This is a genomic window from Nostoc sp., from assembly GCF_036917155.1.
In the GTDB taxonomy this organism is placed as follows: Bacteria; Cyanobacteriota; Cyanobacteriia; order Cyanobacteriales; family Nostocaceae; genus Nostoc.
On the sequence record NZ_JBALDZ010000031.1, the window covers coordinates 1 to 57671 of the forward strand.

A 57671-nucleotide genomic window follows, 5' to 3' on the forward strand; every position below is an offset into this window, starting at 1 on the left:
ATTACCGCAATACAAGGTTTAGTCAATCAACATACCGAACTTCTCTCTGTGCTTGAGTCTCAAGCCCTGAAATACCAATTAGATAGCTAGGGGTTAGAAAAAGTTCATGATTGTAATAACCCCAACGCTGGTTAACACCATTAGAGCGCCCATAATTATAGACTGGCCTAATGGATTGCTGAATTTTGCGTTGTTCATTTAAGTAAAATCCCTTTTATTAATAGTCCCTTAACCATATCAAAATCAGTATAAATATCTATAAAAGTATTGTAAAACTTAAATTACCTTAACCTTTCTTAGTAAATACCTCATTTATGCTTATGTAATAATTTTTACTTGGTATTGAGCATTGAAAAGAGGCAGAGGGGCGGGGTGCGGAGGGGAAAATTCTTCTCCCTTGCTTTGTTCCCAATTCCCAATCCCCATTCCCAAAATGTAGTAATTTCCGAACAAAATAATTACCTTATCTCCGAGCGGAATACGCGTCTTAATGAAGTAAGATCGATCTTAATCAAGGTAGAAATATTTGAATAGAAGATTATCATGACAGTCTCCACGGCATCTAGAAACCAAGCAATCGCTTTTGACTTAGACAAATTAAATGAGCAATTTGAAACTGCCACTCCCAAAGACATACTGGCATGGTCTATAGAAAATATCCCAACGGAACTGGTGCAAACAAGCGCCTTTAACGTGGATGACATGATAATTACTCATATTCTTTACACTGAACTGAAGCATCCCGTTCCTGTAATTTTTCTTGACACCTTGCACCACTTCCCTGAAAGCCTAGAATTGGTAGCCAAAGCCAAACAAATCTACAACCTAGATTTGCAAACTTTCAAAACTCCAGATGTAGATACCCGCGAAGCCTTTGAAGCCAAGTACGGCGATAAACTTTGGGACAAGGATATTGCCAAATTCCACCACATTACAAAAATTGAACCACTGCTACGGGGTCTAGACGAACTCAATAGCGTCGCTTGGATTACCGGACGCCGCCGTGACCAAGCAGTAACCCGTGCAAATATGCCCATATTTGAATTTGATGGTAAAGGTCGGCTGAAAGTAAATCCTATAGCTACCTGGACACGTCAAGACAGCTGGGTTTACGTGGCTGAACACGGAGTCATCTACAACCCCCTACACGACAAAGGTTATCCCAGCATCGGCGACGAACCCATCACCACCAAAGTAGGTGAAGGTGAAGACGAACGCGCCGGACGCTGGCGGGGAAGTGATAAAACAGAATGTGGAATTCATATTTAGTCATTGGTCATTGGTCATTGGTCATTAGTATTAGACAAAGGACAAATGACTAAGAACAAAGGACAATTATGATCAAAATCCTCCATCTCTCCGATATCCACATGGGAAGCGGCTTTTCCCACGGACGAATTAATCCCGCGACGGGATTAAATACACGATTGGAGGATTTTGTCAACACCTTGTCTATATGTATTGACCGAGCGCTGACAGATGCAGTTGATATGGTGATATTTGGTGGCGATGCTTTCCCGGATGCGACACCACCGCCTTATGTACAACAAGCTTTTGCTAGCCAGTTTCGCCGTCTGATGGATGCCAATATTCCGACAGTGCTGTTGGTAGGCAATCATGACCAACATTCCCAAGGACAGGGAGGGGCGAGTTTAAATATTTATCGCACTTTGGGAGTGCCAGGGTTTGTTGTCGGTGATACATTAACTACGCACTGTATCGAAACCCGTAATGGCAAAGTGCAAGTAATTACTCTGCCTTGGCTGACTCGTTCCACCCTGATGACTCGCCAAGAGACTGAAGGTTTGTCTTTGGCGGAAGTCAACCAACTATTAACAGAACGTCTGCGAGTTGTTTTAGAAGGGGAAGTTCGCCGTCTTGACCCCCATGTGCCTACTATCCTTTTGGCTCACTTGATGGCTGACAATGCAACCTTGGGCGCAGAACGCTTTTTGGCAGTAGGTAAAGGCTTTACTCTACCCCTATCTTTGCTGACGCGACCTTGTTTTGATTATGTAGCGTTGGGACACGTCCACCGCCATCAAAATCTGAATAAATCCAACAACCCACCGGTGATTTATCCAGGGAGTATTGAGCGGGTAGATTTTAGCGAAGAAAAAGAAGACAAAGGTTATGTGATGCTGGAACTGGAGCGGGGAAGCGCTGAGTGGGAATTTTGTCCCTTAACAGTTCGGACTTTCCAAACCATTGAGGTGGATATCTCGAAAGCAGATGATCCGCAAGCGGTGTTAATGAAAGCGATCGCCAAGTATGATATTCAAGATGCTGTAGTGCGGCTAATTTACAAACTCCGCTCTGAACAGATGGATTTAATTGACAGTTCCTCTCTACATACTGCTTTAAGTCCTGCTCATACCTACACCATTCAAGCAGAATTAGTGAGTCAATTAGCCAGGCCCCGAATTCCCGAATTGAGCGCAAGTAGCAGCATCGACCCAATGGAAGCGTTGAAAACTTACTTAAATAATCGTGAAGATCTCAAAGACATCGCAGCATCAATGATGGACGCAGCCCAGAAGTTGCTAGCAGATGAAGTGGAAGTTTGGCTGGAAGCAGCAACTAATGAGTAGGATAAAATAATTCGTGATTGGTAATTAATAATTCTTATGGAATGACGTAGACGCTTCGGCTTGCCGCAGGCTACCACTGAGGCGCAGAGGGCACGGAGAAATAAGAGTTTTAGAGGTGTTTTGTGTTATTCCTATTTTCTACTTCCCAAAATCTATGACGCAAACAATCCAAGCAAAGGTCATCGACTTACGCTATTTAATCGATAAGTTTGGTATTCAGCTAGTTTTAGATGACTCATTCTTTCACGAATGGCAAGAAAATTTACCAGAAATTAATGATTTAGACAAACAACTTTTAGACAAGGTGAAAATGGGTTATTTAAATCTTCTTAATTACCCACCTTTACTAGAAGATGTAGTTAGAATGGCAGTTGTAGACCCATTACTTTTTATCGGGGATTTTTATCTAGCGACCTTTTATGTAAAATCAGAAGAATCTATAGATATTGCTGTGCCAGATGAAGATGTAATCATTAAAGGCAGAATAGATACCTTAGTTTTCAAAGAGCAATTATGGGTGATGATTATTGAGTCTAAAAGAGCTTCTTTTTCAGTTGAGCAAGGACTGGCACAAATTCTTGCTTATCTGTTAGGAAATTCGTATATTGATAAACCCAGTTTTGGGATGATTGCCACGGGAAGCGAGTTTATTTTCGTCAAATTAGTGAAAGGAAATCCACCGCGTTATGCTTTATCAAAGGGTTTTTTGATGCGAAACCCTGGAAATGAATTGTACCACGTGCTACGTATATTGAAGCGCCTGACTCAGTTGGTGAGTACTTAAATCTTATCGCCATATATAAATAATAGTCGTAATAAGCGCGATCGCTAGAGATCATACTTAAGATGCTATTATGCAGCTACTTTGTTTTACAAACAGCTTTACAGGTTAAAAAAAGTCGAGTTTTCACTACTGTTTTGTATTCATCATCACATATTTTTTAGCAAATATTATGTATATAGCCGGATTGTTTCGCTTTCCAGCAGAAAAACCCGTTTTTTGAAATGCCTTGGTAAATCAAATTTATTTGCTACTTTTGATCATGGATTTCTCACTTAATCAAAAAAATTTAATCCAGATGATAAATATTATTCTATATACCCTATAATTCTGATAATCACGGTATCCATGTAGAAATACCGTAGATTTAGGGGTGATTCTAATGAGCAAGTCGCAACAATTCATACAATTAAGTAAATTCCTGAGTGAGGGAATGCAGGCTTATGCCATGAAAGCTTTGCGGACTATACAACTATCGTATCAACATGCAATTAGAAGTTGGTTGAATGGCCACAGTATCCAAAGCTTTGTAAGTCTGTTTTTAATAAGTATTTTTTTGAGTATAGCAGTTGCCTCCTGTTCTGGAAGCAGTTCAGCTAGCAAAAATGATGTTAAGTTAAAACTCGTTTCATTCTCTGTCACCAAAGCCGCTCATGACCAGATAATTCCCAAATTTATCGAAAAGTGGAAGCAGGAACACAACCAAAATGTCACATTTGAGCAAAGTTATGGCGGTTCTGTAGCTCAAGCGGCTGCTGTCATTAACGGTTCCCAAGAAGCAGATATAGTACACTTGGCACTTCCCCTCGATATTAGCAAAATTCAGCAAGCTGGTTTGATTAAATCAGGTTGGGAAACCAAAGCTCCGAGAAGTGGTATTGTGAGTAGATCGGTTGCTGCGATCGTTACTCGCGAAGCCAACCCAAAAGGCATTCAGACTTGGGCAGACTTGGCAAAAGATGGCATAAAAGTGATTGCCGCTAACCCAAAAACTTCTGGTATTGCTATCTGGGAATTCTTAGCTTTTTGGGGTTCGGTAACTCTAACAGGTGGTGATGAAGCGACAGCGCTAGATTATGTCACCAAAGTTTATAAAAATACCCCGACTCTAACGAAAGATGCCCGTGAGGCTAGCGATTTATTCTTCCAAAAAGGTGAAGGAGATGTCTTAATAAACTACGAAAATGAGGTGATTTTGGCGGGTAAAAATGGGACGAAGTTGCCTTATGTTGTACCCCAAGTCAATATCTCCATTGACAATCCTGTAGCGATAGTTGATAAAAACGTTGATAAGCACGGTACAAGAGAAGTTGCACAAGCATTTGTTGATTTTCTTTACTCCACAGAAGCTCAACGTGAATTTGCAAAATTACAATATCGTCCTGTTAATCCCACTGTTACGGAAGAAGTAGCTTCAGAACATCCGCCAATTAAAACTTTATTTACATCTCAAGATTTAGGCGGTTGGGATATTATTCAGAAAAAGTTTTTTGGAGATGGAGCAATTTTTGACAAAGTGCAAGCTGCAAACAAAGCATGATATTTATTTTTTCATGCAGCATTCTCTACTTGTAGATAGCCAAGCATAAGCAATTCCCTGTAACTTTATCTCAATTGATAATTTATGAGCTTTCGTAGCAGATTCAAGAATAGCGTCTTACTGACATTTTTAATGATTATTGCCAGCAGTATCACTGCTTGTAGCAGTAATGAAGAAAAGAAAAGTCAGGTGAGCATTGATGGTGCAGCTGTCGGTTTTCCCATTTCTTTAGCAGTTGCAGAAGAATACGGTAAAGTTAAACCTGAAGCTAAAGTCAGCGTTGCCTCAAGTGGTACTGGTGGTGGTTTCAGTAAATTTTGTAATGGAGATATTGATATAGCTGGTGCTTCTCGCACCATTAGAGATGAAGAAATCAAAAAATGTCAAAGTAAGAATATTAAATTTGTAGAATTACCTGTAGCTTTAGATGGCATCGCCGTGATTGCCAACCGTAAAAATAACTTTGCTAAATGTCTAACTATTAAGGAACTGGGTACGATTTGGGGCGGGAAATCAGACGGCAAAATATTGGCATGGAATCAAGTTAATCCCAAGTTTCCTAAAGAAAAGCTGAAGCTGTATGCTCCATCTTCTGATACGGGAACATTCGATTATATGACTCAAGCTGTAACTGGCAAAGCCAAGAATGGCCGTACAGACTATACTGCCACTCAGAATCAAAACCTTCTCGTACAAGGAGTGTCAGGTGATGTATCAGCCTTGGGTTATGTAGGGATATCTTACTACATTCAAAATCAAGACAAACTGAATTTAGTTGCTGTAGAAAGTCTTACAGGAAAGTGTGAAAAACCAGTTCCGGTGGATAATGTAATTAAAAACATCTATACACCTTTGTCTCGTCCTCTCTTCATCTATGTCAGTAAAAAATCCTTAGATACTAAGCCAGCAGTAAAAGAATTTGTAGATTTTTATCTAGAAAATTCTTGGAAGTGGGTAGATAGTGTTGGTTATGTAGCATTACCTGATGAAGCTTACGTCAAAGTCAAACAAAAGTTTGCTACTGGTGAAACTGGGACAAAGTTTAAAAAAGCAAAACCAGGTGAACCGATCACAAACTTTATTTAAATTAAGTCTCAGGTATTGTAGTTTAATTTTAGTAAGAAGTTAATTGTTCATGCAAAATACCAATTTTCAAGACGCTCCTTATCTACAATCCAGAGAGTCACTGGAGAAAAATGCCTCGGAAGACATTTCCGAAAAGATTATTGCGGTGATTTTATTTGCTTGTGCTTTAGTCTCGGTTTTGACTACCTTTGGTATTGTCGTAATTATATTTCAGGAGACATTCAGTTTTTTCCAAGAAGTTTCCTTTGCCCAATTCTTTCTTGATACTAAATGGACACCTTTATTTGCCGATAAACATTTTGGTGTTTGGCCTTTGATTAATGGCACTTTCTTAACTACAGCTATTGCAATGGCAGTTGCTATTCCTTTAGGTTTATCTTCTGCGATTTATTTAAGTGAGTATGCTCAACCCAAAGTAGCAGCAATTTTACGTCCGGCAGTGGAACTTTTGGCGGGAGTACCTACAGTAGTATATGGTTACTTTGCGCTGTTGTTCCTTACACCATTGCTGCGGAATTTTGTCCCTCTGGAAATATTCAACGCTTTGAGTGCGGGTTTAATGATGGGGGTAATGATTACTCCTACTGTTGGTTCTATCAGCTTAGATGCTATTCGAGCAGTTCCACGCTCATTGCGAGAAGGAGCTTATGCTTTAGGTATCACTAAACTGGAAACCATTTTTAAAGTAGTTCTACCAGCCGCGCTTTCTGGAATCATAGCCTCGATTATTTTGGGTATTTCTCGAGCTGTGGGTGAAACAATGACTGTCCTCATCGCCGCCGGACAGCAACCAAGACTAACTATTAACTTTGCGGAATCAGTAGAAACAATGACAGCCTACATGGCACAAATTTCTGGTGGAGATAGTCCGCGTGGTAGTCTTAATTTCAAGACATTATATGCTGTAGGCGCTGTTCTATTTCTACTTACCCTTGTTCTGAATATTGTTAGTTACTGGATTGCTAATCGCTTTAAAGAAAAATACGACTAAATAGATATGGCTACAAGTTATCAACAAGATGATTCTCTAGATTCTGCGGCAGAATTTACCGATAATGTTGAAAGTAGGGAGACATTAGGGAAAGTATTTGAAGTACTTTTTTTGTTAGGATTGCTGATTGGTTTATTTATCCTAGCTTTGCTACTTTTTGATATTTTTAAAGACGGATTAGGCAGATTTTTATCACCCGGCTTTCTCACGGAAACTCCTTCTCGTTTTCCTGACCAAGGTGGTATTCGCCCTGCAATTATCAGCAGCATTCTTTTAGGGCTGGTTGTGATTTTAGTCACTGTTCCCATTGGTGTCGGAGCAGCTTTATATCTAGAAGAGTATGCACCTAAAGCTTGGTGGACAGCGATTATTGAGATTAATATCAGTAATCTGGCGGGTGTACCTTCTATCGTCTATGGATTGCTGGGTTTAGGGGTTTTCAATTATTTGCTTGGGTTTGGCCCCGCTTTAATTTCTGGTGCATTGACTTTATCTTTGTTGTCTTTACCAGTAATTATTGTGACAGCTAGAGAAGCAATTCGCGCTGTCCCAGATTCCCTGAGAAATGCTTCTTACGGATTAGGTGTGACAAAATGGCGAACTATCAGCAATCATGTCATACCCTATGCTGTTCCCGGTATTCTGACGGGGGTGATTATCTCTGTATCCCGCGCTATTGGCGATGCAGCCTCTCTGATTGTTGTAGGTGCTGTGGGTTTTCTCACCTTTAACCCTGGTTTGTTTCAGAGATTTATGGCATTACCTATTCAAATTTATAGTTATATAACTCGTCCTGAACCGGGTTTTGCTAGTGCAGCAGCAGCCACAATTATTGCGTTGTTGCTCTTAATTTTAGCTTTAAATGGTGTAGCAATTTATATCCGGCAACGCTTCTCAATAAATTAGGTAATTAAATATCTAATTGGATATATTCACAGATTATTTGGAGAACAGCCACATGACTTACAGCAATAATAGAAGTCAATCAGATAGTGCCACAATTGAACAAGGTAATAGCGTCTTCAATGTTGAAGGTGTGAAGGTCTTCTATGGAGGATTTCTAGCACTTTTAGATGTCTACCTAAAGATTCCTGATAAACAAATTATTGCTTTTATTGGGCCTTCAGGATGTGGTAAAAGTACCTTATTGCGTTGCTTCAACCGCATGAATGATTTAATTCCTGGTGCTAAGGTAGAGGGTAGACTAAATTATCGCGATCGCAACATTTACGATCCGAAGATAAATTCTGTCAAATTGCGCCGCCAAGTGGGAATGGTTTTTCAAAGACCGAATCCTTTCCCGAAGTCAATCTACGAAAATATTTCCTTTGGGCCCCGGGCTAATGGTTACAAAGGTAACGTTGATGAATTGGTAGAAGATTCTCTCAGACGCGCTGCTATCTGGGGTGAAGTAAAAGACAAACTTAAAGAGAAGGGAACTGCATTATCTGGCGGACAACAACAACGACTTTGCATTGCCCGTGCGATCGCCATGAAGCCAGATGTATTATTAATGGATGAACCATGTTCTGCTCTCGACCCAATTTCTAGCCGTCAAGTAGAAGAACTCTGCTTAGAACTCAAGGAGCAATACACCATCATTATGGTGACACACAATATGCAGCAAGCTTCGAGAGTTGCAGATTTCACGGCTTTCTTCAATACAGAAATTGACGAGTATGGTAAACGTCGGGGCAAATTAGTTGAGTTTAATCCGACAGCACAAATGTTTAGTTCTCCTCAAACCAAAGAAGCCGAGGATTATATCAGTGGACGCTTCGGTTAATATGTAACGAAAAGTAAAAGTGGTGAAAACCTCGCGATTGCAACTCTTGGAGACGCTACGCGTAGCAAGATCCCCGTAGGGGTACACTCCACTTCGTTGCGTACCCTGCGGGTTCTCCAAAGGAGTACGCAATGACATAGTTATAAGTTTTCTCACCCACCTACTTAAAACCTCAATTTAATTATGTAATTTCCCGAGTAAACTGGCTCTGGCCAACCTCAAAGGACTACACCACAATAGGCATAGCGCAAGAAATAATACTTCCTTATCAAATCCCCTGAATTTATTTATGGGGATTATCTTTTTACTTTTTACTTCTTAAGCTATTGCATCCCTTGATACCTTACCGGCTAGATGTGCCTTGACTTCTATTGAAGATACCTTATGAAAACCCTTGAGTTCACAATTTACTCTACCACTATGCAACTAAAAATTTCACAAGGTATGTTCCAACCTTACCAGTAGACTATTTGCTAAATCTACTAGCCTGATGTCATCTGTATTAATACTATTTACTTCACCAGCTAACAAATTTCTCACAGCAGATAACCTGTCATGGGTTTCAGAAATTCTCCAAGATTCATCTAAGTTTACTGCAAAATCAAACAGCGATCGCTCTCCTAAGTGCTGTCTTACTTTCACTGCTACACTATCATTACTTACCAAAAATTCTTTGATAGTATCTAATTGAAAATTACCCAATATTTCGTCATGTCCCCACGTTTCTAGCCAGTCTCCATCCACATCTTCAACGTAAATATTGACAAAATCAACCCCATAAGTTAACCAGTTCTGCTGCATTTGTCGCGCTGTTGCTAAAGCTTCAGCAAATGTATCTACTTGATTGTTGCAGTGAGTTTCTCTTTTGTTAGCCATAAAAGCTCTAATTAGCACGTAAGTATGTAGGCTAGAACACAAATCTGAAATATCAAATTCCTGAAATTTCACGAAAATTTTAAATATTTGCCACCAGAAAGGTAATCACTGTTATACAGGGCCACGTTGACTAACTGGTTTACAAAATTAGCATCCTTGGGATTGTAACTTAAGAACAATCCTCTCTCGATTTCCCACGATCGCAGTGTATTTTGCCAAGCTTCGTACTTTTGGTGATTAAGTTCTTCACTAACACTTGTAACTTGAATGCACAGTGGTTGATTGTTACGACTAACAATTAAATCTGTTGCCATAGAAAGGTCGGCAATATAACGCTGCCAAAAACTACCTTCTCGCTGAACTATATCTTGGGCTATTGATCTAATGATATCATTATCGACCTGATTAAATTCGCCTGCCATCAATTTTTGTTTCCAAATATAAAACTTGGAGTCACTTGCATTGATCCATCTGGGAAAAAGATAACCATACCAATATCTCTCAATCGGCGTCATTTGCTCGAACTTTGCTTTTTGTTCTTCCTCTGAAGGTAAGGATTTGATTATCAACCATATTGTAGAATCCGTAATTACCTCTAATAGAAAGGCAATGACAAAGGGTTTTGCAGTCAGGGAACCTGGTTTGATGTTCTTTACCCAACGATTGATTTCATCTAATCTTCTCGCTAAATTATAATCTACCGAGGAGGCCTGCTCGATAAGGGACTTTAGCTTATCCTTAATCTCTTGTGCTTGCAAACGATGCCCTACTTTCAGAAGATAACTCTTTTTTTATACGATTTTAACTCAAAAATGTCTTTAGTTAATTTCCTGATGTCATTAAATATTCTCTAGGTTGATGCCCTGTGTACGTAAAACCTCCCGCAGTCGAGCAATTTCTTGCTCTGCTTGTTGGGCACGTTCTTCTGCTTGTTGGGCACGTTCTTCTGCCTGTTGGGCACGTAAGCTTTCTTGTTCAGCCAATTCCTCTGATGATAGTATTAATTGATTTTCAGTAGTGAAGAATCTTAATTTACCTTCATAAACTCCCAAATAAAGTTCTAACTGCTGACTCCACAAACGTCCATCAGTGGTTACTTGGATCTCTTGATACTTACCATCAACTAAATGAAACCCCTGAAGTTCCGTTGTTACAGGGTCAAACCAGAAATAATCTGGTGTACGGAAGGTATCTTGGTAAACTTGTTTTTTTAAACCTTTATCAACTGCTGTCGTTGAACTTGACAAAATTTCCACAATTAGGTTTGGATATTTGCCGTCTTCTTGCCAAACTACCCAACTCTTACGGTCTTTTTTTTGGGTTCCCAAAACTACAAAAAAGTCCGGGCCACGGAAATACTCTGATTTTTTCTGGTTAGGACTATAGTAAATTGTCAAATTACCAGAAGCATAAAAATCTTGCCGTTCTTGCCACCATAATTTAAGTAGGCGAATCAGCAAATCGATTTGTTCTCGGTGTAGGTCACTTTCCAAGGGTGGTTCGTCACTCAGTATATCGCCTGGAGGAAAAATCACTTCGTCCTCTGAAATATTATCAGAGATGATTTCTAGGGTAGCAGGTTCAGACATCAGCGATCGCTCCGCAATTGTAAGTTCATTTTACTGAAAAGTCGGTAACTTACAGATGGCTTTAAAAACTTGTAATAACTCGATTGCACCGGGAGATTCATTCAGACTTAATAATGGCATCAATTGATAAGTTGGCTGCTGTTCATCTCTTAAATAAACAAATTGATAACGCAGTCCGTTAGTTACCAAACCCCAAACTGATGGTTGTTGATCTAAACTCTTAAAAGCATAAGTGAGTAATTGAGGTAAACCCTCACCTACTTCAACCGCGCTGTTTTTAGTTTCAATCACTACAACCCAAAAAGGTGGCGCAATCATACTCTGAGGATTGTTGATTGCTAAAATATCCATCCGCCCAGTAATTCTTCTATCTTCATCTTCGACTGCGATCGCAATGCTATCTTCCATTGTCAACCGAATCGGCACATCGTAAAATCCAGCTAGCCGCATTAGTGGCGCTATGGTTATAAATTTAACCAAACCTTCGGAAATTTTACCTAAGTTTAAATAACGTTCAAAGTCGCTTCTGATTCGCAATAAATCGTGCTGTTCAAACTCAGATAGTGGTTCTAAAGTTAAGAAATCTGTAAATGAACCACTTGAAAGCTTTTCTAGTTTGAGAAACCGATGAACATCGTTGAGAGATAAGCTGCTAGCTTCAACGGTAAGCGTCATAATTTCAGGCTTTGTTTGTCAAGACTACTTACAATATTGCAACATTCCCGGTAGATAGGTTGCAAAACGTGTTTACATTTCTTGATCGCTTGCTTTTGGTAGGTAAACTACGCCAGTGTGGTGGACGGGAACGCCTGCATAAAGCAACTGGCGTTCACTCAGGGGACGTTTCGCAATTAGCCCTCCATTCCTCCCACCACCAAACTGAGTACAGTTTTGGTGGGAGGAATGGAGGTTTAGATGAAAATGAATGTAAACTAAATAACTCGGCAATTTCCACCCAGCTTAACGAAAATCTAAACCCTATATAGCACAACTGGGCTAAGAATAGTTTTTAGTAACAGTAGCGATCGCACTCATAACTAACCATGTCTCAACCAACCATAGAATCAATCCTACAAGAGAATCGTCTCTTTCATCCTGCCTCGGAATTTTCGCAGAATGCCCATATCAAAAGCCTGGATGACTATCAGCGTCTCTACGACAAAGCCAAAGCCGATCCGCAGCAATTTTGGGCAGATTTGGCTGGAACAGAATTAGAATGGTTCCAAAAATGGGATACGGTGCTAGACTGGCAACCACCTTTTGCTAAGTGGTTTGTCGGTGGTAAGATTAATATTTCTTACAACTGTCTTGACAGACATCTCACCACCTGGCGCAAAAATAAGGCTGCATTGATTTGGGAAGGAGAACCAGGTGATTCGCGTACTCTTACTTATGCCCAATTGCACCGGGAGGTTTGCCAGTTCGCCAATGTATTGAAGCAACTAGGTGTACAAAAAGGCGATCGCGTCGGAATTTATCTGCCGATGATTCCCGAAGCCGCGATCGCGATGTTAGCCTGTGCCCGAATTGGCGCACCCCATAGTGTGGTATTTGGTGGTTTTAGTGCCGAAGCTTTGCGCGATCGCTTAATTGATGTTCAAGCTAAACTAGTAGTTACGGCTGATGGTGGTTGGCGTAAAGATGCGATCGTTCCTCTCAAAGAACAGGTAGACAAAGCCTTAGCTGATGGTGCTGTTCCCAGTATCGAAAACGTCCTAGTTGTCAAGCGCACTGGACAAGAAACTGATATGCAGTTGGGCGGACGCGATCATTGGTGGCATGATTTACAAAAAGGTGCATCAGCAGATTGTCCCGCCGAACCGATGGACAGCGAAGATATGCTGTTTGTCCTCTACACTTCTGGCAGCACCGGTAAACCGAAGGGCGTAGTGCATACAACTGCTGGTTATAATTTGTATAGCCATATCACTACCAAATGGATATTCGACCTGCAAGACACAGATGTATATTGGTGTACTGCCGATGTCGGTTGGATTACGGGACACAGCTACATTGTTTACGGCCCTCTTTCCAATGGTGCAACCACGGTGATGTATGAAGGTGCGCCCCGTACTTCAAATCCTGGCTGTTTCTGGGATGTAATTGAAAAATACGGCGTTAATATTTTTTATACCGCACCTACGGCAATTCGGGCATTTATTAAGATGGGCGAACAACATCCCAATGCGCGAAACCTGTCTTCATTGCGTTTGTTGGGAACCGTTGGCGAACCAATTAACCCCGAAGCTTGGATGTGGTATCACAAAGTCATTGGTGGTGATCGCTGTCCAATTGTGGATACTTGGTGGCAAACGGAGACAGGCGGTATCATGATTACACCACTACCAGGGGCAATTCCCACCAAACCCGGTTCCGCAACTCTTCCCTTCCCTGGAATTATCGCAGATGTCGTGGATTTAGAAGGAAACACCGTACCCAATAACGAAGGCGGTTATCTAGCTGTGCGCCATCCTTGGCCAGGAATGATGCGGACAGTCTACGGCGATCCAGAACGCTTCCGCCGCACCTATTGGGAACACATTCCGCCCCAAGATGGTAACTATACTTACTTTGCTGGTGATGGTGCGAGAGTTGATGAAGACGGCTACTTCTGGGTAATGGGTCGTGTGGATGATGTACTGAATGTCTCAGGACACCGACTTGGTACAATGGAAGTAGAATCAGCCTTAGTTTCGCATCCAGCAGTTGCAGAAGCAGCAGTAGTGGGTAAACCTGATGAACTTAAGGGTGAAGAAGTAGTCGCTTTTGTAACTCTAGAAGGCACTTATCAGGGAAGTGAGGAACTGATTAAAGAACTCAAACAGCACGTTGTCAAAGAAATAGGTGCGATCGCACGTCCGGGAGAAATTCGCTTTACAGACGCTTTACCCAAAACGCGATCGGGTAAGATTATGCGACGCTTATTGCGGAATCTAGCTGCTGGACAAGAGGTATCTGGTGACACTTCCACATTGGAAGATCGGAGTGTGTTGGATAAGTTACGGGAAGGTGCATAGAAATTTTATATTTTGGATTGGCATTTCCTATATTGGAGATGCCTTTCTATAATGCTCGATATATAGTGCATTATGCCTGACTACCAAAACACTTACTGTTGATTAATTAATGCCACCAAGAGATAGCATTCACAATATAGTCAAGCAAGCAATTATTAAAGATGGTTGGAAAATAACTGACGATCCTTATGTTATTTCTTATGGTGAAAGATTCTTATTTATAGATTTGGCTGCTACTTTAGCATCAACACTTAAGCAAGCTCAAGGAAGTTTTATCGGTGCGACAAAAGAAAATCAGCGAATCGCAATTGAAATTAAAGATTTTCGGGGTCAATCTGTTATTGCTGATTTAGAACAAGCGCTTGGACAGTATACACTCTATCAGCTTTTACTCAGTAGAATAGAACCAGAGCGAGAACTATATTTGGCAATTACAGATACTATCTATAGCAATATTTTCAATGAACCAATTGGCGAACTAGTAATTACAGAAATGCCACTGAAATTAATCATCATCAATTTAAAAACAGTAGAGGTAATACAATGGATACCAGTACGACCTATCGAGAAATAGTCAAGCAGATGATTATACAATATTCTAAACTTCGTCCCTCGCATGGAGATATTCGACTTGACCCAATCTTTGATGAAACGCACGATAGGTATGCTTTGATGCAAGTGGGTTGGGATAGAGGACGGCGAGTCCGAGGAAATCTAATTTATGTGACGCTGCAAAATGGCAAGGTTTATATTGAATATGACGGCATAGAACACGGCATAACCCAAGATTTGATAGTGATGGGTGTTTCTCCACTAGATATTGTTTTAGCTTTTCTGCCTGAATCAGAGCTAGCTGCTAGTGCAGGAAAACTCTAAATTACGATTTCCATTGTCAGCGCTTAGAGGATGTTTTAAAAGTATTGGGCGAATAGAATTCGCTACTACACAAAACTTAGTCCACCTCCGTGGACTAAGAAAAATTAAGGGTTTCTAACCTACGTAGGCAGAAAGTCTCGCGTAGCTGCGACTTCTAGTCGCCAGGGCTAGTATGAATTGAGACTTTACAAACATCCTCTTAGAGCCAAAGCGAATAAAATTCGTAGTTATACAAACTGTCGTCCGCCTGTGCAGACTAAGAATTGAAGCTTTGAAACCCCACAGAGGTTGGTTTTGCTTGTGTAGACGCAATTTCTAACCGCCCATTTCAGTTGTAGTGCGTTACATGCTAGCGCGCCACATTTTATCATGGAGATAAGAACATTATCGAGGCATTGAGGGCGATGAAGCTGAAGAGCAAACTAAAATCAGCATTTGTTCAACCTTTTAGCTGCATGATGCTGAGTATTCTCGCTGTAATGGGGATATCACCATTAGTTTTAGCGGTTCCTGCAATAGTTTCTTTGCATACGCCAGAACAGGATACATACAAAGAACCACAAAAACTAGCACAATTTTCAGGTACAGATTCACCAGAGCGATCGCAGCTGCTACAACAAGCTAATACTTTATATAATCAGGGAGACTTCAAAGGCGCAGAGGAAAATTTACGTAAATTCATTAAAAAATTCCCAGAAGATGCCTTTGGACACTTTCAATTGGGAAATGCGCTTTTTCAGCAAAAGAAATCAGAAGAAGCAATTAGCGTTTATCGAGAAGCCATTCGCCTCCAGCCAAAATATGCTCTAGCTTACAATGCCATCGGTATGGCTTACGCTAGCGAAAGTCGCTGGCAAGAAGCCATTACTGAATATAAAAAAGCTCTGGAAATTAATCCTAATTACGGCGAGGCGCTGACTAATTTTGCACTGGCAATGTGGCAAACCAATAAAAAAGACGAGGCGCTATCTTCTTTAGAAAAAGCTTTAAATATTTTCAAAGAACAGCATAGAGGTGAAAAAGTTAACCAAGTCGAAAGAATTTTGCGAGAAATTAAAACTGCTGATGAACCTAGTGTTTCATGAAAATCAGCAGGTAGATGAATGGTGTCAGATATAGTAATAGGTAGGGTGTGTTGCTAATATTTTATGCACCCTACACTCTTACTTACCTTCTTTTAGAAAATAATTTTTCTCATATTATCAACTTTTTTCTTGAAATCTGATTGCTCTCTTAACCTATGTAATGGGCCTTTATATTTTTCAATTTCATCTATTAGTTCCTTAATTACTGGAGCCGAAACTTTTAATTTCATCATATTTAAAAGTTCACGATAGTTACTTTGACATAAGTTATGCTGAAGTTTACTAGCAATCATTGTGTTATGGAAAGACAAAATTACCATAACTGCTTGAGTTGTATCAAATCGTTCAATGAGAGATTTATAGCTGGTTTCAGCATTACGGGAAATTCCATTTCCATTAGTAATAAAAACTTCTACTAGCCCCAAAATATACTTTTCACGTATTTGAAGAGGAACCTGTCCCCTGTCATTAATAAGTGTCTCTAATGCTTTTGCAAACGGTGGCTCATTATTGAAGTTATCCCACCCGCGATGAGCATTAAGTAAGTTATCAACAGCAGTATCTATTTCTGCGGATAAAAGAGCTTCAGGAATATATGATTTGCCTGAAACTATTTCCAAAAACTCAAGGGCACGCTTTGCTTCTAGTTGATCATTATTTGCAACAAACCTGCCATACTTAGTCCCAAATTGCTGACGTGCCTGCTCATCGACTCTATCCCATAGATGAGGTATTAGCCTATGAAGATTTTGTCTTGTCTGTGGTGTTGTATCTAAACGTGTGTATATGCCAAATAATCCTGATGCTAAATTGTTAGTTTGTTCTTGGTTAAGCTCTATAAAGAATGCTGCTATTTTTTTAGCATCAGATTCAGAAATATTATTTTTTTTAATATTTTTGAGAAATTTCTGTATTTCTATTGTTCCATTAGACAAAGGTAAAGAAATAACTTCTTTAATACAGGTTTCCAACCAAGAAATTAGGTTTAAACCCGTAATCTCGTTCTGATTTGGATGAGCAGCACTCACCCAATTACGCATATATCTAATTGTGTCTAAATGCTTGTATCCAATCTCTGAAATTAATCCTATTTTTCTGCCACCCTCAATTAATTCACTATCATTTACTTTAACTAAATCATCTTCTGAATTCAGACTTTTACGCTTTTCTGGGCTATTTACGGCATTATCATAAAAATATGAAATATCATATTGGGATACCCGCTTTCTTAACTCTAAGATTGTTTCGTCCCACAAGTAATTTAATGCCGCATCAAATAAACCTGATGCTACAGCAGCAATATATTTAGAAATGTATACAGAACGGGGCTTCTGATCATCATTAATCTTTGATAGTACATCGGTGAGATTTCTAAAAACAATTACACGCTCATTTACTGAAACTAATACAGAATCAGTTGGTAAACCTTGTTCTGTTAAAAAACCTAACACACCTACTTCAAAGTTATTTAACTGGGAACTATAGCTTTGCTGTGTAATGATGTCAGACGAGTCCATTTTTTATTTAGATTACTTTTATACAACGTATTGTAGTTATAATTTAAAATAAATACCAACTTTCTGTAGTATACAAAATCATAATTTACAATGAAAATCATAGAAACCTTCGGTTAAAGCCTATGACTTCGCTATCGACATTAACTTTACCGGATCACACTCAGTTACCAGACTCAGATGGTACATTTGTGAAAAATCTTCAGGAACATCCGCAAAGCATTTTAATCACAGATTCAATTAAACCTGTTTTAGAGAAACTTCATCCTGATAGTCAATATTGTATCGGACAAGATTCTGGTATCTACTGGCGATTGACAGATCCTCCTGAGAAAGGGGCTGAAGCACCAGACTGGTTTTATGTACCCAATGTACCACCTACCCTTGACGGTAAAATGCGCCGTTCTTATGTGCTGTGGAAGGAATATGTTGCACCCCTAATTGTGATTGAATTTGTCTCTGGAGATGGTTCAGAAGAACGAGATAACACACCGCCATCTCAAGGGGAAGGTGGAAATGTTGGTAAATTTTGGGTTTATGAGCAGGCAATTCGAGTGCCTTATTATGGGATTTATGAAGTAGCAAAAGCTCAAGTGGAAGTTTACCACCTAGTTGATAATACTTATGAATTAATGCAACCCAATGAACGAGGACATTACCCAATTGTTCCTATGGAGGTGGAATTGGGAATCTGGCAGGGATTTTATCTGAATGCTGATTTACCTTGGTTGCGCTGGTGGGATGCCCAAGGAAATTTACTGCTAACGGGTGAGGAACGTGCCGTGAATGAGCGACAAAGGGCGGAAGTTGAGCGACAAAAGCGGGAGAGAATTGTAGAGAAATTGCGATCACTCTCTGCTGAACAACTCAACGCTTTAGGAATTGACCCAGAAATGTTAGATTAGGAAATTTATCATCTATTAATATTACTCTTCATATATTTCTGCGATCGCACACCGAAAATCAACGCCAGCTAAATACAATTCTTCCCCTTTTTCATAAGGGTAAACTAGAGGATTGATACGAAAATATCTATTTCCTACTAGAACCCCATATCTTTAGTTGTCGTGGTTCAGTTTAGCTTGGTTTTCTCTATACGCCCATCTTAACAGAATATGGAGCGCCTAACTCGTGACTTCCAGTCATGAGTGTGCGGCTTGCAGAAATCAAACATTTTAACCTATATAGCGTTTCCCAACCTAGTAAGGTACACCCTACACCTTGCGATATAATATCGTAAGTAAGTCAGTACTAATATTTCCAGCTATGTTAAGGAATTTTAATGTTGGGTGTGTTGTCGCCAAGCGCTGCACCGTCAACAATCTCAGGTGCGTTGCTATAAGGCATAACACACCCTACAGCTAATTTATATTTCTTCATAAGCTGTTGCGCCTACAAATTGCATCACAAGCATGATTAGGCAAAACCTGTAAATCCTCTCCCTTGCTCCCTGCACCCTGCTCCCCTGCCGCCTCAATGTGCAAACTATAATCACAACAGCTTATACATTGAATTTTTCTCACCGACTTACTTACCTCATTTGAATGGGAACCGCTATAGAACAAGTCTAATGAGCCACAGCGCCACCAGTTGGCTTCACCTTTTTGAGGAATAAAACGGCAATGCCACTGAGTAATAGTGCAATGCCAATAAAGTAGAAACAATCGTTAAAAGCCTGCACAAAAGCTTCCCGACGGACTATATTTGATATAGATGCGATCGCTTGATTGTGAGCAGTATTTAAATCTGCTCCCCGACTGATAAAATACTGGGTCATTTGGTCAATTCGCTGTTGAGTTTCTGGGTTATATAAAGATACTCCATCACCCAATCTATTCGAGTGAAATTGCTCTCTATTAGTTAATAAAGTTGCTAAAGATGCAATTCCTATAGAACCGCCCATATTCCGCATCATATTAAATAAACCACTCGCTGAACCTGCTTCTTTTGGATTCAACCCAGCAGTGGCAATAGAACTCAGTGGTACCATAATTAAGGGTTGTCCCATTGCTCGCACAAATTGTGACCATCGTAATTGCTCTAACCCAGTTTCATTAGTCATTCCAGAGTTCATAAATGCACTGATGGAAAACAGAGTCACACCAACAGCCACCATTAAACGCACATCAATGCGTTGCATTAATCTGGGTATGAGGGGAATAATAAACAGTTGGGGAATACCAGCCCAAATCAATACTTCGCCAATTTGCAGCGCATTATATTGTTGAATTTGAGCAAGATATAGAGGTAAAATATAAATTGAACCATACAATCCTACCCCTAGTGAGACATTAACAATACTGGCTAAACCAAAGTTACGCCGCAGTAAAAGTCGCAAATTAATAAATGGTTGTTTACGAGTTAATTCTATTAAAAAAAATAGCGCTATAAAAATTGCTGCTAGTATACTTAAACGCACAATCAATGCTGAACTAAACCAATCTTTGCGGCTACCTTCTTCTAAAACAACTTGCAGGGAACCTAGCCCAATCGCCATCGCAATAATTCCCCACCAATCACCTTGTTTCAGTAAATTAATTTGGGGTTTTTCTTGCTTAATTCCATACCAAACGCCAGCTAGCATTAATCCCCCTGGAATTACATTTATATAAAAGTTGTATTCCCAACCAAAATTTTCTGTTAACCACCCTCCTATTGTCGGGCCAATTGAAGGGGCAAAGACTGCACTAAAACCAAATGCAGCCAGTCCAATTGATTGCTTCGATTGGGGTAAAGTCGTTAAGACAACTGTCATAGCGGTGGGAATTAACACTCCTCCACTAAAACCTTGTAAGGCGCGGAATAAAATCATGGAATTGAGATCCCACGACCAAGCACAGCATATAGAAAAGAAAATAAATAGTGTAGTATTCACTAACAGATAACGACGCAGAGAAAACACTCGCGACAACCATCCTGTTAGAGGAATTACCACAATTTCTGCTACGAGATACGCTGTAGAAATCCAAGAGCCTTCTTCTAAAGTCGCTCCTAAACTCGCTTGAATGTCTTGCAGTGAAGCATTAGTTATTTGAATATCTAATACTGCCATAAATGCACCAAGCATACTGGCTAATACACCAATCCAAGTTCTGAGTGGTACACGCTCTGGTGGTGCTTGCTGACGAATTACACCTGTATTAACCATAGTATTTTTCCTGTTTCAAAGTCCAGTAGAACCAAATCTATTATTAAATATTTCCTTTTTCTCTGCACGCGAAATTAAAAAAATATAAATACTAGATAAAAACTTATTAGAGAAATTCTCACTTGGATACAGTGAAGTGTTGATCTCTCTCCTAAAAGGAGAAAAATTTTGAATTTTACTCCCCTTCCCTAGTATGGAAGGGATTGGGGGTTAGGTCTGTATTAAAATCAATTGCAAACCGGTATAACATCAATCTAAATTTAAATCTAACTGCGGTTATCTATCTTAAACTTCCTGAGTCTTAACAATACCCTTTTTCTCATAAATTGGAAGCATTATTTGTCTTAAAGCAGGCAACTGTCTGCTAAAAATGATCGATCCTAAAATACAAGCTATCCCATCAATCATTAAGGTGTTAGTAGCACCAATATGATTTGCTAGTAAACCTCCTAATAAATTACCCACGGGAATCATCCCCAAAAATGACATTGTATATAAGCTCATCAATCGTCCGCGTTTATCATCCTCAACAATCGTTTGTAAAAATGTGTTGCTAGCAGCAATTTGGAGAATTGTTCCCAAGCCAACAAATAACATTGTAAATAAAGAAAGTGGTAAAAATCGAGACAAAGAAAACGCTATTAGACCAATTCCTAAAATTGCTGGAGCTAAGGCAATCAATTTCCCAATTCCTAAGATTGTTTGGCGCGTAGCTAGATAAATACCACCAGTTAAGGCTCCCACACCAGATGCCGCCATCAAAAACCCCAAAGTTTCTGCACCACCTTTGAGAACTTCTTCGGCAATAACTGGGACAAGAATAGTATTTTGCAGTCCCATGAGACTAACTAAAGCTGATAGCAATAAGATGGATCGAATGGGTGGAAAGCTAAAGGCATAGACAAATCCCTCCTTAACTTTTTGCAAGGGATTACCGTCAGTTACCGAATTTTTCCAAGGTTTAACTTGCATTGCCAATAAAGCGGCGATGACAGCAATGTAGCTCAACCCATCAATTAAAAAACAATAGCCAGTTCCAACACCAGCAATTAATAAGCCCCCGATCGCAGGGCCAATCAATCTAGCACCGTTGACCATTGTGGAGTTAATAGCGATCGCATTGGCTAAATCTTCTCTGTGTTCAACCAATTCTGGTACAAAAGCTTGGCGGGCTGGCGCATCTAAGGCGTTAATAAATCCTTGAAACAAACTCAAGATGATGATGTGCCATACCTCAATTACACCAGTTAACGCCAGCACGGCTAATGTTAATGATTGAATCATCGCCAAGACTTGCGTACCAATTAAGGTACGATACCGAGAAAAGCGATCTACAAATACTCCGCCAAAGGGAGCTAAAAAAAAGCTCGGAATTTGACTAGAAAATCCCACAACTCCTAGCATTAATGGGGAGTTTGTTAAATCATAAACTAGCCAAATCGTCGCAAGTTGCGTCATCCACGTCCCAATTAGGGAAACACCTTGTCCGGCAAAAAACAGACGGTAGTTTTTTGACCTTAATGCAGGTAGTAGCGGTTTTTTCATGTCAGGCTTGCTTAATACCAATCTGCTTTCATAAATATCATCTCACCTCATCTCTCTACGCCCCTCTGCCCCTCTGCATTTCTCACAAGCTTGAAATGCAGAGGGGCAGAGGGGCAGAGGGGAAAGAACTTGTACAAATCTCTCCCCTGCTCCTCTGCTCCCCTGCTCCTCTGCTCCCCTGCTCAAGAGCACAAGGTTTTGAGAGATGTGGTGAGAAATCCGGGTATAGATGTAGGAGCATATCACAGCAAGAAAGAGGTTTTTCATCTGTTTGCAGCAAGTTTTGTATTATATGTCCGGGTAATTAGTTATGCTTCCCACAGTCATTATACCCCACCCCCTAATCCCCTCGATGCCTTGGGGAGGGGAGACAAAGCGTAGCTTTGACGAGGTGGGGTTCTCCGGATTTAATAAGTAATCAGGCGGACATGATATTACTTGACTTCCACAGCAACTTCCGCAGACATCCCCGGAGTAATCCGCGATTCATACCCTTGAATACTCTTTTGGTCGAAAACTACTTTGACTGGGATGCGTTGGACAACTTTGGTAAAGTTACCCGTAGCGTTATCCGGTGGTAATAAGGCAAACTGAGCGCCGGAAGCTGGCGAAATGCTGTCAACACGACCAATAAAGGTGTGATGAGGGAAACTATCGAGCTTAATTTCTACTGCCTCTCCTGGGCGCATCTTTTCTAATTGAGTTTCTTTGAAGTTCGCAACTACCCAATAGTTGTTATCCACGATCGCCATTAATGGTGTTCCCGCCGCAACTCGGTTGCCAACTTCCACGTTTTTCCTACCGATGCGTCCGGCACTGGGGGCGGTAATATTGGCATAAGATAGTTGCAACTGTGCGTCTTTGAGCGATGCTTCTGATTGCGCGATCGCCGCTTTTGCCGCTTCGTATTGACTACGTTTAACTGTTGTATCTTGTCCGCCTGCGGTAGCTTGTTGCAATCCTCCCTTGGATGCTGCCAATTTAGCTTGGGCGTTGGTGACATTTTCTTGCGCCTGTGCTAATTGAGACTGGGCTTTGGCGACACCAACTTTGGCAGAGGCTAACTTGGCTTGGGCTTGTTCTACTCCCTGAATAGCAGCGTTTTTTTGTGCCGTCGCTACATCATAAGCGGCCTTGGCTGTATCTAATTGCTGACGAGCGATCGCACCTGTTTTATACAATTCGTTGTAACGATTGTAATCTGTTTGAGCTTTTTCCAAATTGGCATTTACTTGCGCTACCTGCGCTTGGGCGGCGGGAATCCCCGCTTGGGCGAGTCTGACTTCAGCTTGCGCCGCTGGTATCCCTGCTTGGGCTTCTTGTACTGCTGCTTGCGCTGTAGAAATTGCTGCTACTGCACCACTGACATCCCCTTGCGCTTGAGTTGTCTTACCAGTAGTGGTTTGTGAAGTTAAAGCAATATTTGCTTGAGCTGCTTGTGCCTGACCACGAGCATTTTCTAGGGCGGCTTGTGCTTGTTGTACCTGACTTTGATAGTCCCGTGGATCTAACTCCACTAACAATTGTCCTGGTTGCACCAGTTGGTTATCATTCACTAGCACCTGACTTACGGTTCCGGGAATGCGGCTACTAATTTGATGAATGTTTCCCGCAACGGTGGCGTTATCTGTTTCCTGGTGGGTGGAGGCATATTGCCAGTAATGATAGCCAAAAGCACCTGCGGCGATCGCACCCACGCCTAATCCTGCCAATATTAAACCAGTCGGTTTTTTCCGCTTTGGTGGAACTTCTTTCTCGATCTCAGGAGTTACAACGGGTGCTTCTGCTGTTGCGAATGTCTCTGCGGTAACAGTTTCTAAAGTCTCTGAATCAGGAATCACTTCTTTTTCTAAAATTGGGGTTTTGTGTCCGTTGCGTCCGTTAAAAGTATTAGCACCCATGATTCTTAACTCCCTTGTTCTTCGATACTTTGATTGATAATCGTTTATTTAGAATGCGTAATATTTCCTGAAAAAAATCTTATTCCCTTAGTATGCGTAATATTATCTCAAAAGAAATCTTGACAGCACCTCCCCCAGTCGGGTGATTATGGCACGATCTTTAGGAGAGGTTAGCGATCGCCCGATTCAACATTTGGGAAAACAGTTCCCGGTCAGCAAAGGAAATACCTTCCATCGCTTCATCACGCACAGCTGCGGCTATTGGCGGTAAGACAGCTTCTAGTTCCTTACCTGCATCCGTTAGCCAGATTCGCCAGATGCGGCGATCGTGGGTGTCGCGTTCTCGACGCACCAAACCGCGTTCTTCCATCCGATCTAGTACGCCTGTTAAAGTGCCTCCCACTTGTTTGAGTTTATCCCCAATACTAGAAGTAGGTAAACCATCTTCTTGCCAAAGACAGCACAACACCAGCCAGTGAAATGGCGTCAATCCAAACGGTTCTAGCCTCTCAGTAAACTTGCGACTGAGGAGTTGTGAGACTAATTTGATTCTGTAGCCCAAATTGTATGGTGCCAGATTTTGCTGCCACGACTCTAAAGTTGGGGAGTGATTAGATGTAGAAACCATTTAGTAAAATACTTAGTATACGTAGTATTATAACTAGATTAACCTTTTTTAGCAACAGATGCATTGCATCTATCTTAGGGAAGAAATTGAATTAACTGATACTCTTGAACTGTACTGATAATGCGGTGAGGCCGAGACAATTTAGGGGACTGGTCAGCATATATCCAAGCATAGCTCAAAGCTGGTATTTGGGGAATAGAGGCTACTTGTTTGGCATGAATAGGAAGATAGAATTCAAACAGTACTTGGGTTTTCTGGTCTATTTGCACATAGTAGGTAGGATGAGATTGGAGAATAGAGGCGATCGCACTTTGTTGTAAAAAAGTTCTCAAAACAGGGTTATAGTCACTGAACATCCCAATGCTACCCATCGTCGCCAAAGCCAACCAACAGGGAATTAACCATCCTGCAATCCAATAGCGTGCAGTGAGAAACTTTTTACCAAAGTGGTAACGACTAATCCAGACTACAGGTAAAATTAACCAACCAAACCCCATAGCCAAGCCAATAGCTGCATACTTGTGGATATCAGAACTACCCCAAGTCAGAATAATAGTACTTGCTATTACAAGTAAAACACCGAATCCACCAAAGCCATAACTGAGATTTCGAGGAAGATTATTCCTTGCAAAAAGGTTTAATATATTATTTTTACTTTTTTGAAGAGGAAATTTTGAGTAAATCCCTGTCTGGTAAATATTGCCTAACCAGCTTAACCCTACAGATGCAAACAAAGCTATAAAGGGATAAAGACAAAGACCATAGTGAGGGTAACGAGTGTTAAAAAGACTAAGTTCTACAAATAGGGTAAGGGGAAAGCCAACTAATATTAACTGGTAACGATTAATCGGACGATGGAGAGTCAAAAACAAACCTAAAATTCCAAAAAAAGCCCAGGGAAATGCTTTTAAAAGAATATTCCATACATAAAACAGTGGCCCGTGATTATAAGAGTCATGAGAACCTAGCTGCACAACAAACTTGAGTAACTCCTCAAAACTATTATTGCCGTAGTGAAGCCAGCTTAACCACAGCCAAACAAAGGTAGGGATTAAACCTACTAAAAAGCCTAGATATAAAATTGGGTTAGCAAGATGACGATGACGGTGATGTTCCCAAATTAAATAAGGCAATAAAGCTATAATTGGTAAAAAAATCATAAAGCTTCTGACTAAGAAGCCTAAACCTAAACTAAAGCCAGCGATAAAACTCCAAAAATAGCGATATTTGGGGTATAATTCCGTTTTTATTAAAGAATAAATAGCTAAAAGTACCAAGAAAATCATTGGTACATCAGGTGTGCTTAAACGGCAGTATTGTAGCCAGAGAAATTCCACACTTAAAATTGCAGCAGCTAACCAAGCTTTTTTTTTACCTAGCATAATTCTGCCAATTTCATACACAAGCCATAAGCTAAAAATGCCAGCGATCATACTAGGAATACGCGCACTAGTATCACTCATCCCAAACAACTTGTAGAAACTGGCAATTAACCAATAAGGTCCAGGGGTTTTATGATGTGCCCTTTCCCAAGGAGTCATCCAATTACCAGAGTCAAACATCAGACGGGCACGCGATGCGTAAAGTGCTTCATCATGTGCTATCAGACTATTGTTACCAGAAGTAAATAATAATAAGGGCAGTATCCAAGTGAACAAGCTCAAATAGGGTAATAATCCGACTAGGCGGATTTGTCGCCAAAGATACTGTAAGAAGTGTAGTTTATAGAACATTGAATTGATAAAATTGAATGCTGCTCTTTAGACTCGTTTATCGTCAAATCAAGGGTTTAAGACCCCTACATTTATATGTAGTATCAGTCTCAGTAGGAGTTTAAATCCCCCGTTAGCGCTAGCGTTAGCGACGGAGGAGCGTCAGTTGCCACAACGCTCTTAACTTATCGCTTGGCACTTCTCTTCTCTACGAGACGCTATGCGAACGTCTGAAATGTTTTGAATTTTGAATTTTGAATTTTGAATTGTTAAGTGTCCTGCTGTTATTAAAATATCTTACATAGTGATTTTTGAAAAATACCTGAGATTGCCGTAATTTTCAGAAAAGTTCTCCAAAACAGAAATTTATGCAGTTAAGACCGAATCAACGCCTGAAATTAGACGATACAGATGATAAGCTATTCTATGTCTATCCCCGCTTCGTCACCCATGTCGATGAAGGATTTATTCAACAGCTAACGGATTTATATCGCGATCGCCTGAAACCCAACACCCGCATTTTTGATATGATGAGCAGCTGGGTATCTCATTTGCCAGAAGAGATACCGTTTTCCCATGTAGAGGGACATGGACTCAACGCCGAGGAACTGGCACGTAATCCCCGCTTAAATCATTACTTTGTGCAAAATCTTAACGACAATCCGCAGCTACCATTACCAGATGAAGATTTTGATGCTGTTCTCAACTGCGTATCTGTGCAGTATGTGCAATATCCAGAAGCCGTATTTTCCGAAATTTACCGCATCTTGAAACCCGGTGGTGTCGCAATTATCAGCTTTTCTAACCGGATGTTTTTTGAAAAGGCGATTCAAGCTTGGCGGGAGGCTTCAGAGGCAGTTCGAGTGGAATTAGTCAAAGAGTACTTCGCCTCAATCCCTGGATTTACAACAGCAGAAGTGATAGCTCATAAGTCAACATTACCAAATTTCTTACAGTGGTTGGGTGCAGCTGGAGGAGATCCGTTTTATGCCGTCATAGCTTACCGCAGTTAAAAGGGCAAACCCACCTCTGTGGGTTTATTTTCCTTAGTCTGCTGAGGCGGACGAGAGTTTGTATAGCCGTTACCAAGCCCCTTCGGGGCGGGAACAGGGAACTCTTAACAGGGAACAGAAAAAAAATTAGCCCCGAATACAGGGTTTAAAGCCCCTAAATTTATTTATGAAAAGAGATAAAAATATTTGAAACGAGATGGCGTCAGCCACGATGTTTCAATGTGTCCTTGTACAAATCCCCTGATTTTAATTATGGGGATTTCCCTGTTGCCTGTTGCCCGTTCCCTGTTCCCTTTTAATTCTATTCACCCTGGCTCTTGAAATACTTTTGTAATGTATCCATAAATTGTGTAGATGAATTATTGGCTAATGAAATCAGAACCAGAAGTCTATAGCATTGCTGACCTTCAACAGCAAAGTGAGACTATCTGGGACGGCATTCGCAATTATCAAGCTCGCAACTTTTTGCGCCAAATGGATGAAGGAGACTTAGCTTTTTTTTATCATTCCAATACTAATGCTCCCGGTATTGCGGGGTTAATGCGTGTGGTGAAAAAAGATATTGTTGACCCAACTCAGTTTGAGGCAAAAAGTAAATACTACGACCCGAAGTCAAGTGCCGAATCCCCTCGTTGGCAAACAGTTGTAGTAGAATTCGTTGAAACTTTTTCTAACCCCATCTTGCTATCAACACTCAAAGAGAAGTTTACCGCCGAAGAGCTAATGGTGGTGAGACAAGGAAATCGGTTATCGGTGATGCCCATCCCTGAAGCAGTAGCTTTGAAGATTCTGGCGATGAAAATCTCCTAAGCTAAAAAACATCTAACTTGCATAATCGAATTAAACATAACTCTTGTGGGGTGGGCATCTTGCCATTGGTGTCAACTTAAGCTAGAAATGGCTGATCTGTTGCCTTCCTCACCCGCCGTGAAATAAATTTCACGGCTAATAGCTAAAGTCTACTGAAGTAGACTAAAGATTTTTCGAGATATTTAGTCATCTTTAGATGACTTTTGCTATTAGCAAGTAACTTCAGTTCCTTGTGGGATATAGCTTTCACCTTAAGTTGACACCAATGGCATCTTGCCCGCCCAGCTTATGCAATTTAAATACAGAACAGCTTAGTACTGCAAAGCGGAATTAAAAATTAAAGATTAAAAATTAAAAATGAATACGGCGTAAGTATTTTATTCATTTGGAAACTACTGTATTTCCGATCGCAATTCTTGTAATACTCCCTGCAAAAACTTACCCCATTCAGCCGCCAAAGGGATTTCTGTAAACGGAACCCGCACTGAGTTAGTAGATTCGGAAAATAGAAATTCTAATTCTATAGAACGACCTTTCTCCGGTGGATTATTTACATCTACTGATTTTTCATCTACTAAAACTTGGATTTGTTTGATATCAAGCAAAGAGAATGTTTCTAGTTTAATCGGCCCTTGAGGCGTGGGTTTTCCCCAAGTTATATTGTTGCCTTTTTGACCTAATACAGCATAAATATCATACTTAGCCCGTTCAAATTGCTCTGCCCAGACGCGATAAGCTTCGACTTTTTGATACTCCTTCGAGCCTTGCCAAGCTAACCAGAAAAACATTACTAACAGGGGCAACCACAAAAGACCACGTTCCATCGTTAAAAAAATCCTGAGTCCTGAATGAGACTTGTAACTAAAAGTGCGAAATCTACCAACAAGTGATGCAGATAAGTTATGGTAGTGAACAAACTGGCAAAAAGCGGTGATGAGTTAATATGAGAAAACTTATATTATTGTGCTTGTTTGTCATTGGGCTGGGAGCTGCCATATTTGGTTTCCTGAATTTCCAGGGATTGGCAGCCAGAGGAGAGTTTGAGACGATTTTGCTTGATTTTCGGGAAGATATTCCATCACTTGTGGTGGAACAGGATCTACAAGCGATCGCCAAACAATACAACGTTACACCCCAATTAGACAACAAGTTTTCCAAAAAAGATAATGTGTATATTATCAAGGGCGATCGCCAACGCTTGCAAGAACTGAAAAAATCTCAGTTTGCCCAAGCGACAGAATTCATTGAACCAAACTATATCTACAACAACATTCCCCAACCAGGTAAAACCGCTTGGCTAGGTGAATTTTTAAGACCCCAAGAAGATGAAGAAGCAAGTCCTTCATTAACTGGCCCCAATGACCAATATTACAGCAAGCAGTGGAACTTGCACAAAATCGGTATTGAAGGCGCATGGAGTCAAACTAAAGGCAGTGGCATCACAGTCGCAGTCATTGACACCGGGATTACCAAGGTTCGCGACTTGTATGAGACAAAATTCGTCAAGGGCTACGATTTTGTAAACGACCGAGAAGAAGCCACAGACGATAATGGTCACGGTACCCATGTTGCTGGAACTATTGCCCAAGCCACAAATAACAAATATGGCGTCGCTGGAATTGCCTACGAAGCTAGTTTGATGCCGCTGAAGGTACTCAGTTCTTACGGCGGTGGTACCGTTGCCGATATTGCCGAAGCGATTAAATTTGCTGCTGATCAAGGCGCAGATGTGATTAATATGAGCTTGGGTGGTACTGGTGAAAGCCAGTTGATGAAACAAGCGATCGAGTATGCCCATAGAAAAGGCGTAGTTATCATCGCCGCAGCCGGAAATGAAAATACCAATGGAGCAAGCTATCCAGCCCGCTATCCCTACGTCATCGGCGTTTCGGCAATTGGCCCAGATGGCGAAAGAGCGCCCTATTCTAACTTTGGTGCTGGGGTAGATATCTCTGCTCCTGGTGGTAGTGAAGCTGGTAAGATTCTCCAAGAAACTATCGATGAAAAGGGCGAAGGGGTATTTCTGGGCTTCCAGGGTACAAGCATGGCTTCTCCCCACGTTGCTGGTGTTGCGGCATTAATCAAAGCTGCTGGCATCAAAGAACCAGATGAAGTCTTAAAAGTCCTCAAGCAGTCAGCAAGAGTGATTCAGGATGATGGTTTGAACTATTATGGCGCTGGACAACTCAATGCAGAAGCAGCAGTCAAACTAGCCTTTAGCGGACAAATCAGTTTTCCAGATTTCTTCCGGTGGTTACGGGATAGCGGCTATCTTAACCCTGGCTTTTGGATTGATGGTGGTGCGATCGCACTCTTACCCAAGATTTTAATGGTAGTTGGTTCCTATCTGCTAGCTTGGTTTTTACGGGTTTACTTCCCCTTTACTTGGAGTTGGTCTTTATCCAGTGGACTAATTGCCGGCAGTTCTGGGTTATTCTTCCTCAAGGGAATCTATATTTTTGATCTTCCCCAATGGCCTTTCCGGGTTTTGGGCAGTTCAATTCCCGAACTAGGTAATACCCTCCAGGGAACTGATGCGTTGAATCCCCTATTTGCCAGCGTACTAATTCCCATTGTGTTAATGGCATTGCTGCTGGGACATCCTAGTTGGAAATGGTTTGCCGTTGGTTCAACATTAGGTGTCGCAGCCTGCTTGACAGTAAGTGCATTTTTAGATCCAGCTGTTTGGGGTTTAGGAAGTGGTAACATAGCACGCCTCTTCCTCATCGCCAACGCCCTAATCTGTTATGGACTTGCTCGTTTAGCATTGAAAAACGAAGAGAAAATTGCATAAATAGGGAATGGGGCATTGGGCATACAAGTAAAAAGAACCAAGTAAAAAGTAAAAAGAAAGATAAATTCAATATTTCTTTTAACTTTTAACTTTTAACTTTTAACTTGTTTCTCTCCCCCTGCCTCCCCCACTCAGCACGGGCTAAACGCCCCGCTATCGCTAACAGCACTCAGAACTGTTATGAGCATCACACTTACAGGTACAGTCGAACGTCGTGATATTGGTACAGGCGCATGGGCGTTAGTTACAGAAGAGGGCGTTACTTACGAAATCCTCAGAGGGGCTGACAAAGACTTACTCAAAGTCGGACAAAAAGCAAAAGTTACAGGACAGGTGCGTGAAGACATCATGACTATTGCCATGATTGGCCCTGTCCTAGAGGTCAAATCTTTTGAGATAACTAGTTCTGATTAGCTGTGGAATTCAGAACCTCTTGCAGACGGCTTCTAAACTCCCCTTTGGGATGACCTCCTTTTACCTCACCCACAATCTGAAATTCCCCTTCTGGAGAATTGCAGAGGATGTAAGTAGGCCATCCCATTTCTGATTTATCGGGATATTGAGTTAATAAAATCTTGCGATACTTGCGGTAAGCAGTCGTATCTTGCATCTTTACATCGATAAACTCTAAACCCAGTTCTTCAGCCACCTTTTTGTCATAAAAAGACATTTTGTGGCAGATGCCGCACTCTTCTGAAGAGAACTTAATTACAGCTAAACTCATGGGTTGGCTACTCTTTGATTTTAGGCAAAGTTTTTTAGCATAATGCTATGAGATATTACCATACAGATGGTCATTAGTGTCAACTTCAGGCTGAAATCCTGATTCAGTATTTTTTCTCCTTCTCTGCTTCTAGCAGGATCTTCCCTCTCAATTATTAAGGCTACGGTGTACACACAAGTCTGAAGCAGTTGGTAAAACTTTGTTTTACCCCACCCTAACCCTGCCCCTTAGAAAGGGGAGAGAACTGGATTTCCCTTAATCCCCCCGATAGATTGGGGGGATTAAGGGGGGTAATTCGACTTGTGTGTACACCGTAGCCTTATAAAGGAGGGGGATTGAGGGTGAGGTAAACCAGAAACATAAATTGTATGTTATCGAACAGAATTCAGTAGTCAGGAGTCAGAATGGGCTAAACGCCCCGCTATCCATGTACAGAATGAATTTTGACCTTTTTAAATTTTGGATTTTGGATTGAATAGATATCTCCAGAAATTAAATATGCGTTATCCAGAATCCTTGTAGAGACGTAGCACTGCTACGTCTCTACATTCATTTTCACCAGATGTCTAATATTCAAAATCCAAAATTTAAAATCGAAAATTCGGTGAATTAGTACAATTATTAATGTTATTAATAGCAATAATTCAATAAATATACTTAGATTTTTACAATACAAGTAAAAAATAAGTATTTATGATGATTTCTTGAAGCATTTAAATAATTGAGTAAAAAATTATCTTCAGGTAATGACGATCATTGATTACAAGTATTAACCTGTGAATATGGAGATTAATGAAAATATCAAAAAATAAGCAACATGGCTAAAATTATTGTTACTGGAGCCGCCGGCTTTATTGGCTCTCATCTTGTAGAAACATTGCTGCAACAAGGGGAAGAAGTGATCGGGATTGATGAATTCAATGATTACTACGATCCGATGTTAAAGTTTAAAAATATTGCACACTTACATCAGTCACCTGGCTTTAGCTTAATTGAAGGAGATATGCAGTTTTTAGATTGGCAGCAACTCCTAAAAGATGTTGATGTAGTTTACCATCAAGCGGCCCAAGCAGGTGTTAGAGCAAGTTGGGGTAAATCTTTTCGAGGTTATACAGAACGAAATATTAATGCTACACAAGTTTTGCTAGAAGCAGCTAAGGATGCTAAACAACTGAAAAGGTTAGTGTTTGCTTCTTCCTCCAGTATATATGGTGATGCGGAAACATTACCTACCCATGAGAGAATTTGTCCTCAACCAGTTTCTCCTTACGGCATTACGAAGCTAGCAGCAGAGTTCTTATGTGAAGTGTATCACAAAAACTTTGGCGTACCCTGTGTGGCATTGCGTTATTTCACAGTTTATGGCCCTAAACAGCGCCCAGATATGGCATTTAATAAGTTTTTTAAATCCATTTTACAAGATGAGGCGATTTCTATTTACGGCGATGGACAGCAAACGCGGGAGTTTACCTTTGTTAGTGATATCATTGCCGCTAATTTAGCCGCCGCCGCCGCACCCGAAGCAGTGGGAGAAATCTTTAATATCGGTGGTGGTAGCAGGGTAGTTTTAGCAGAAGTTTTGGATACGATTGAAGAAATTGTTAGGAAACCAATTAAAAGAAACTACATAGAAAAGGCGATAGGAGACGCCCGCCACACGGCTGCTGATGTATCTAAAGCGCAGAAACTTCTGGGATATCAGCCGCAAGTTTCCCTGAGAGAAGGTTTAACGCAGGAATGGGAGTGGATTAAATCTTTATATTCCTGATTCCATCTAAATCTCCGGGGTACTCCCGCCACAACGAAGTTTGGCGGCGATAGCGAAGCGGTAGCGATACCCCAGAAATTGCCAAATCATTGGTTTTTGACTTTCTTTCTAAGACTACGGATAAATTCACGGATTACCTCTGTTTGAGTTCTATCTTGTTGCTGACAGTAGGTTTTTAATATTTCTAGTTCCTGCTCTGGAAGCCTGATATCTATGCGAGTAGTCATCCAAAAGTACGGAATTATGCTGTGTTTTTCGTTACCAAGCCCCTTCGGGGCGGGAACAGGGAACTCTTAACAGGGAACAGAAAAAAAATTAGCCCCGAATACAGGGTTTAAAGCCCCTAAATTTATTTATGAAAAGAGATAAAAATATTTGAAACGAGATGGCGTCAGCCACGATGTTTCAATGTGTCCTTGTACAAATCCCCTGATTTTAATTATGGGGATTTCCCTGTTGCCTGTTGCCCGTTCCCTGTTCCCTTTTAACTGTGCGTAAGTTAACTACCCTCTTCCCATGATTGAAATTCATCAATGGCGCTACGAATTAAGGAGGTTATTTGAGCGCGACGGGTTTCAAAATTGGCGGCGATGTAAATCAGTAGGATGCCAACTAGTAAGCCAACAACCCATTTTAAAAATGAATACTGCAAGCTAAAAATTACCGATTGGTAGATTGTAGTGATTAAAAAAGTGGCTGTACCAATGTAGAGAAAAGCCCGTACTCGCAAAGCTAATCCGGCAAAAATGGCGATGAGGCTGAAAATCCCCGGTATCCAGGCTGTATCTTGATTAAATAAAATTGCCCATCCACAAATTAAACCACTGCCTAGCACTCTCAGAATATGACGAGCGGTTTTGTACTCTGGTAACTTTAGCTGGGTATCTACTTGAGCAATATAAAGCAGTGATAATCCAATTGGTGTGACATACCACAAAGCATCAGTGAGATGTAAGGAGTCAACCCAACGGTAAAGCGCCCAATCAATCAGTGCCACACTAATATAGGTAAAACGGATGTTTTCACCCACTTTTGCGAGGAAGATGTAAAATCCAGCTGCTAGTACCAAGGTAATGGGGTAAGTTTGCAGTCTGGTTTCCCATAAAATTATTAGCGGTATGATGTAAGCGGCTTGTTGCCAAGGTCTTTTAGACCAACCCCAACTTTCCCAAGGTAGGATGTATAGAAAATAAGCTACCACACAAGCGATCGCACCATTCCACGGAACTAATGGCCCAGCCCAAAATTTTCCGACTGCTGTCTCGCGCCAATAAACCCTCATGCCGGCTACCTCTAATAAGCCAAGGTAAACCCACATCTCGGCGATTGTGATTCCTCCGAAGATGCTGGGGGAAGTGCGCGAATTTCGTCCCTGAAAGATGGCATAACGAATCAAAAATACTCCCGTTGCCAATCCCACTAAACGGTTAACTGCAATGGGAAGAGGAATGGCAGCCATTAATAAACAGCTACTCCAAGCCCAATGAATATGGGCAATTCCTTCTAGTTCTTGGGGAGTTAGGCGTAAGTAGCTGACAAGCCAAGGTGACAGAATGCGGTAAGCATACATGATACTTGCACCAAGGGTAGACATGGCAATCAATCCATCACCTAAGGCTCCTCCTGATGCTTGTGACATCTGATAGAACAAAAGTTCATAAGCAGAAATGGATATGCCAATAATTCCTAAGTACAGCAGGGGTTTAAAGTTCTCACGCCGTCGCCCCACACCAATAATAATTAAAGCTACACCCAAGGAACACAACCCTGTCCACTCGGTGAAGGTGTCGAAACGCAGCAATATACTGAATGCACCGTAGATTAATGGCAAAATGTGAAGGCTACTGGGAAGCTTTTCTAGTTGATGTCTTCGCCGCCACCACTCGCCGAAAAGTTGAGCAATTAAACCTAAAGCGATATTGGCGATTGGCAAGCCACGCTCCGCGAACACTATTTTAACAATTGAGTGTTCCCCCAACCCTAGCACTTGGGCAATCAACAATTCCAAACACCAACCAATACCATAAAATGCCCAATTTGTCGGTTCTTGCCAACTGCGATAAACAATGGCTGCCAAGGTGATTGCAGTGGCAATTAAGAACAAAAATCCTGAAGTGCTAAACCCCCGGTAAATCAGTACTGAGTGCAGCGTCAAACCCAACAATTCAAAACCACACAAGGCGATCGCCCACCGATCGCTAGCGGCTGCATAGATAGCTGCTAATTCGTTACCGCGTCGGCTTAAAACAGTCCTTGCTAACCATAAACTTAAAGTTGCGATCGCTCCTGCAACAAACCAACCTCCTACAGATAGGCGAGGCAAACCAGGCACACCTGTCCACAGCAACGCCCCAATGAAACTTAAAGCAAATCCTTCTGTAATTAGCGCAGATGCTTGGTTTCGCAAATAGCGAGTATTGGCAAACATCAACCCAGCACCTACAGCCAAACCGATTAATCTGATTACTGGTAGCTGTAACGTCAATAGCTGGGCAACTACCACAGTTAAGACACTCAAGTAACGGCTAGTAATGCGACGCTCGATAATTGTGGCATTGGCAACACCTGTGAGAGCTAAAGGCGTCACTAGCCATAAGACTCCCCAATTGCCTTGACTATCAACTATGCCATACCAAGATGATTCTGCATTGATCCACAAGATCAAAAAACTAGCCCCAGCTAGTCCTAAACCGATGTCCCATGCACTACGTCGCCATAAACCTTCCTCTAGGCTAAATCCCCATTCTGCAACCATCAGAGCCAATAAAATACTTGCCCAGGCTTGTGGACTCAGATTTGGTAATAGCCAATTAATGGTAGAGCAAAATGCCAGCACCCCCATGATGTGAGTTAGGTATACCAGGGGAAGGGAGGAGGGGGAACGGCGTTGAGTGACGAATGCGAGAGTGGTGGTAGAGAATAACAGATTTAGCGATCGCAATGTCGGATTTATCAGAGCGATCGTTGTTAAAAAAGTTCCTAATAAGAGGGTGAGTAGTTCGCCAAATTTAGCTAATTCTCGCTTTTGACTGCGATACAAGCTATCTGTGAGCGCCACCATCAAAATTACGTAGGGAAATAAAGCTATACCCAGTAAAGCCCAAGGTTCATTTTGAGAATTGGTGAGTTGGGTACTAGTTGCGATCGCTAATTTCTGTAAGTTATCAGGTACTAACCGCCAACCTAAGCAAATCGTCTGTAAGCCAATGACGAAAACCGCTGCCAAGTCTACCTTTAGACTGTACTGCCGCAAGCGACTTCCCATAAACCATAAACCCAAACCACTGACAGCGATCGCTTGCCAAGGATAATTTACTACCGATACTAGCCAACCCAGAAAGATTAAAATGCCACCGAGTTTTTCCCAGAGTAAGAGAGATGAGGGGGATATTAATGTTACTTCCCTTGCTCCCCTGCTCCTCTGCTCCCCTGCTCTCTGTACTAACCAAGTCACCAACCAGCCGCAAATACCAATCGCTAACCCCAACTGCGTGATATCTACCCTGGCAACAAAAATTGCTCGCACTAACAGCACTATTAGAGCATAAATAATTACAGCGGCAGTTAAACTAATACTTAGCCTACGACGTAGGCGTAGCCCGTCGTAGACATCGCCCCGATCTTCCTCACTGACAGTATGAGGCTGTTGGTAAAGATTGTGATAGATAGTAATAATAGTTGTGCCGATCATTGCCACATAAACAGCAATTAAGGGAAATCCTCTGAATTGCCAACCCCAATGCAGATAACTCAGCCCCAGAATATTCGCTAGAGGTAATTTGCCAGGATGTAAATTAGTAAAAATAGTCCGATTTTTGGAGAGTAAAACTTTTATTGCAGTAAGGATAGGACTGGCGATCGCAACCACAATCCAATCAACAGGATTCCGCCACAATTGAAAGCTATCAATTGCCCAAAAATTCACTGGCACTAACAAAAGGGTGACAATCAGCAATGTCTGAGCCGTCAATCTGAGGTTATTTTGCCTAGTCGCCCAAAAGCTTAACCCCCAAAAACTTAAAGTATAAGCAAATAAAACCCCATACTGTCCAGAAGCCGGAAACCTCTCCCACTGACTAGCAGCCAGTACCCCAGAGGATACCACTACCAGAAAAACTCCTAAAAAAAGCAGCCAACGTACACTCAGTTCGGCCCCCAAAGACTGTAACATTGTGCTGATAAAGTTGGGTTTAGGTGGTGTTTGTTGCGGTTGTCTACGACTACTAGATTGTAAAGCTGCTGTAGATAACTGCTGTACGGGATCGTAAGTTGCAAATACTACCTTTGTTTTCGCTTCAGCTTGGGGTTTTAACACCACCGCACACACCAGAAACTCTTGGCATAGCTGCTTAACTTGGGTATCGGATATTAAACCTAAGCGCAGCCATATATCTAATCCTTCTAATAAATGAGGATGGGAAGATGGCAGTCTGATTTCAATTATCAGCGGACGCTCAAGGGGCGATGACATAAGCGGCGGGAGTACAAGTATATACTTAAATTATTTGTTTAATTAAAGTATATTTTGGCTCTGATTGTGCCACTTATTAAGCTAATTGATATTAATTTTTAACCTATGAGTGATATTCAAATGCCAACTATCTGCTTTTAGGTTCCACATTCCAGTCTGGCAAGCGCTAGATGTACCCTTATTTTTGGTTTAATTAGGCTTTGTTATTTTCCAGAGAAAGTTGTCTACCTGCTGTAACTTTGAGTGATAAACTTTTTCAATTCCAGCTTTTAAGAAGTCAGATGGCTCGTACAAGAATACAAATACGTCAGTAAAGCCATTAGTAATCTCTGGTACTTGATTTTCTTTGACAATTTGAAATTGCACTTTTGAATCAACTAAGTGACCAAGTATTTGTATTGGTGGAAGTAAGTTATTCTCATCACTAATTATAAGCGGTTTATTACCTTGACTAATAATATTAGCAATTTTAGGAAATTCTTGGTATTTTTCAGGGAATTGGTTCCACCAAATTTGGGCTTGAGAGTGGAATATACAAGATATAAATCCGCCCGTAATTACCATAAATGCTACAAGTGACCAAAGCTGTTTTTGCCAAACTTTAGTAGAGATAGACGTGATTTTAGTGGTAAATAGGTAAGCAACAGCCAACTGTATACCTAAAACTGAGGGAAGTGTATATCGACTAGTAGCATATCGTTTTTCCAGGATAAAATCCGTTATTAGTAGAGGAAGCGCTACAGATCCAATCAAGGTTAAGACAAATAACCAAACTTCTTTAGAGGTTCTTCGACAGAGAAAATAAATTGAGTAGCTGATTAGAGCTAAAATAATTAAAATAAAAGGAATTAAGAGAATCTTAATTCTTCCTGGATCGATAGGGCTAATACCTACATCAAGAAACGTCCGACTAAAGATGCCAGCCCACCTTTCAATTGACCCAAGTAATGTTTGTTTAGCATTTGTCCAAGCTACTGCTGCTGGCTGAGGATTGGTATAAATAATCCAAATCCAAGGTACAAAAGTTATAAATCCTGCAAGCGATGATATCAGGTAATAAATCGATGTTTTACTCAATCGGAAGCGTTCGATTGCAAGTACATAAATTCCCTGTGCAAAAGCAACCAAGGTAAAAAATACATGAGTATAAAACCCTAGTATCAATGTTGCCGTGTAAATGCACCAACTAACCTTTGTTTTCAGGCGTATAGCTCGCAGCAGTGCTACGCTCGATATTAATATGGCTACTATCCATAAACTGTATGCTCGCGCTTCTTGTGCATACACCACATGAATAGGTGAAACAGCCACCAACGCAATGGCTACCCACCCTACTAGTGAAGACTTAAATAATTCTCGACATAGCCAATAAATACAAGGAAAGGTGAGCAGACTAATGAATGCCGAAAAACTTCTGGTCACGGCTACAGAATTGCCAAAGCACTCTACCCAAAATCGGGCTATCAAGATGTATAATGGCAAAATCTGCGAGTCTTCTAAAACAACCCCTTTAAGTGTATCAATTACGTTTTTTTCAGGATTAGGATACTGATATTTATGCAAATCTTCTATGCTGAACAAATGACCATTATCTAACTGCTCTTCCATTTCTGACTGCATATAGCCAGATATGCGTAAAGATGAGAAAACTTCATCACCCCAATAAAGTTTTTTGTCAATATTGACGAAGCGAAAAAATATGCCTATTACTAATAGGATAATGATTAAAAATTGTAACCCAGATTTAGAAATAATCCAGTTCTGTGACAATTGCTTTTTCATGCAGTTTTTAATATCCTCAAAGCCTTAATAAATGGTGGCAAAGTTTTATTACCTTTGATCCCCAGAGAAGTAAAAGTCTCCTATATCTACAGAATGAGTTTCAAGGGTTTTGCAGCTTTTGGCAACAAGATCCCATAATAAATATAATTGTTTACTTGTCATCGTATAGTATAAGTTAATCAAGATATGAAATACTTGTGTTGAAAATAAAAATATTTCATAAAGTTTATATGAAAATACTATCAATCTGCCTGCGAGTAGCAAGCAACACAAAGACGCTACTTGTGGAATTTTCGTAAGTTTTAACAAAAAGGCACTCACCACAAATGAAGGTCAAAGCATCCCCTTGACTAAACTCTGGACATGTATAGTTAGTGACCGAAACAGTGCTGTACATGGATAGCACTCAGCACTTTCAAGCTAGAGGGTATGGGTTATCGAAACAGAATTCAGGAGTCAGGAGCCAGAATGGGCTAAACGCCCCGCTATCCATGTACAGAATGAATTTTGTGCGACTGGTGGATAGCGTAGCTAAGCCTTTGTCTTCTCCCTTGGCGTAGCGTCTCGTAGAGAAGGGGAGACGCAATCATGCGATAGCGCCGGCGGCAAGCGAGTCTTCTCCCTTGGCGTTAGCCTCTCCCAATGTGATTCGGGGAGACGCTAAGAGCGATAGCGCCAGCGGCAAGCGAGTTATCGAGCGTCACGAGCGTCTTCATTCTGACTTCTGAATTCTTCTTCAATTTGGCGAAATGCGATCGCAGAGTACGGGAAACCCAAGGAGCAATTTTTGGAATCCCTAACTATATGGTACTTGTGGGTCTATTTTAACTTGCCCTTACCCTGACAAAATCAACTATTGTTCTGGTAGGCTACAATATGGTAATTAAATACTACGGTAAATTGATCGATTTACAGTATGATATTATTTTCAGATGCGATCGCTTCCTTTGGTATGTAGCCATTTGAATACAAGCAACATCCCAGAGTAAACCGACGAGTGCGATCGCTTCCCATAGATCAAACTCTGGAGAATTGACATGAGCAACAAACACATTGAAGTCAAACAGGTAGCCGGTTTCATCGGTGCCGAAATTAGCGGCGTAGATTTGTCGCGCCCTTTGCACGATGATGCAGTCAAAGAAATTCGTCAAGCACTATTGAAGTGGAAAGTTGTCTTCTTTCGCGGTCAAAACATCGATCATGCGGCACAGATTGCTTTCACATCTCGTTTCGGCGAAGTTACCTACGCACATCCCCATGAAGATGAGCCAATTGAAGGCTTTTCAGAAATTCTACCCATTGACCGCAGTCGTTACGAGCGGCGCAATGGTCTGCGCCGTTCCAGCTACGAGAGCCGCTGGCACACTGATGTGACAGCAGTTGTCAACCCGCCTGCTGCGTCGATTTTGCGTGCGGTTAACGTGCCCAGTTTCGGTGGTGATACACAGTGGACAAATCTAGTTGCAGCCTACGAAGGTCTGTCAGCACCCCTACGGGCGCTTGCAGACACCTTGAAAGCCGAACATCGCTTCAATGCGCGTTTGAATTTGCCCAGCAACAGCAAGATTGCCCAGCGCATCGCAGCCAATCCGCTGGTTTCAATCCATCCAGTGGTTCGGGTTCATCCTGAGACTGGTGAGCGTGCATTGTATGTTAACCCTGGCTTCACCTCGCACATTCTTGACGTATCACGACAAGAGAGCGACCTGCTGCTTGAGTTGTTCTTCAACCAGATCACCAAGCCTGCCTACACCACCCGCTTCCGTTGGAACAACGGAGACATCGCCTTCTGGGATAACCGCGCTACCTCGCATTTGGCCCCTCAGGATTTGGATCATGTGGAAGTTGAGCGTGTACTCTATCGCACTACCATCACAGGTGACGTTCCAGTTGGGCCCGATGGTTTCCGATCGCAAGTGGTTGAAGGTGAAGCCTTCAGTAGCGAATTACCAACTATCTTGAAGAAGAAAGCCGAGAATTTGGAAGCGGTACCAGCGCTTTCATAAACTACAGAGTGGTAACTCATCCCACGGCTATGAAAACATCGTTTATCTAGCGATATGCTTCTGTGTTCGCTCGTTTTCATAAAAAGCCGTGGGATTCTCTTCTCTCTGTTTTCTCTGTACTCATGCGGTTAAATAAATTACTTTCAAACCGCATAGGCGCAGAGAACGCTGAGAAAAAACCAGATATTTCACCCTACTGGCGTGGCAAGCAAAAAAATAGTGCATTAGACGTAGGCTGGGTGGAGCGAAGCGCAACCCAACATCCTGATATATGTTGGGTTATGCAGAGCCTATACTACAATTTTTTTGCTGAGAACAAACCAGATATTTCACCCTACTCAATGCTGAGTTGTCCAGAGACATCACCACAGCCTATTCCCTGGCAATAACTATATCGTTGGACTTAATAACGGCATAAGCCTCTTTCCCTTCAGACAAATCCAACTCTTCTACCGATACTCTGGTGATAATCGAAGTTAACTCAACTTTGTGAACAATCTCCAGCGTCACCTCACTATTAACGGCTCCAGTGACAACTCGCTTAACAACACCCTTGAGAATATTGCGGGAGCTAACTTTGAGTGGTTTCTTTTGAATACTAATTTCGATCTCAGGTATTTGAGTGTATACCTCTTCCTCTTCTGTATTTATACTTGGTAGCGAATTTGATGGTGAAGAATGTTGATTAAGACCACGTACCAGTTCCCGAAGAATCTCGGTCTTGGTTCGCTGAGACTGGCCGCAAAACTCTTCTAAAATCTTTCGCTCTTCTTCTGAGGTTTGGAATGTGACCCACCCTTGTTCTTTTCTAGGCATATTTTTACCGATATAGTTGGTTAGCTGTTGGTATATTTGCTACTATTTTACCTAGCATCAATTTTATGGAAGAAACCTTTCAAACACATTTTCTATGAAAAGAAGACAAATTTTTGGTTTTCTAGGTATAGTAGTTGCTGGCTTGCTGTTAGCAATTGGTTTACCGTTAGTTACTCCTTCTCCTGTAATAGCACAGTCAAACACCAACATACTCGTATCCGCAGCTGCCAGCTTAAAAGAGGCGATGGAAGAAATTAAGCCTTTGTACCAACAAAGTAAACCAAATATCAATATTAGTTATAACTTTGGGGCTTCTGGTGCATTGCAGCAACAGATTGAGCAAGGTGCGCCAGCGGATATATTTATTTCTGCCGGCAAAAAGCAAGTCGATGCTTTAGAAGAAAAAGGACTGTTGCTACCTGGTAGCCGTACTAACTTAGCAAATAATCGTCTAGTCTTGATTGTGGCTCAGGATGTTGTTGGCATCACTAGCTTCTACAATTTAACAGATAGTAAGATTAAAAAAATTGCGATCGGTGAACCCAGAAGTGTACCCGCTGGTCAATATGGGGAGCAAGTCTTAAAGAAATTGAAAATTTACGATCGCGTCAAGTCAAAATTGGTCTTTGCTAACAACGTGCGTCAAGTTTTGGCAGCAGTAGAAAGTGGTAACGCCGAAGCGGGTTTAGTTTATGCCACTGATGCCAAAATTTCCAATAAGGTAAAAGTCGTAGTTGCTGCTGACGATAAGTTTCACTCACCAATTGTCTATCCAGTAGCAATAATTAAAAGCAGTAAAAATACTTCTGCTGCTAAGGAATTTGTTCAGTTTCTATCTGGTAGTGATGCCAAAAATATACTCAAAAAATATGGGTTTATTGTGCGTTAAAACAAGGGGCTTAAGCCCCTTGTCTGGTTAACTGAGGTCTAAGAAGCTGTGGATTGTAATTTTTCTAGTCGTGCCAGGACTTCTGAACTGTGAATGGTTGGGTTGACTTTGACAAAAGTCTCGCGCAAGACGCCTTGAGGATCGATGATAAAACTATGGCGCATAGATAAAAAGCCGAGCCAAGAACCATAAGCTTTACTCACTGAACCATCAGTGTCAGCTAACAGGGGGAATTTTAGCCCCTCTGAATCGCAAAACTTGGCGTGAGAATCAATGTCATCGGCACTAACGCCAATAATTTGGGTATTTTTTTCGAGGTATTGGGGTAAGTCCTGCTGAAAACGACGAGCCTCTATAGTACAACCAGAAGTGAAGTCTTTAGGATAAAAGTACAGGACTAGCCATTTACCACGCAAGTCAGAAAGGGATATTTTACCATCACCTGTGTTGGTTGGCAAAGTAAACTCTGGTGCTGGTTGATTAATTGCAGGAAGTTTACCACCAAGAGCATCAGCAGCAGGGGTAAAATTCAGCCAGCTGATCACAGATACACAGCTGGCAAATAATATGCTTAAAAAAGTGCGGCGGGAAATCATGGTATAAACCAGAATCACAACTTTACATAAGTTTACAATTCTTGGTTGCGAGAAATCTTACAAAAAACAGACGGGAGTCTGAAAGCCCCGGAGGAAAAATTGCTACGCAATGTATTCCGTTCAATAGATAAGGGGATGAAAGACGGTACGGTAGGCTTTAGCCTACATTCCCTTTAACTTTTAAGTGCTAGACTTTGAACCTCACACGACTCTTGTTGTCGCGTGATTCCTGCTTCAACGATCTGTGCCTGAATTCCTCCAGGTCTCAATACTGCTCGGATAAGCAGGGGAAGCAGGGGAAGCAAAACTCAACGCCAGCCTCCATTTCTCCCCCGGCTATTGAACACCTTGCCTCAACCAAGAAATTCCAAAACCTACGCAGTATTGCTCGCTTGTCTTATAAGTTCTCCACAGGCGTTTTTGAAGTCTCCCTAGCACCGACGGCGACTTTTAAACAAGTACCTAAAAAGTCTAAGTATGTTTCACCTCTGTACCTTAAAGATTTTACCCACTAGAGGATCGGGAGAGGTCAATCTAATTGAGATTCTGGAAAGGTATCTGTGCTTTCGATATATTGATTATCTAGGAGAAAAGCTCCTCTAGCAAAGCGAATACCCCAATATCCACCGGGTCTACGGTCAATCACTATACCCTCTTCGCCAATGTGAATTACATTAGGGGGGCGTAGCATGGGCATAGGTTCAGCAGTTTTGACGTAGGCTGGTAGCGCCACAACTCGGACTTTACTACCAATTGCGAATTCTTTAGACATCTTAATCAAGCAGGGAGTTTTGAATTAACTCATAAATCATAACTAGCTTGGAAGTCTACTAAATTGGGTATTGAACAAAATCCGTTAGCGGGGTATTAAGCCAGTTTTGGGACATTTTTTTATTTGTCAGTCCCTAATTAATCAGCGTCAGCTAATCGTCATTCATTTTTCCAGACTGATTCGCTTGTAGTAAGCGGCTCTATCCCTGGTGTTATGCAACTTAAATGCTCATTAGCGTACCTGCCATTCTTTGCAGTTTTCTCCCCACCTCTTCCATCGTGTAGAAGAATGTGAAAAATCGGAGTAGCTCATCCATTGGGTAATCTTGCTGCTTAATTTCTCCCAGGCGATTTAATTGCTCTGTAGCATTGGCAAGGGCAACTTCTATTCCTGACAGAGATAAACTAGGCTGGTGCGATTTGACTGCGGTTGCTAGGGTGAGCATTGCACTTTGAGTTTCTTCTGCCAGTTGAGTAATTTGAGGTGAGAGAATTTGCCAGAAAGTATCCTGCTGTCTAGCAAGTACGGTATGTTCCATTGTCAAGATGTGTTCCCAAATCCGGCGGATGAGAAACTCCCAAGCTTCATTGACGCGTTTTTCTGGCGGTTCATTTGTCTGTCCCCGCCTGACTTCCTGCCATAGCGATCGCCCCTTAATAAATGAACTAATGATACTGGTTTTTAACTCATCTACACGGGGGCGATCGTAGTTTCCTGTAAAGGCAGAGTCCACAACTAACTCATAAAACTCTTCTAAATCAGTTAGCGTTTGTGACAAACAACGCCTCAGTTCTACTCCAGCAGAGGCAGGAAAAATAAAGTTGTTCACCAACAGCGCCACAGCAATACCCAAGAGAGTTTCGAGAAAACGACCCCAAGCGTACAGCCAAGGCGATTGGCTGTGACTCAAAATCACGATCGCTGACACATACCCCGCCAATTTTGCCGCCTCATTGAATTTCCAGTAGGAAGTCAGAAAGATGGTTAAAAATACACTTATTCCCAGTGACCAAAAATTAGTACCCAGTACAACCGCAAACATGGCTCCACCCGTAGCACCAATCACGGTGCCAATTATTCGTTGAATTCCTAATAACAAAGTGCTGCCATGAGTAGATGACATCACAATGATGGCGGCGATCGCTGCATAAAAAGGATACTGCCATCGCAATGCCTGAGCAACTTCAAAAGAAATTGCCGATGCTACTGCCATTTTGAATGCCATTTTGGCTAGCAAAATCGTTGAGATGCCATCGGGAGTAGCAGCCCAAGTTTGCAATGCGGTGATGATTTTTTGCTGAGGCGATCGCTGTTTAGGTCGAAGACCGTTGGAGGGTTGTATCATAGGTATCGGGTTTATTTGATTGATGCAAGCCGCACACTCGTAGGGACACGGTATTGCCCATTGGTGTTAACTTAAGCTCAAATGCCTACCCTACAAGTGTTTTAGCCTTACCCAGGCGTTGACGTGAAGAGACTGAAGTTGTTTCATAAAGACAAGCGATCGCGATGACAATATTACTGATAGAATATCTAAAATGCGAGAACTTTACCCAGCAATTGAGCCTTACTTAGAAGGTAGCTTACAGGTTTCCGATCTTCATACCATTCATTTTGAAGAGTCAGGGAACCCCCAAGGTCAACCCATCGTTTTGCTGCATGGGGGACCTGGTGGCGGATGTCCAGCTTTTTATCGGCAATATTTCCACCCCAAAAAATGGCGATTAGTAATGTTTGACCAGCGCGGTTGTGGTCAAAGTACTCCTCATGCGGAATTACGAGAAAACACCACTTGGGATTTAGTCAGTGATATCGAAAAACTGCGTCAACATTTAGGTATAGAAAAGTGGGCAGTCTTCGGTGGAAGTTGGGGTAGCACTTTATCATTAGCCTACAGTCAAACCCATCCCTCTCGCTGCACAGCATTAATTCTGCGTGGGATCTTCATGCTGAGGCAAAAAGAGTTGCGATGGTTTTATCAAGAGGGTGCTAGCTATATTTTTCCTGATGCTTGGGAAGAATATCTCAAACCAATTCCCGTAGATGAACGTGATGATCTGATTGCAGCATATTACAAACGCTTGACCAGTCCAGATTTAGAAATTCAATTAACAGCAGCGCGTGCTTGGTCAATTTGGGAAGGTAGTACCAGTAGACTTTTCTTAGATCCAGAACTCATGCAAAAATTTGGCGAGAGTGAATTTGCTTCCGCTTTCGCTCGGATTGAATGCCATTACTTTATGAATGAAGGATTTTTGGAAACAGAGGATCAATTACTCTTAAATGTAGACCGCATCCGCCATATTCCGGCTGTAATTGTTCAGGGACGCTATGATGTAGTCTGCCCAATGATATCAGCTTGGGAATTACATCAAGCTTGGCCAGAAGCCGAATTTATAGTGGTTCCTGACGCAGGGCATTCGATGAGTGAACCAGGAATTTGCAGTGCTTTAATTGAGGCAACAGATAATATTTAATTCGGTTAGGTAATCTTTACCAGAATTCTACTTCGTCTCCGAATGTGCATACAGTCTGGGACTTGCTGCAATTGTTCGACGAGATTCATGCTTGTTAGTTATCCATTTTTTTCCACCCTCTACAAATCATTATTATTTTTCTCTCGTTGTATGGAACCACCTTACTTCTTTAGATAGAACTACAGCTGATTTTTCGTAATTGGCACGCTTTTTGCACTTAAAGCTGTATAGTCCAACTTTGTGAAGTTTAGTAAATCAAGATATGGTTACTCGTTCGGTGACTCATCAACAAAGCCTGAAAGCACTCGATTGGTTAAATGTATTTTTAGCAGATATTCAGGGCGGTGTCGGCCCGTTTTTAGTGGTTTACCTAACTTCAAGTCTGCAATGGAACCCTGCTCAGGTAGGATTGGTAATGACGATTTCAGGATTGACAGGGGTAATTGCTCAAACACCCATTGGAGCATTAGTTGATCGGTTACGCCAGAAGCGATCGCTAATTATGATCGCTGCTGTGTTAATTGCCATCAGTTCAATTGCCACTGTGACGATCCCATCATTTCCGATCATTACAATATCTCAATCCTTCAGCGCCATTGCTGGAGCATTTTTTGGCCCCACGATCGCAGCAATTTCTCTAGGATTAGTTGGACGAGGGGGAATTGAGTATCGCCTTGGGCGCAATCAGACTCTCAGTTCTTCTGGAAATGTAATAGCAGCCATCGTGGCAGGATTGATCGGCTATTTTGTGACTCAGGCAGGCATCTTCTACTTTATCGCCCTGATGTCAGTTGCAGTGATTTTCTGCGCCTTAAAGATTCGCAAACAGGACATTAACTATCGGCTAGCAAGAGGGGGTGACGATCAAGAAAGCAAGGAGATATGGGAAGATAGGAAAGAAAAAGTTAATGTTTCTAAGTTTACAACGCTATTGAGCGATCGCCGTCTACTGATTTTTGCCATCTGTGCAGTGCTGTTCCACTTTGCCAATGCTGCAATGCTACCCTTGGTAGGTGAAGTACTGGCTCACCATAAAGGCGGTAGTCCGCCTTTATTTATGTCTGCCTGCATTGTCACTGCTCAATTGGTGATGATTCCTTTGGGAATTTTGGTAGGACGACGGGCAAGTAAGGATCAGCGTAAACCGATTTTTCTGCTAGCGTTTCTGGTGTTACCGATTCGCGGCGTGCTGTATACCCTCAGTGATAATCCTTTCTTCCTGGTGTCAGTGCAATTATTAGATGGGGTAGGCGCAGGAATTTTTGGTGTGATGCAGCTTTTGGTAATTGCCGATTTGACTAAGGGAACAGGACACTTTAATCTGGCACAGGGAGCAATTGGAACTGCTGTTGGCATTGGTGCATCCCTCAGTAATTCCTTGGCTGGTTTTGTGGCAAAATCTGCTGGCTACAACGCTAGCTTTTTAAGTATGGCAGCGATCGCAGCGGCTGCCTTGGCTTTCTTTTGGTTTTTCATGCCCGAAACTAAATCTACAGCCTATCCAGTAAGCTCTCAGTCGGAGCTTGCTACATTTAGGGAATAGAGCAATGGTAGTTCTGCGATATCTCATTAGAACATTCTGATCGGTTCCTTCTTGGCATTAGTTATCTAGACTTTGCGAAAGCCTTAACACCACTTGCTTTGATATGTTTGGCGATTCAGGTAGCTTTGCTGTGGTGGTTATATCCAGAAGTGCGATCGCTTCACTCTTACTTAAAAGTGAAACCACCCCGTTATACCATTTCACTTTAAAGTTGATAAAAGTTGATACAAATAGGCGGAAGGGGCAGAGGAGAAATCAATTCAAAATTCAAAATGACACTCTCTAAGAGACGCTAAAAGCGTAGCTTGCCTCCTGCCTTCTACCTCCTGCCTCCTTCAATTGAAAGTCATTTTGTATTAGAAGCTACTCTTGTTTACCGGAAATTACTAGGATTTAGACGAGCGTCATTAGGCTGAGACTGACGACGAATTGCTACTCCCCTTCCTAAATTGTTTCCAGTACCTCCATCTTGGCGATCGAGGAAAGGTTTGAGATTAATCCCACTTCGAGATGAACTAATCCGATTATTACCACTGCCTAGAAGTGTGCGTCCTAAATTATATAATTCGTTGCTTCCACTACTGCGATCGCCATAAGTGTTAACGGCTATAGTCTGTTGTCCACTGTCAGCAGTAGTCAAGTTCTGAAAAATGCTATTGCGGATAACATAAGGATCTTTCCCACGCGGGACTGTCAGCACAATTCTACAGGTTGGATTCGCTTCAGTTGTAACGCAGACGATATTTTCGTTATTTTCGACAGCTGTCTGAAGTTCTTGTAAACCATCTGGGCGATAAAGTTCTAAACGACTGGCAATTGCTGCACAACGCTTTTGTGCATCCCAACCACCACCCAAAGCCGCAGGTGCAGCCCAAGGAAAGAATTGTCCTGGTTGACTTTGTGGCTGATACATGACAGTGTACTGACCATTATAAGACTGACAGGTAAACCGAGTTGTAGTGTTGGCTGAGGGTGAAGATGGTATACCTGTTGATGTGTCTATTGGGACTGGTGAAGATGGTATACCTGTCGATGTGTCTATTGGGACTGGTGAAGATGTCCCATCTGATGGTACTGTTGGCACTATTACACCATTATCACTAGTATCGGATTGCGCCATTGCTGCGGAATTGCTCAGACACAAAGATAAACCAAGAATACCCAAAGACATAAATCTCAGCAGTTGTGATGGCATAAATCATCCTCCAGTATAAATCGGTAGGGAATTGATAGTTTAAGTGACGAATAATTTTGTTTTTTGATTCATCAAAAACGCTATTTTTTTCTTCTCTTACTTTTTTCTCTTCGAGTAGCTTTTTCACCCGTGCTTGAATGTCTGCATGATGCCCCCATTTTAGTAGTCTGTCAAATTCATTTTGACGGTTAGAGAGAAGCGATAAATCGCCGTCTCTACAAGGAATTTATCCATCAATTAATTATTTATTGACAGACTAGTAGTGGTGTGGCAAGGCTAAAATATTGCAAAAAAATTGTAGGTTGGGTGGAGGCTTTGCCAAAGCCAACAAATATATTTCAGGATGTTGGGTTGCTACGTCTAATGCACTATTTTAAGCTTGCCATGCAAGTAAGCTGTCGTTTGGGATGCATAAAAAGGAGTCAAAGAAGTTTGAATTTGCTTTCGTCCACAATTCAGCTTGGTTTGAAACCAATATTCAGACAAGACGCTAAAAGCGTAGCTTGCTTGCTTCCCTGTAAGGGTACGAATACTCGCTAACTGAATTCTGACCGGAGGCGGAGCGTCTCCGGCTCCGCTCCTGAATTCTTCTTACAAAACGCAAAAAACCCCAGCTAAATTAGCCGAGGTAAGTCGAGAAGTGAGATTGACGATGAGATACAGCGATACTGAAATCGAAAAATCCTAGCTAACGCTCAAACCAACCAAAACTAAAGTGGTGACGATTAAAGTGGCAAAAAGACCCTGTAAAACGTATTTACGTTGCTCCCAAATTGCTGGGTACTCAGCGTAGTACATCTGGGGTTCAGCTGCGTAGTTGTTGAGAATGCCGTCTTCGTTAATGGTGGTATACATAGTTTTTTCTCTTCCTTGTTAACTTATATAACCAAATATAACTATTTTGTTACAAATCGTCAACAGAGCTTGACAAAAAAAAGACTAATAGTATTCATAAAGGTAACTTATCACGGGATCTGGAAAACCTCGCTTCCATTTCTAAAGGCTATAAAAATTAATAAAAGTATCAAATCTGAATTCCTTTTTTCTGGTCTAGTTGTTTAAAAGCGATCGCATGATGGCGGATATGATCTTCAATAAAACTGGCAATGAAATAATAACTGTGGTCATAGCCTTCTTGGTAACGCAAGTTTAGCGGCTGGTTAACATCCGCACAAGCTTGCTCAAATACCTCTGGTAGCAGTTGTTCAGCTAAAAATTTATCAGCAGTTCCTTGGTCAATAAGGATCGAGCTATGATACCCTACTTGCTTGACTAATTCACTAGCATCATAAGCACGCCAACTTTCTTGATTGCTGCCCAGATAACCACTGAAAGCCTTTTTACCCCAAGGACAACGCATAGGTGCAGTGATTGGTGCAAAAGCTGATACTGATTTATAGAGTTCTGGGTTTCTCAATGCACAGACTAGCGCCCCATATCCCCCCATCGAATGACCGAAAATACCTTGTTTTTCAGGTTGGGTAGGAAAGTTGGCGGTAATTAAAGCAGGTAATTCCTGGACGACATAACTATACATTTGGTAGTGTTCACGCCACGGTTCCTCTGTAGCATCAACATAAAAGCCCGCACCAGTGCCAAAGTCCCAGTCATCATCCTCACCTGCAATGCCAGTATTACGCGGACTAGTATCTGGTGCAACCACTATCAAACCGTACTCAGCCGCCAAGCGCTGCACTCCCGCCTTCGCCATAAAATTCTCTTCCGTGCAAGTTAAACCAGAGAGAAAATAGAGAATCGGCACAGGATTTTGAGTTGCTTGTGGTGGTTGATAGATGGTAAAGCGCATTTCCCCGTTACAGGTGGAGGAGTGATGACTGTAAAAACCGAGTTTGCCACCAAAGCTTTTATATTCTGAAATGAGGTTGAGGTTAGGCATTAATTATATTCTCTTATTTGACAACGAAATTAGCAGAACTTAACAGCAATGTGATGCAAATGTGAGTGAAATGCAGCGTTGCATATTTGCAGTAAATTGGAGCAGTAAGAGGATGTTTGAAAAGTATTGGGCGAATAGAATGACTCTGTTGGCGAATTAATAGGGGGTCTAACCCAATACTGCTCGGATAAGCAGGGGAGGCAGGGGAAGCAAAACTCAACGCCAGCCTCCATTTCTCCCCCGGCTATTGAACAGCTTGCCTCAACCAAGAAATTCCAAAACCTACGCAGTATTGGGGTCTAACCCATCAAGAGTTGACCAACAGTGTCTTTCTAATCGCCGAGGCAAGTCAGAAATTAGACTTTTCAAACAACCTCTAAGAGGATCTCTACATGGAACCCGATCAAATCCGGGGTGCGATCGCATCTCAATCAACCCTACGACTAGGTAACTTAGTCCCGCACCTTTTACAAAACCCAGCATCTAGATCGTGGAAAGCCAAACCACAACCTACACAAACTGTTTCTACCTGATTAGCAGTTTTCACCACTCGCTTAATTAAATCTCCCACTTGCCAAGGAATCAGTGCAATTCCTGTAAAAATCATCAATACTGTAAGCAAGCGTCCTAATTCAGAAATTGGAATAACATCGCCAAATCCAACAGTTGTCATGGTGACAACAGAGAAATAAAAGGCGTCCAAAAATGTACCGTAATTTTGAGGATTAACTGGATGCTCGACTTGATAAATTAAACCAGAGTAAATAAAAACAATTGCAAATAATGTAAATAATATTCGCGCAAAAATCATGCCATCTTCGGTGCTGATACTGGCGAATAAAAACTTTCTATCAATAAATCTAATTAATCGTAAAATCCGAAACCATCTTAGTAGGCGGATAAAACTAATATCTACCATTCCGAGAAAGAATGGTAAAATCGCCATTAAGTCAATAATCGAATAAAAGCTAAAAATATACTTAATTTTATTTTCCGCACTCCAGAGACGGAGCAAATATTCCACCGCAAAGATGATGACGATCGCAGTATCAGCGACATTTAACTCAAACCGCATATAATCAGGAATATTATATGTTTCTGCCACAAAAATTCCTGATGATATTAGCACCAAAGAGGCAAGTGTTAAATTAATTACTTTACCGATTGGTGTTTCTAGGTCTTTTAAGTAAAACTCTGTTTCTTGTCTGCTCAGTAACATATTCGACCATTAATACATCTTAATTTCCAGTTATAGCATTAGAAATACGATATTATTAATCATTATCCTTATGTTAACCCCAGCTTATATGAACCCAGAATATTTTATGCGTTTAGCTTTGGCAGAAGCAAAAGAAGGCGATGCGCCTTACGGTGCCGTGATTGTTAAAGATAACGAAGTCGTAGCTGTAGCTCATAATACTGTGAGGAGAGACAACGATCCATCAGCCCATGCAGAAATTAACGTTATTCGTAGTTTAACAGCTAAACTTAAAAACCCCTCTTTAGAAGGTTATAGCATATATACAACTGGTGAACCTTGTCCAATGTGTGCAACGGCTTGTGTTTGGAGTGGTTTATCAGAAATTGTATATGGTGCTTCAATTCAAGATTTAATAAGTGTAAATCAATCACAAATTAATATATCTTCTGAAGAGGTAATATCCAAGTCATTTAGGAACATCAAAGTTAAAAAAGGCGTTTTGAAAAATGAATGTTTGGAGTTATTTAAATAGGCTATCAAAAAACTCAATTGTCTCAATGTGTAAGTCATAATATGTTTGTATATATCTCATAGTTTTCTGGGTCATAGCAGCAAAAAATTATTCTTTGTGGACAACCATTCTTTTGTAGCTGTTCATCGCATATTTTCACTGCCACCTCAGCCGCTAAAGCTTTAGGATATTTATAAATCCCAGTACTAATGCAAGGAAATGCCAAACTATTAAACTCTTTATCTGCGGCAATTTGCATACATTTATAGTAACATTGGGCTAGAAGTTCAGGTTCTCCGTGATTACCTCCTCGCCATACTGGGCCTACGGTATGAATGATAAAGTTTGCGGGTAAGCGATATCCTTTGGTTAGTTTAGCATCGCCAATCTTACATCCTCTAAGTGACCTACACTCATCAACTAGGTCTGATCCAGATGCCTTGTGTATCGCTCCATCTACGCCGCTACCCCCAAGTAGACTAGTATTTGCAGCATTGACGATGGCATCAACTTCTAGTTTTGTGATATCACCCAAAATCACTTCCATAAAACAATTAAGCATAATCAAGACTAATCTACATCCTACGATTGTATTATGTAGACGCAAATAATGGTAGGTTTACAATTTCTAGCGATCGCCTAATTTTTTCTGATTTATTCAATCATTTTTTGTCTACTTTATTAATGCCTAATTTATCTCGGCTAATTCAAATAGGATAAATATGTATTTGCCCAAATAGCAGCTTGGGTGCGATCGCGCAAATTCAATCTGTTTAAAATATTTGTAACATGATTTTTCACCGTCCCCTCAGAAATGTAAAGTTCCTGAGCAATTTCTCGGTTACTAGCGCCTGTAGCAATTAACCGCAAAACCTCTTTTTCTCTAGGAGTAAGTTCAGCTAAACTAGATGGTACAGGCTGTGACTGGGTTGGTGCAACATGAGAAAATTGAGTCAGCAGCTTTTTGACTATACCTGGGCCTAAGTGAGTATATCCTCTATGAACAGCACGAATAGCAACAGCTAATTCTTCTGATGGTGTATCTTTTAATAAATAACCCATTGCTCCATGTTTCAAAGCTGCTGACACATATTCATCATCATCAAAAGTTGTTAGTACTAAAATCTTACTTGTGGGAAAACGTTTTTGAATCTCTCGCGTAGCTGCAACTCCATCCATAATTGGCATTCTGATATCTAGTAAGATTACATCTGGCTGAAATTTCGCAACCAAATCAATCGCCTGTTCACCATTTTCTGCTTCTCCAACTATCTCTAAATCTGGTTCTAGTTCCAATAACGCCCTTAATCCTTGACGAATTAAACTTTGGTCATCTACCAGCAACACTTTAATCATTATGTCAACCTTGCTAATGGAATATTAACTATAATTTTACAACCACAACCAAGAGCGCTATTAATATTAAAGTTACCTCCAAGTGCTAAAGTGCGATCGCGCATACTATGAAGTCCAAAACCAGTAGTATTTTGCCCTAAATCAAAACCTTTACCATTATCCTGAATTATCAATCGCAAATTACCTTTTGTCCTCGTGAGTTCTAGTTTAACCTCCGTTGCATCAGCATATTTAGATATATTTGTCAAAGATTCTTGAGTAATCCGGTAAATAGCGGTATTGATTTCAGGTGGTAGAGAATATTCTAGGTTGATTTGATAAATTGGTAAAATCCCGTTTGAGCGATAAAAATTTTCTGAAAGACTAGCGATCGCTCGTTCTAAAGATTGTTCTTGTAAGGGATTAGAACGCATAGTAGAAACAGATTGGCGGACATCTTTTAGCGCTTTTGAACCTAATTCCTTCGCGGTTGCGAGAAATGTTTCAGCCTTACCTGGGTTAGATTGCCATAGTTTTAAAGCAGTTTCTAATTGCAGATTTAAAGCAGTTAGAGAATGTCCTAATGAATCATGAATTTCACGAGCAATTCGGTTACGTTCTTCTAAAGTAGCTTGATTCTCAATTCGCATCGCATATTGACGGAGCTTTTCATTAGCGATCGCCAACTTTTCTCGACTATGCCGTTCAGATAATACTGCATTCATCATTAACAAAACAAAAACCAAGCTTAAGCCAAATACCAGGGACGAATTCAAAATCAAAAATCGATATCGTTCTTGTGCTTGTGGTGATGCTTGAAAATTGAATAACTGGTATTTGAGTTGTGTCGTCACCAGAAATAAGCTAAATGATAAAGTTGTAACGAATAAACGCCCAGGCAACTGAAAAATTAGACAACTACGAGTAACTAAAATTATGTAGAGAAAGGGAAAAAGCCGAGCAAACCTCTCACCAAAAAGTCCAGTTGTTAAAATCAATAGAATTTCAACAGTTACGTAGATAACCTTATTTATCTGGTTACTCCTGGGTAATCTTAAGCCCATTACTGCAAAAATAATCAGACTATAAATTGACAGTTCTGGTAATATACTACAAACTGACAATTCTGGAAATACACCACAAATCGATAGTTCTGGATTCTTAGGACGAAATTGCCGTAACGGAGGTGGTATCACGGCTGTCAATGCAGTGATCGCTAATAGTGTCCACTCCAGATAAAGCAGAGATGGAAAAGGATGTTTATTAATTTGAATTTGACGACTCATCAATCGCTTTACTCCAGTTATGAATGAGTTAATAGTTCAGATGTCTGAATGAAAATTGAGCAGCAATTTTCGGAGTTTAAACTTTTCGCTGACTGAGGAATTAAGATTAAATACAGGACATCAAAACATGAGGTGATCATCTAAAGAAAGATTTATAGCAATCCTAAATTATTTGGAAAATCACTCCAAACTCTTAACTTACCACTCCCCGCTCCTAACTATTTATTGTCAATCATATTTGTCAAAATTCAATCATGACTTTAGTCATGGGTATAACCATGACTTTCTCCTCATGTAACTACTAAAGATAAGTTCTTATGATAGTGGCATCCAACCAGGAAAAACCCACGAGATAAGTAATGAAACTAAAAGTATTATCGCTAGTTGCTGGAGCGATCGCCTTAACTTTAACTGCAACCTCCTTTGCCGTTCACGCCCAAACAGCCTCTCCTTCACCTGTGTTACTTGCACAAGGACATGGCCCCTGGAAAGATTTGAATCTATCATCTTTACAAGAATCCCAAATTAAGGACATTCACCAACAGACCTGGCAGCAAATTGAAAATACAGTTTTCACCCCAGCCCAAAAAGCACAGTTTGAGGCAGCGAAACAAGCGCGTAAGGCGGCGTGGCAAGAGCGTAAGGCTCAGGGTCAAACAGGTCAACAAACAGGTCAACAAACAGGTCAGCATCGTCATCATCGTCATGGAGGAGGTATTTTTGCTAAATTAAATCTGAGTCAAGCACAGAAAGACCAAATAAAAGCACTGAAGAAGTCAGAAAGACAACAGATTAAAGCAGTCTTAACCCCCGCACAGCAGCAACAAATACAGCAATTGCATCAAAATCATCAACAAAGAACTCCTGGATAATATCCAGCCTTTCAAAAAATATTTCATAAGTCTGAGATGGGCAACATTGCCCATCTCATTCCAAAATAGATTATGAGATTATAATGCAACCACTCACTGCTTACCAAAATCCGGCTCCTCGTCTGCAACAAGTTTTAGATATACTCGATCGCATCGCTAAAGCACAGGGGCGAGATGTTCCCCAAATTGTAGAAATAGAGAAATTGCGTTTCCTCTCTACTGGCACTTTTGGCAGAACTTGGGCAGA

The 57671-nt window shown here is 41.2% G+C and carries 53 protein-coding genes (1 of these 53 running past the window's edge); 26 read left to right on the forward strand and 27 right to left on the reverse strand.

The window, feature by feature from the left end:
* Positions 1-543 precede the first annotated feature (543 nt).
* The 8 genes from cysH to pstB all read left to right on the forward strand — a co-directional run bounded on the left by cysH (position 544) and on the right by pstB (position 8775).
* A complete protein-coding gene (gene cysH / locus V7K67_RS05075; protein ID WP_334709385.1) occupies positions 544-1269 on the forward strand; it encodes a phosphoadenosine phosphosulfate reductase in 726 nt (241 codons plus the stop codon).
* 68 nt (positions 1270-1337) lie between these two features.
* Positions 1338-2591 (forward strand): exonuclease SbcCD subunit D, encoded by a 1254-nt coding sequence (locus V7K67_RS05080; RefSeq protein WP_334733908.1) that lies wholly within the window; start codon positions 1338-1340, stop codon positions 2589-2591.
* Positions 2592-2745: 154 nt separating this feature from the next.
* Positions 2746-3375, forward strand: a complete 630-nt coding sequence (locus V7K67_RS05085) for a restriction endonuclease subunit R (protein ID WP_334733909.1) — start codon at positions 2746-2748, stop codon at positions 3373-3375.
* Positions 3376-3754: 379 nt separating this feature from the next.
* Positions 3755-4912 carry a sulfate ABC transporter substrate-binding protein gene (locus tag V7K67_RS05090; RefSeq protein WP_335165491.1) on the forward strand — a complete coding sequence of 386 codons (1158 nt, stop codon included), beginning with the start codon at positions 3755-3757 and terminating at the stop codon, positions 4910-4912.
* An 84-nt stretch (positions 4913-4996) separates the two neighbouring features.
* A complete protein-coding gene (locus V7K67_RS05095) occupies positions 4997-5998 on the forward strand; it encodes a PstS family phosphate ABC transporter substrate-binding protein (protein ID WP_335165493.1) in 1002 nt (333 codons plus the stop codon).
* A gap of 49 nt (positions 5999-6047) precedes the next feature.
* Positions 6048-6989 carry a phosphate ABC transporter permease subunit PstC gene (pstC, locus tag V7K67_RS05100; protein ID WP_334733912.1) on the forward strand — a complete coding sequence of 314 codons (942 nt, stop codon included), beginning with the start codon at positions 6048-6050 and terminating at the stop codon, positions 6987-6989.
* A 6-nt stretch (positions 6990-6995) separates the two neighbouring features.
* Positions 6996-7895, forward strand: coding sequence for a phosphate ABC transporter permease PstA (gene pstA / locus V7K67_RS05105; protein ID WP_334711318.1), 900 nt, complete (start codon positions 6996-6998; stop codon positions 7893-7895).
* A gap of 52 nt (positions 7896-7947) precedes the next feature.
* Positions 7948-8775, forward strand: coding sequence for a phosphate ABC transporter ATP-binding protein PstB (gene pstB / locus V7K67_RS05110; protein WP_334733913.1), 828 nt, complete (start codon positions 7948-7950; stop codon positions 8773-8775).
* Positions 8776-9210: 435 nt separating this feature from the next.
* Here the strand turns inward: pstB and V7K67_RS05115 are convergent, their stop codons facing one another.
* The 4 genes from V7K67_RS05115 to V7K67_RS05130 all read right to left on the reverse strand — a co-directional run bounded on the left by V7K67_RS05115 (position 9211) and on the right by V7K67_RS05130 (position 11915).
* Entirely contained in the window at positions 9211-9651 is a 441-nt protein-coding gene (locus tag V7K67_RS05115) for a hypothetical protein (RefSeq protein WP_334711320.1), read from the reverse strand.
* A gap of 68 nt (positions 9652-9719) precedes the next feature.
* Positions 9720-10409 carry a hypothetical protein gene (locus V7K67_RS05120; RefSeq protein WP_334711321.1) on the reverse strand — a complete coding sequence of 230 codons (690 nt, stop codon included), beginning with the start codon at positions 10407-10409 and terminating at the stop codon, positions 9720-9722.
* Between the two features lie 81 nt (positions 10410-10490).
* A complete protein-coding gene (locus V7K67_RS05125; RefSeq protein WP_335165496.1) occupies positions 10491-11240 on the reverse strand; it encodes a Uma2 family endonuclease in 750 nt (249 codons plus the stop codon).
* Between the two features lie 30 nt (positions 11241-11270).
* Entirely contained in the window at positions 11271-11915 is a 645-nt protein-coding gene (locus V7K67_RS05130) for a restriction endonuclease subunit R (protein WP_335165498.1), read from the reverse strand.
* Between the two features lie 68 nt (positions 11916-11983).
* Between V7K67_RS05130 and V7K67_RS05135 the strand changes: the two genes are divergently transcribed.
* From V7K67_RS05135 to V7K67_RS05155, 5 genes are all read left to right on the forward strand, one after another.
* Positions 11984-12226 carry a hypothetical protein gene (locus tag V7K67_RS05135; protein ID WP_334733916.1) on the forward strand — a complete coding sequence of 81 codons (243 nt, stop codon included), beginning with the start codon at positions 11984-11986 and terminating at the stop codon, positions 12224-12226.
* A gap of 57 nt (positions 12227-12283) precedes the next feature.
* Positions 12284-14257 carry an acetate--CoA ligase gene (acs, locus tag V7K67_RS05140; protein WP_335165500.1) on the forward strand — a complete coding sequence of 658 codons (1974 nt, stop codon included), beginning with the start codon at positions 12284-12286 and terminating at the stop codon, positions 14255-14257.
* Positions 14258-14366: 109 nt separating this feature from the next.
* On the forward strand, positions 14367-14831 hold the full coding sequence (locus tag V7K67_RS05145; RefSeq protein WP_334733918.1) for a XisH family protein: 465 nt from the start codon (positions 14367-14369) through the stop codon (positions 14829-14831).
* The gene (locus tag V7K67_RS05150; protein WP_334733919.1) at positions 14801-15133 is read left to right on the forward strand and encodes a XisI protein; all 333 of its coding nucleotides are present in this window, start codon (positions 14801-14803) and stop codon (positions 15131-15133) included. Before V7K67_RS05145 ends, V7K67_RS05150 begins: the two co-directional genes overlap by 31 nt.
* Positions 15134-15537: 404 nt before the next feature.
* Positions 15538-16218 (forward strand): tetratricopeptide repeat protein, encoded by a 681-nt coding sequence (locus tag V7K67_RS05155; RefSeq protein ID WP_334733920.1) that lies wholly within the window; start codon positions 15538-15540, stop codon positions 16216-16218.
* Positions 16219-16310: 92 nt separating this feature from the next.
* Here V7K67_RS05155 and V7K67_RS05160 read toward each other — a convergent pair whose 3' ends face one another.
* Positions 16311-17735 carry a hypothetical protein gene (locus tag V7K67_RS05160; protein ID WP_335165503.1) on the reverse strand — a complete coding sequence of 475 codons (1425 nt, stop codon included), beginning with the start codon at positions 17733-17735 and terminating at the stop codon, positions 16311-16313.
* A 122-nt stretch (positions 17736-17857) separates the two neighbouring features.
* On the opposite strand from V7K67_RS05160, the gene V7K67_RS05165 reads away from it, so the two are divergent.
* Positions 17858-18637, forward strand: a complete 780-nt coding sequence (locus V7K67_RS05165) for a Uma2 family endonuclease (RefSeq protein WP_335165505.1) — start codon at positions 17858-17860, stop codon at positions 18635-18637.
* Positions 18638-19299: 662 nt separating this feature from the next.
* Here the strand turns inward: V7K67_RS05165 and V7K67_RS05170 are convergent.
* The 5 genes from V7K67_RS05170 to V7K67_RS05190 form a co-directional block, all read right to left on the reverse strand.
* Positions 19300-20880, reverse strand: coding sequence for a DHA2 family efflux MFS transporter permease subunit (locus V7K67_RS05170; protein WP_334733923.1), 1581 nt, complete (start codon positions 20878-20880; stop codon positions 19300-19302).
* Between the two features lie 285 nt (positions 20881-21165).
* A complete protein-coding gene (locus V7K67_RS05175; RefSeq protein WP_334733924.1) occupies positions 21166-22425 on the reverse strand; it encodes an MFS transporter in 1260 nt (419 codons plus the stop codon).
* Positions 22426-22859: 434 nt separating this feature from the next.
* On the reverse strand, positions 22860-24326 hold the full coding sequence (locus V7K67_RS05180) for an HlyD family secretion protein (RefSeq protein WP_334733926.1): 1467 nt from the start codon (positions 24324-24326) through the stop codon (positions 22860-22862).
* A 160-nt stretch (positions 24327-24486) separates the two neighbouring features.
* Complete coding sequence (locus V7K67_RS05185; protein ID WP_179064154.1) at positions 24487-24954, reverse strand: MarR family winged helix-turn-helix transcriptional regulator; 468 nt, start codon at positions 24952-24954, stop codon at positions 24487-24489.
* 74 nt (positions 24955-25028) lie between these two features.
* Positions 25029-26687 carry an ArnT family glycosyltransferase gene (locus V7K67_RS05190; RefSeq protein WP_334733927.1) on the reverse strand — a complete coding sequence of 553 codons (1659 nt, stop codon included), beginning with the start codon at positions 26685-26687 and terminating at the stop codon, positions 25029-25031.
* A 347-nt stretch (positions 26688-27034) separates the two neighbouring features.
* Between V7K67_RS05190 and V7K67_RS05195 the strand changes: the two genes are divergently transcribed.
* Complete coding sequence (locus V7K67_RS05195; protein ID WP_334733928.1) at positions 27035-27679, forward strand: class I SAM-dependent methyltransferase; 645 nt, start codon at positions 27035-27037, stop codon at positions 27677-27679.
* A 354-nt stretch (positions 27680-28033) separates the two neighbouring features.
* The gene (locus V7K67_RS05200) at positions 28034-28489 is read left to right on the forward strand and encodes an EVE domain-containing protein (protein ID WP_334733929.1); all 456 of its coding nucleotides are present in this window, start codon (positions 28034-28036) and stop codon (positions 28487-28489) included.
* Between the two features lie 392 nt (positions 28490-28881).
* Here V7K67_RS05200 and V7K67_RS05205 read toward each other — a convergent pair whose 3' ends face one another.
* Positions 28882-29313, reverse strand: coding sequence for a hypothetical protein (locus tag V7K67_RS05205; RefSeq protein WP_334733930.1), 432 nt, complete (start codon positions 29311-29313; stop codon positions 28882-28884).
* Positions 29314-29432: 119 nt separating this feature from the next.
* Here V7K67_RS05205 and V7K67_RS05210 point away from each other — a divergent pair, with 119 nt between their 5' ends.
* Together V7K67_RS05210 and V7K67_RS05215 are read left to right on the forward strand one after the other, a co-directional pair.
* Entirely contained in the window at positions 29433-31283 is a 1851-nt protein-coding gene (locus V7K67_RS05210) for a S8 family peptidase (RefSeq protein WP_335165511.1), read from the forward strand.
* Positions 31284-31463: 180 nt separating this feature from the next.
* Positions 31464-31697, forward strand: a complete 234-nt coding sequence (locus V7K67_RS05215) for a hypothetical protein (RefSeq protein WP_334733932.1) — start codon at positions 31464-31466, stop codon at positions 31695-31697.
* On the opposite strand, the gene V7K67_RS05220 is transcribed toward V7K67_RS05215, so the two are convergent.
* A complete protein-coding gene (locus tag V7K67_RS05220; RefSeq protein ID WP_099103723.1) occupies positions 31684-32007 on the reverse strand; it encodes a thioredoxin family protein in 324 nt (107 codons plus the stop codon). The genes V7K67_RS05215 and V7K67_RS05220 overlap by 14 nt on opposite strands.
* A gap of 817 nt (positions 32008-32824) precedes the next feature.
* On the opposite strand from V7K67_RS05220, the gene V7K67_RS05225 reads away from it, so the two are divergent.
* The gene (locus tag V7K67_RS05225) at positions 32825-33775 is read left to right on the forward strand and encodes an NAD-dependent epimerase/dehydratase family protein (protein ID WP_334733933.1); all 951 of its coding nucleotides are present in this window, start codon (positions 32825-32827) and stop codon (positions 33773-33775) included.
* A gap of 86 nt (positions 33776-33861) precedes the next feature.
* Here the strand turns inward: V7K67_RS05225 and V7K67_RS05230 are convergent, their stop codons facing one another.
* From V7K67_RS05230 to V7K67_RS05240, 3 genes are all read right to left on the reverse strand, one after another.
* The gene (locus V7K67_RS05230; protein WP_334733934.1) at positions 33862-34002 is read right to left on the reverse strand and encodes a ribbon-helix-helix protein, CopG family; all 141 of its coding nucleotides are present in this window, start codon (positions 34000-34002) and stop codon (positions 33862-33864) included.
* Positions 34003-34274: 272 nt separating this feature from the next.
* A complete protein-coding gene (locus V7K67_RS05235) occupies positions 34275-38246 on the reverse strand; it encodes a DUF2157 domain-containing protein (RefSeq protein WP_334733935.1) in 3972 nt (1323 codons plus the stop codon).
* Positions 38247-38435: 189 nt separating this feature from the next.
* Positions 38436-40028, reverse strand: a complete 1593-nt coding sequence (locus V7K67_RS05240; protein ID WP_335165514.1) for a glycosyltransferase family 39 protein — start codon at positions 40026-40028, stop codon at positions 38436-38438.
* 1037 nt (positions 40029-41065) lie between these two features.
* Here V7K67_RS05240 and V7K67_RS05245 point away from each other — a divergent pair.
* Positions 41066-42034 (forward strand): TauD/TfdA dioxygenase family protein, encoded by a 969-nt coding sequence (locus tag V7K67_RS05245; protein WP_334711347.1) that lies wholly within the window; start codon positions 41066-41068, stop codon positions 42032-42034.
* Positions 42035-42406: 372 nt separating this feature from the next.
* Here V7K67_RS05245 and V7K67_RS05250 read toward each other — a convergent pair whose 3' ends face one another.
* Complete coding sequence (locus tag V7K67_RS05250; RefSeq protein ID WP_334711348.1) at positions 42407-42850, reverse strand: TOBE domain-containing protein; 444 nt, start codon at positions 42848-42850, stop codon at positions 42407-42409.
* Between the two features lie 94 nt (positions 42851-42944).
* On the opposite strand from V7K67_RS05250, the gene modA reads away from it, so the two are divergent.
* Entirely contained in the window at positions 42945-43739 is a 795-nt protein-coding gene (modA, locus tag V7K67_RS05255; RefSeq protein ID WP_335165516.1) for a molybdate ABC transporter substrate-binding protein, read from the forward strand.
* Positions 43740-43777: 38 nt separating this feature from the next.
* On the opposite strand, the gene V7K67_RS05260 is transcribed toward modA, so the two are convergent.
* From V7K67_RS05260 to V7K67_RS05270, 3 genes are all read right to left on the reverse strand, one after another.
* Positions 43778-44335, reverse strand: a complete 558-nt coding sequence (locus V7K67_RS05260; protein ID WP_334732944.1) for a peroxiredoxin — start codon at positions 44333-44335, stop codon at positions 43778-43780.
* A gap of 529 nt (positions 44336-44864) precedes the next feature.
* A complete protein-coding gene (sipA, locus tag V7K67_RS05265) occupies positions 44865-45107 on the reverse strand; it encodes a regulatory protein SipA (protein ID WP_334732934.1) in 243 nt (80 codons plus the stop codon).
* 220 nt (positions 45108-45327) lie between these two features.
* Positions 45328-46452 (reverse strand): FUSC family protein, encoded by a 1125-nt coding sequence (locus V7K67_RS05270; RefSeq protein ID WP_334732933.1) that lies wholly within the window; start codon positions 46450-46452, stop codon positions 45328-45330.
* A 193-nt stretch (positions 46453-46645) separates the two neighbouring features.
* Between V7K67_RS05270 and pip the strand changes: the two genes are divergently transcribed.
* Entirely contained in the window at positions 46646-47584 is a 939-nt protein-coding gene (gene pip / locus V7K67_RS05275; protein ID WP_335165518.1) for a prolyl aminopeptidase, read from the forward strand.
* 262 nt (positions 47585-47846) lie between these two features.
* Complete coding sequence (locus V7K67_RS05280) at positions 47847-49127, forward strand: MFS transporter (protein WP_334711353.1); 1281 nt, start codon at positions 47847-47849, stop codon at positions 49125-49127.
* 57 nt (positions 49128-49184) lie between these two features.
* Here the strand turns inward: V7K67_RS05280 and V7K67_RS34295 are convergent, their stop codons facing one another.
* The 5 genes from V7K67_RS34295 to V7K67_RS05305 form a co-directional block, all read right to left on the reverse strand.
* On the reverse strand, positions 49185-49313 hold the full coding sequence (locus tag V7K67_RS34295; RefSeq protein WP_442943755.1) for a hypothetical protein: 129 nt from the start codon (positions 49311-49313) through the stop codon (positions 49185-49187).
* A gap of 187 nt (positions 49314-49500) precedes the next feature.
* On the reverse strand, positions 49501-50322 hold the full coding sequence (locus tag V7K67_RS05290) for a COP23 domain-containing protein (protein WP_334732932.1): 822 nt from the start codon (positions 50320-50322) through the stop codon (positions 49501-49503).
* Between the two features lie 684 nt (positions 50323-51006).
* Positions 51007-51177, reverse strand: a complete 171-nt coding sequence (psb34, locus tag V7K67_RS05295) for a photosystem II assembly protein Psb34 (RefSeq protein ID WP_334732931.1) — start codon at positions 51175-51177, stop codon at positions 51007-51009.
* Between the two features lie 169 nt (positions 51178-51346).
* The gene (fghA, locus tag V7K67_RS05300; protein WP_334732930.1) at positions 51347-52219 is read right to left on the reverse strand and encodes an S-formylglutathione hydrolase; all 873 of its coding nucleotides are present in this window, start codon (positions 52217-52219) and stop codon (positions 51347-51349) included.
* Positions 52220-52646: 427 nt separating this feature from the next.
* Entirely contained in the window at positions 52647-53438 is a 792-nt protein-coding gene (locus V7K67_RS05305; RefSeq protein ID WP_334732929.1) for an ion transporter, read from the reverse strand.
* Positions 53439-53526: 88 nt separating this feature from the next.
* Between V7K67_RS05305 and V7K67_RS05310 the strand changes: the two genes are divergently transcribed.
* Positions 53527-53952 (forward strand): nucleoside deaminase, encoded by a 426-nt coding sequence (locus tag V7K67_RS05310; RefSeq protein WP_334711374.1) that lies wholly within the window; start codon positions 53527-53529, stop codon positions 53950-53952.
* Positions 53953-53986: 34 nt separating this feature from the next.
* On the opposite strand, the gene V7K67_RS05315 is transcribed toward V7K67_RS05310, so the two are convergent.
* The 3 genes from V7K67_RS05315 to V7K67_RS05325 form a co-directional block, all read right to left on the reverse strand.
* Positions 53987-54493, reverse strand: coding sequence for an O-acetyl-ADP-ribose deacetylase (locus tag V7K67_RS05315; protein WP_335165521.1), 507 nt, complete (start codon positions 54491-54493; stop codon positions 53987-53989).
* Positions 54494-54633: 140 nt separating this feature from the next.
* Positions 54634-55287 (reverse strand): response regulator transcription factor, encoded by a 654-nt coding sequence (locus V7K67_RS05320; RefSeq protein ID WP_334732927.1) that lies wholly within the window; start codon positions 55285-55287, stop codon positions 54634-54636.
* Positions 55287-56552, reverse strand: coding sequence for a sensor histidine kinase (locus tag V7K67_RS05325; RefSeq protein WP_334732926.1), 1266 nt, complete (start codon positions 56550-56552; stop codon positions 55287-55289). The genes V7K67_RS05320 and V7K67_RS05325 overlap by 1 nt, the downstream gene beginning before the upstream one ends.
* A 359-nt stretch (positions 56553-56911) precedes the next feature.
* Between V7K67_RS05325 and V7K67_RS05330 the strand changes: the two genes are divergently transcribed.
* Together V7K67_RS05330 and V7K67_RS05335 are read left to right on the forward strand one after the other, a co-directional pair.
* Positions 56912-57424 (forward strand): P pilus assembly/Cpx signaling pathway, periplasmic inhibitor/zinc-resistance associated protein, encoded by a 513-nt coding sequence (locus V7K67_RS05330; protein ID WP_334711362.1) that lies wholly within the window; start codon positions 56912-56914, stop codon positions 57422-57424.
* An 83-nt stretch (positions 57425-57507) separates the two neighbouring features.
* On the forward strand, positions 57508-57671 hold the beginning of the coding sequence (locus tag V7K67_RS05335; protein WP_334732924.1) for a Coq4 family protein. It continues 355 nt past the right edge of the window; the window shows 164 of its 519 coding nt (coding positions 1-164); the start codon lies at positions 57508-57510; its stop codon lies off the right edge, out of view.

Excerpts from the sequence above, each read along its gene's own strand:
- V7K67_RS05160 (WP_335165503.1), bottom strand. The coding sequence starts at position 17,735 with ATGGACTCGTCTGACATCATTACACAGCAAAGCTATAGTTCCCAGTTA.
- V7K67_RS05190 (WP_334733927.1), bottom strand. The coding sequence starts at position 26,687 with ATGTTCTATAAACTACACTTCTTACAGTATCTTTGGCGACAAATCCGC.
- V7K67_RS05150 (WP_334733919.1), top strand. The coding sequence starts at position 14,801 with ATGGATACCAGTACGACCTATCGAGAAATAGTCAAGCAGATGATTATA.
- cysH (WP_334709385.1), top strand. The coding sequence starts at position 544 with ATGACAGTCTCCACGGCATCTAGAAACCAAGCAATCGCTTTTGACTTA.
- V7K67_RS05165 (WP_335165505.1), top strand. The coding sequence starts at position 17,858 with ATGACTTCGCTATCGACATTAACTTTACCGGATCACACTCAGTTACCA.
- V7K67_RS05315 (WP_335165521.1), bottom strand. The coding sequence starts at position 54,493 with ATGCTTAATTGTTTTATGGAAGTGATTTTGGGTGATATCACAAAACTA.
- V7K67_RS05200 (WP_334733929.1), top strand. The coding sequence starts at position 28,034 with ATGAATTATTGGCTAATGAAATCAGAACCAGAAGTCTATAGCATTGCT.
- V7K67_RS05270 (WP_334732933.1), bottom strand. The coding sequence starts at position 46,452 with ATGATACAACCCTCCAACGGTCTTCGACCTAAACAGCGATCGCCTCAG.
- V7K67_RS05090 (WP_335165491.1), top strand. The coding sequence starts at position 3,755 with ATGAGCAAGTCGCAACAATTCATACAATTAAGTAAATTCCTGAGTGAG.
- sipA (WP_334732934.1), bottom strand. The coding sequence starts at position 45,107 with ATGTCTAAAGAATTCGCAATTGGTAGTAAAGTCCGAGTTGTGGCGCTA.
- psb34 (WP_334732931.1), bottom strand. The coding sequence starts at position 51,177 with ATGTATACCACCATTAACGAAGACGGCATTCTCAACAACTACGCAGCT.
- V7K67_RS05245 (WP_334711347.1), top strand. The coding sequence starts at position 41,066 with ATGAGCAACAAACACATTGAAGTCAAACAGGTAGCCGGTTTCATCGGT.
- V7K67_RS05250 (WP_334711348.1), bottom strand. The coding sequence starts at position 42,850 with ATGCCTAGAAAAGAACAAGGGTGGGTCACATTCCAAACCTCAGAAGAA.
- pstA (WP_334711318.1), top strand. The coding sequence starts at position 6,996 with ATGGCTACAAGTTATCAACAAGATGATTCTCTAGATTCTGCGGCAGAA.
- pip (WP_335165518.1), top strand. The coding sequence starts at position 46,646 with ATGCGAGAACTTTACCCAGCAATTGAGCCTTACTTAGAAGGTAGCTTA.
- V7K67_RS05125 (WP_335165496.1), bottom strand. The coding sequence starts at position 11,240 with ATGTCTGAACCTGCTACCCTAGAAATCATCTCTGATAATATTTCAGAG.
- V7K67_RS05205 (WP_334733930.1), bottom strand. The coding sequence starts at position 29,313 with ATGGAACGTGGTCTTTTGTGGTTGCCCCTGTTAGTAATGTTTTTCTGG.
- V7K67_RS05290 (WP_334732932.1), bottom strand. The coding sequence starts at position 50,322 with ATGCCATCACAACTGCTGAGATTTATGTCTTTGGGTATTCTTGGTTTA.
- V7K67_RS05215 (WP_334733932.1), top strand. The coding sequence starts at position 31,464 with ATGAGCATCACACTTACAGGTACAGTCGAACGTCGTGATATTGGTACA.
- fghA (WP_334732930.1), bottom strand. The coding sequence starts at position 52,219 with ATGCCTAACCTCAACCTCATTTCAGAATATAAAAGCTTTGGTGGCAAA.
- pstB (WP_334733913.1), top strand. The coding sequence starts at position 7,948 with ATGACTTACAGCAATAATAGAAGTCAATCAGATAGTGCCACAATTGAA.
- V7K67_RS05095 (WP_335165493.1), top strand. The coding sequence starts at position 4,997 with ATGAGCTTTCGTAGCAGATTCAAGAATAGCGTCTTACTGACATTTTTA.
- V7K67_RS05260 (WP_334732944.1), bottom strand. The coding sequence starts at position 44,335 with ATGATTTCCCGCCGCACTTTTTTAAGCATATTATTTGCCAGCTGTGTA.
- V7K67_RS05280 (WP_334711353.1), top strand. The coding sequence starts at position 47,847 with ATGGTTACTCGTTCGGTGACTCATCAACAAAGCCTGAAAGCACTCGAT.
- acs (WP_335165500.1), top strand. The coding sequence starts at position 12,284 with ATGTCTCAACCAACCATAGAATCAATCCTACAAGAGAATCGTCTCTTT.
- V7K67_RS05310 (WP_334711374.1), top strand. The coding sequence starts at position 53,527 with ATGAACCCAGAATATTTTATGCGTTTAGCTTTGGCAGAAGCAAAAGAA.
- V7K67_RS05305 (WP_334732929.1), bottom strand. The coding sequence starts at position 53,438 with ATGTTACTGAGCAGACAAGAAACAGAGTTTTACTTAAAAGACCTAGAA.
- V7K67_RS05170 (WP_334733923.1), bottom strand. The coding sequence starts at position 20,880 with ATGGTTAATACAGGTGTAATTCGTCAGCAAGCACCACCAGAGCGTGTA.
- V7K67_RS05185 (WP_179064154.1), bottom strand. The coding sequence starts at position 24,954 with ATGGTTTCTACATCTAATCACTCCCCAACTTTAGAGTCGTGGCAGCAA.
- V7K67_RS05325 (WP_334732926.1), bottom strand. The coding sequence starts at position 56,552 with ATGAGTCGTCAAATTCAAATTAATAAACATCCTTTTCCATCTCTGCTT.
- V7K67_RS05175 (WP_334733924.1), bottom strand. The coding sequence starts at position 22,425 with ATGAAAAAACCGCTACTACCTGCATTAAGGTCAAAAAACTACCGTCTG.
- V7K67_RS05240 (WP_335165514.1), bottom strand. The coding sequence starts at position 40,028 with ATGAAAAAGCAATTGTCACAGAACTGGATTATTTCTAAATCTGGGTTA.
- V7K67_RS05115 (WP_334711320.1), bottom strand. The coding sequence starts at position 9,651 with ATGGCTAACAAAAGAGAAACTCACTGCAACAATCAAGTAGATACATTT.
- V7K67_RS05080 (WP_334733908.1), top strand. The coding sequence starts at position 1,338 with ATGATCAAAATCCTCCATCTCTCCGATATCCACATGGGAAGCGGCTTT.
- modA (WP_335165516.1), top strand. The coding sequence starts at position 42,945 with ATGAAAAGAAGACAAATTTTTGGTTTTCTAGGTATAGTAGTTGCTGGC.
- V7K67_RS05155 (WP_334733920.1), top strand. The coding sequence starts at position 15,538 with ATGAAGCTGAAGAGCAAACTAAAATCAGCATTTGTTCAACCTTTTAGC.
- V7K67_RS05210 (WP_335165511.1), top strand. The coding sequence starts at position 29,433 with ATGAGAAAACTTATATTATTGTGCTTGTTTGTCATTGGGCTGGGAGCT.
- V7K67_RS05085 (WP_334733909.1), top strand. The coding sequence starts at position 2,746 with ATGACGCAAACAATCCAAGCAAAGGTCATCGACTTACGCTATTTAATC.
- V7K67_RS05130 (WP_335165498.1), bottom strand. The coding sequence starts at position 11,915 with ATGACGCTTACCGTTGAAGCTAGCAGCTTATCTCTCAACGATGTTCAT.
- V7K67_RS05145 (WP_334733918.1), top strand. The coding sequence starts at position 14,367 with ATGCCACCAAGAGATAGCATTCACAATATAGTCAAGCAAGCAATTATT.
- V7K67_RS05225 (WP_334733933.1), top strand. The coding sequence starts at position 32,825 with ATGGCTAAAATTATTGTTACTGGAGCCGCCGGCTTTATTGGCTCTCAT.
- V7K67_RS05320 (WP_334732927.1), bottom strand. The coding sequence starts at position 55,287 with ATGATTAAAGTGTTGCTGGTAGATGACCAAAGTTTAATTCGTCAAGGA.
- V7K67_RS05180 (WP_334733926.1), bottom strand. The coding sequence starts at position 24,326 with ATGGGTGCTAATACTTTTAACGGACGCAACGGACACAAAACCCCAATT.
- V7K67_RS05195 (WP_334733928.1), top strand. The coding sequence starts at position 27,035 with ATGCAGTTAAGACCGAATCAACGCCTGAAATTAGACGATACAGATGAT.
- V7K67_RS05235 (WP_334733935.1), bottom strand. The coding sequence starts at position 38,246 with ATGTCATCGCCCCTTGAGCGTCCGCTGATAATTGAAATCAGACTGCCA.
- V7K67_RS05230 (WP_334733934.1), bottom strand. The coding sequence starts at position 34,002 with ATGACTACTCGCATAGATATCAGGCTTCCAGAGCAGGAACTAGAAATA.
- pstC (WP_334733912.1), top strand. The coding sequence starts at position 6,048 with ATGCAAAATACCAATTTTCAAGACGCTCCTTATCTACAATCCAGAGAG.
- V7K67_RS05220 (WP_099103723.1), bottom strand. The coding sequence starts at position 32,007 with ATGAGTTTAGCTGTAATTAAGTTCTCTTCAGAAGAGTGCGGCATCTGC.
- V7K67_RS05330 (WP_334711362.1), top strand. The coding sequence starts at position 56,912 with ATGAAACTAAAAGTATTATCGCTAGTTGCTGGAGCGATCGCCTTAACT.